Annotated in this window: 40 protein-coding genes and 1 tRNA gene (1 of these 41 running past the window's edge); 37 read left to right on the top strand and 4 right to left on the bottom strand. The window is 37.9% G+C overall.

The annotated features are described in order from the left end of the window. From CJF42_RS03655 to pdxJ, 9 genes are all read left to right on the top strand, one after another. On the top strand, window positions 1–468 hold the 3' portion of the coding sequence (locus tag CJF42_RS03655) for a sigma-E factor negative regulatory protein (protein ID WP_095365378.1). 162 nt of this gene lie to the left of the window's left edge; only the last 468 of its 630 coding nucleotides appear in the window; its start codon lies off the left edge, out of view; the stop codon is at window positions 466–468. A 4-nt stretch (window positions 469–472) separates the two neighbouring features. Next, on the top strand, window positions 473–1,492 hold the full coding sequence (locus tag CJF42_RS03650; RefSeq protein ID WP_095365393.1) for a MucB/RseB C-terminal domain-containing protein: 1,020 nt from the start codon (window positions 473–475) through the stop codon (window positions 1,490–1,492). A gap of 29 nt (window positions 1,493–1,521) precedes the next feature. Continuing rightward, window positions 1,522–1,971, top strand: coding sequence for a SoxR reducing system RseC family protein (locus tag CJF42_RS03645; RefSeq protein WP_095365377.1), 450 nt, complete (start codon window positions 1,522–1,524; stop codon window positions 1,969–1,971). Between the two features lie 86 nt (window positions 1,972–2,057). After that, the gene (gene lepA / locus CJF42_RS03640; RefSeq protein WP_095365376.1) at window positions 2,058–3,845 is read left to right on the top strand and encodes a translation elongation factor 4; all 1,788 of its coding nucleotides are present in this window, start codon (window positions 2,058–2,060) and stop codon (window positions 3,843–3,845) included. A 14-nt stretch (window positions 3,846–3,859) separates the two neighbouring features. Beyond that, complete coding sequence (gene lepB / locus CJF42_RS03635; protein ID WP_095365375.1) at window positions 3,860–4,795, top strand: signal peptidase I; 936 nt, start codon at window positions 3,860–3,862, stop codon at window positions 4,793–4,795. A gap of 43 nt (window positions 4,796–4,838) precedes the next feature. Further along, window positions 4,839–5,522, top strand: a complete 684-nt coding sequence (rnc, locus tag CJF42_RS03630; RefSeq protein WP_095365374.1) for a ribonuclease III — start codon at window positions 4,839–4,841, stop codon at window positions 5,520–5,522. 95 nt (window positions 5,523–5,617) lie between these two features. Further along, window positions 5,618–6,493, top strand: a complete 876-nt coding sequence (era, locus tag CJF42_RS03625; RefSeq protein ID WP_252097518.1) for a GTPase Era — start codon at window positions 5,618–5,620, stop codon at window positions 6,491–6,493. Window positions 6,494–6,512: 19 nt separating this feature from the next. After that, window positions 6,513–7,223 (top strand): DNA repair protein RecO, encoded by a 711-nt coding sequence (recO, locus tag CJF42_RS03620; RefSeq protein ID WP_095365372.1) that lies wholly within the window; start codon window positions 6,513–6,515, stop codon window positions 7,221–7,223. Window positions 7,224–7,249: 26 nt separating this feature from the next. Further along, a complete protein-coding gene (gene pdxJ, locus CJF42_RS03615; RefSeq protein WP_095365371.1) occupies window positions 7,250–7,981 on the top strand; it encodes a pyridoxine 5'-phosphate synthase in 732 nt (243 codons plus the stop codon). A 67-nt stretch (window positions 7,982–8,048) separates the two neighbouring features. Here pdxJ and CJF42_RS03610 read toward each other — a convergent pair whose 3' ends face one another. Continuing rightward, window positions 8,049–8,549 (bottom strand): RDD family protein, encoded by a 501-nt coding sequence (locus tag CJF42_RS03610; RefSeq protein ID WP_095365392.1) that lies wholly within the window; start codon window positions 8,547–8,549, stop codon window positions 8,049–8,051. Between the two features lie 535 nt (window positions 8,550–9,084). On the opposite strand from CJF42_RS03610, the gene CJF42_RS03605 reads away from it, so the two are divergent. Continuing rightward, window positions 9,085–9,169 (top strand) — tRNA-Leu (locus tag CJF42_RS03605). 100 nt (window positions 9,170–9,269) lie between these two features. Here CJF42_RS03605 and CJF42_RS03600 read toward each other — a convergent pair. Together CJF42_RS03600 and CJF42_RS03595 are read right to left on the bottom strand one after the other, a co-directional pair. Further along, complete coding sequence (locus CJF42_RS03600; RefSeq protein WP_212668777.1) at window positions 9,270–11,780, bottom strand: BsuBI/PstI family type II restriction endonuclease; 2,511 nt, start codon at window positions 11,778–11,780, stop codon at window positions 9,270–9,272. Then, window positions 11,767–11,985, bottom strand: coding sequence for a hypothetical protein (locus CJF42_RS03595; protein ID WP_095365370.1), 219 nt, complete (start codon window positions 11,983–11,985; stop codon window positions 11,767–11,769). Before CJF42_RS03595 ends, CJF42_RS03600 begins: the two co-directional genes overlap by 14 nt. Window positions 11,986–12,125: 140 nt before the next feature. Between CJF42_RS03595 and CJF42_RS03590 the strand changes: the two genes are divergently transcribed. The 19 genes from CJF42_RS03590 to CJF42_RS03510 all read left to right on the top strand — a co-directional run bounded on the left by CJF42_RS03590 (window position 12,126) and on the right by CJF42_RS03510 (window position 24,659). Next, window positions 12,126–12,500: a hypothetical protein gene (locus CJF42_RS03590; RefSeq protein ID WP_095365369.1), complete on the top strand. Its 375-nt coding sequence runs from the start codon at window positions 12,126–12,128 to the stop codon at window positions 12,498–12,500. Between the two features lie 51 nt (window positions 12,501–12,551). Further along, window positions 12,552–12,914, top strand: a complete 363-nt coding sequence (locus CJF42_RS03585) for a hypothetical protein (RefSeq protein ID WP_095365368.1) — start codon at window positions 12,552–12,554, stop codon at window positions 12,912–12,914. Beyond that, window positions 12,907–13,335 carry a hypothetical protein gene (locus tag CJF42_RS03580; protein ID WP_095365367.1) on the top strand — a complete coding sequence of 143 codons (429 nt, stop codon included), beginning with the start codon at window positions 12,907–12,909 and terminating at the stop codon, window positions 13,333–13,335. Before CJF42_RS03585 ends, CJF42_RS03580 begins: the two co-directional genes overlap by 8 nt. Then, window positions 13,328–14,539, top strand: a complete 1,212-nt coding sequence (locus tag CJF42_RS03575) for a hypothetical protein (RefSeq protein ID WP_095365366.1) — start codon at window positions 13,328–13,330, stop codon at window positions 14,537–14,539. Before CJF42_RS03580 ends, CJF42_RS03575 begins: the two co-directional genes overlap by 8 nt. A 236-nt stretch (window positions 14,540–14,775) precedes the next feature. After that, the gene (locus CJF42_RS03570) at window positions 14,776–15,066 is read left to right on the top strand and encodes a hypothetical protein (RefSeq protein ID WP_095365365.1); all 291 of its coding nucleotides are present in this window, start codon (window positions 14,776–14,778) and stop codon (window positions 15,064–15,066) included. Next, window positions 15,063–15,866 carry an ADP-ribosylglycohydrolase family protein gene (locus CJF42_RS03565; RefSeq protein WP_095365364.1) on the top strand — a complete coding sequence of 268 codons (804 nt, stop codon included), beginning with the start codon at window positions 15,063–15,065 and terminating at the stop codon, window positions 15,864–15,866. The genes CJF42_RS03570 and CJF42_RS03565 overlap by 4 nt, the downstream gene beginning before the upstream one ends. A gap of 626 nt (window positions 15,867–16,492) precedes the next feature. Further along, window positions 16,493–17,080, top strand: coding sequence for a PDDEXK family nuclease (locus CJF42_RS03555; RefSeq protein WP_095365362.1), 588 nt, complete (start codon window positions 16,493–16,495; stop codon window positions 17,078–17,080). Window positions 17,081–17,254: 174 nt separating this feature from the next. After that, complete coding sequence (locus tag CJF42_RS03550; protein ID WP_095365361.1) at window positions 17,255–17,686, top strand: endonuclease domain-containing protein; 432 nt, start codon at window positions 17,255–17,257, stop codon at window positions 17,684–17,686. A 216-nt stretch (window positions 17,687–17,902) separates the two neighbouring features. Beyond that, window positions 17,903–18,145 (top strand): hypothetical protein, encoded by a 243-nt coding sequence (locus CJF42_RS03545; protein WP_095365360.1) that lies wholly within the window; start codon window positions 17,903–17,905, stop codon window positions 18,143–18,145. 60 nt (window positions 18,146–18,205) lie between these two features. Further along, a complete protein-coding gene (locus CJF42_RS03540) occupies window positions 18,206–18,571 on the top strand; it encodes a hypothetical protein (protein WP_095365359.1) in 366 nt (121 codons plus the stop codon). Next, complete coding sequence (locus tag CJF42_RS26610; protein ID WP_141235473.1) at window positions 18,568–18,765, top strand: IS66 family insertion sequence element accessory protein TnpB; 198 nt, start codon at window positions 18,568–18,570, stop codon at window positions 18,763–18,765. Before CJF42_RS03540 ends, CJF42_RS26610 begins: the two co-directional genes overlap by 4 nt. Continuing rightward, complete coding sequence (gene tnpB, locus CJF42_RS29225; protein WP_095365358.1) at window positions 18,723–18,974, top strand: IS66 family insertion sequence element accessory protein TnpB; 252 nt, start codon at window positions 18,723–18,725, stop codon at window positions 18,972–18,974. Before CJF42_RS26610 ends, tnpB begins: the two co-directional genes overlap by 43 nt. Before the next feature lie 209 nt (window positions 18,975–19,183). Next, entirely contained in the window at window positions 19,184–20,782 is a 1,599-nt protein-coding gene (locus CJF42_RS03530) for an IS66 family transposase (protein WP_095365357.1), read from the top strand. A gap of 195 nt (window positions 20,783–20,977) precedes the next feature. Further along, a complete protein-coding gene (locus CJF42_RS03525; RefSeq protein WP_141235472.1) occupies window positions 20,978–21,241 on the top strand; it encodes a hypothetical protein in 264 nt (87 codons plus the stop codon). Beyond that, window positions 21,234–21,653, top strand: coding sequence for a hypothetical protein (locus CJF42_RS03520; protein WP_095365355.1), 420 nt, complete (start codon window positions 21,234–21,236; stop codon window positions 21,651–21,653). The genes CJF42_RS03525 and CJF42_RS03520 overlap by 8 nt, the downstream gene beginning before the upstream one ends. A 2-nt stretch (window positions 21,654–21,655) precedes the next feature. Beyond that, entirely contained in the window at window positions 21,656–22,411 is a 756-nt protein-coding gene (locus tag CJF42_RS28060; RefSeq protein ID WP_212668776.1) for a terminase large subunit domain-containing protein, read from the top strand. 63 nt (window positions 22,412–22,474) lie between these two features. Then, window positions 22,475–23,173: a hypothetical protein gene (locus CJF42_RS28055; RefSeq protein ID WP_212668775.1), complete on the top strand. Its 699-nt coding sequence runs from the start codon at window positions 22,475–22,477 to the stop codon at window positions 23,171–23,173. A 41-nt stretch (window positions 23,174–23,214) separates the two neighbouring features. Further along, window positions 23,215–24,114, top strand: a complete 900-nt coding sequence (locus CJF42_RS27190) for a hypothetical protein (protein WP_170940467.1) — start codon at window positions 23,215–23,217, stop codon at window positions 24,112–24,114. Then, window positions 23,997–24,659, top strand: a complete 663-nt coding sequence (locus tag CJF42_RS03510) for a DUF4055 domain-containing protein (protein WP_170940466.1) — start codon at window positions 23,997–23,999, stop codon at window positions 24,657–24,659. Before CJF42_RS27190 ends, CJF42_RS03510 begins: the two co-directional genes overlap by 118 nt. Window positions 24,660–24,689: 30 nt before the next feature. On the opposite strand, the gene CJF42_RS03505 is transcribed toward CJF42_RS03510, so the two are convergent. Continuing rightward, window positions 24,690–25,118: a hypothetical protein gene (locus CJF42_RS03505; RefSeq protein WP_095365353.1), complete on the bottom strand. Its 429-nt coding sequence runs from the start codon at window positions 25,116–25,118 to the stop codon at window positions 24,690–24,692. Window positions 25,119–25,287: 169 nt separating this feature from the next. Between CJF42_RS03505 and CJF42_RS03500 the strand changes: the two genes are divergently transcribed. The 8 genes from CJF42_RS03500 to CJF42_RS03465 all read left to right on the top strand — a co-directional run. Next, complete coding sequence (locus CJF42_RS03500; protein ID WP_095365352.1) at window positions 25,288–26,313, top strand: hypothetical protein; 1,026 nt, start codon at window positions 25,288–25,290, stop codon at window positions 26,311–26,313. A gap of 1,063 nt (window positions 26,314–27,376) precedes the next feature. Then, a complete protein-coding gene (locus CJF42_RS03495; RefSeq protein ID WP_095365351.1) occupies window positions 27,377–29,449 on the top strand; it encodes a carbohydrate binding family 9 domain-containing protein in 2,073 nt (690 codons plus the stop codon). 125 nt (window positions 29,450–29,574) lie between these two features. Continuing rightward, window positions 29,575–31,875: a M28 family peptidase gene (locus tag CJF42_RS03490; protein WP_095365350.1), complete on the top strand. Its 2,301-nt coding sequence runs from the start codon at window positions 29,575–29,577 to the stop codon at window positions 31,873–31,875. Window positions 31,876–31,926: 51 nt separating this feature from the next. Then, on the top strand, window positions 31,927–38,355 hold the full coding sequence (locus CJF42_RS03485; protein WP_170940465.1) for a non-ribosomal peptide synthetase: 6,429 nt from the start codon (window positions 31,927–31,929) through the stop codon (window positions 38,353–38,355). Then, on the top strand, window positions 38,352–47,951 hold the full coding sequence (locus CJF42_RS03480) for a hybrid non-ribosomal peptide synthetase/type I polyketide synthase (protein ID WP_095365348.1): 9,600 nt from the start codon (window positions 38,352–38,354) through the stop codon (window positions 47,949–47,951). The genes CJF42_RS03485 and CJF42_RS03480 overlap by 4 nt, the downstream gene beginning before the upstream one ends. Window positions 47,952–48,051: 100 nt before the next feature. Next, complete coding sequence (locus tag CJF42_RS03475; RefSeq protein ID WP_095365347.1) at window positions 48,052–51,528, top strand: non-ribosomal peptide synthetase; 3,477 nt, start codon at window positions 48,052–48,054, stop codon at window positions 51,526–51,528. After that, the gene (locus tag CJF42_RS03470; RefSeq protein WP_095365346.1) at window positions 51,528–54,554 is read left to right on the top strand and encodes a type I polyketide synthase; all 3,027 of its coding nucleotides are present in this window, start codon (window positions 51,528–51,530) and stop codon (window positions 54,552–54,554) included. The genes CJF42_RS03475 and CJF42_RS03470 overlap by 1 nt, the downstream gene beginning before the upstream one ends. Next, on the top strand, window positions 54,554–57,671 hold a 3,118-nt coding region (locus tag CJF42_RS03465; protein ID WP_141235471.1), incomplete at its 3' end, for a non-ribosomal peptide synthetase. The genes CJF42_RS03470 and CJF42_RS03465, both read left to right, overlap by 1 nt.

Raw genomic sequence — 57,671 nt, 5'->3', positions numbered from 1 at the left:
ATTCATTTAGATATTGCAAGTAAAGTGGCAAGTCAATTAGAGCATGAACCTATTTTTGCCGACTTTAATAAATCAGAGTCAAGTACAGAAGTGGTTAAAGAAGATAAAGTGTCTGAAAATGTTGTAGCATTTAACTGGAAAAAACCATTTAGCCAAATTGCAATTGCAGCAAGTGTTGCGATGTTTGCGATTGTTGGTGTGCAAACAGTACCTACAAATGAAACTCAATTAATGCCTGAGTCATTACCTATTTTACAAACAATTCCTTTTGGGGGTATGGCAACACCTGTTAGTTATTCTTCTGAGCAGTCAGCTCTGCAAAGTGCAGCTTCGGGTTTAAGAAAATTACAACAACAGCGTATTGGGGCTTTAGTTTTAGAACATCAAAGACAAACTCGTATTGCTAGTTCTGAAAAAAAACAGCAAAATGAAGTTTTAAATAATTTTGAAAATGAGGATGCCAAATAAAATAATGAGAAAACTAGCCTCTGTATGTAGTCTTTTTCTTTTTATAGGCAGTATTGCGCCAGTTTACAGTAACACTGTAGAGGCGCAAGAGAGTGAAATAATAGCCGAATTAAACAAAGAAACACGTCTTGAAACAGCAAAGTCATTGCTGATTAAAATGTCTGAAGCCGTTCATAAAAACAATTTCAATGCCTCGTTTGCTGTTGTCAAAGGTAATAACATGGAACCTTATAAGTGGTTGCATGGCATTAATGGCAATGATGAATTAGAACACTTAAGCCTATTGAATGGCGCAGGGTTTGAAGTTTTTAGAGTCAATGATAGAGTGACTTATTTTGAAACGCAATCAGCACCTTATACCGTATTAGCTAAGCATATTTCTGGTCCTATTCCCGATGTGTTATTTCAGGATATAACTTTATTAGAACAAGCATATGATTTTACTTTAGGCGGTAAAGGTCGAATTGCTGGGCGCGCTGCGCAATTAGTGAAAATTGAAGCAAAAGATGAATCTAAGTTCAATTATTGGTTATGGTTAGATTTAGAATCAACGCTATTACTTAAAGCGGCCTATGTTAATAAAAAAGGGGAAGCACTAGAACAGCTTCAATTAACCCATGTTAGCATGACGAAACATATCGCTCCTGAACTTGTTGAAATGAGTAAGAAACAGTTCCCTCCGGTAACACTAAATGAAAAAAAAATCTCAACAGGGGATATAAAAGATGCACAAGGTAATTGGCTAATAGGTTGGTTGCCAGAAGGGTTTAAATTACTAAAATCTGATCGCCATAATTTAAATTTAAATAATGAGTTGACTGATTATTATCTTTATGGCGATGGTTTAATTGAAGTGTCTATTTTTGTACAGCGACCATTACCTGGTAAAAGAAGAGGGGGGGGGTTATCATCTGGCGCAACATCTATATTTGTCCATAACGCGGATGGGTTTGATGTATCTGTTGTTGGAAATATTCCTGGTATGACTGCAAAAACAATTGCACAATCAGTTCAACGAAAATAATTAATTATTTTTAATCTTGAGTAAATTACGTGATTGAACAAACTTTAACTGTAACATCTGTTGATGGCTTAAAAGCGTTTTTAAAACCGCAAGAAAAACCAAATTGTGAAGGCTGTAACGGGCAATGTGGAAGCAAAATATTTAGCAAGCTTTTTGGTGATAAATCACCTGAGCTTGCTTTTGTTTTTGAAGAACAACTTAACATTGGGCAAAAAGTTAAAATGGCACTGGATGATAGCCATGTTTTAAAAAGCGCATTATTGGTTTATTTATTACCCCTTTTATTTGCTTTTATTTTCTTGATAGTAAGTGCCGTGTTTATGTCAATATCCGAAGTTTGGCAAATATTATTGGCATTTATCGGAGGCTCAATTGGCTTTCTTCTTGCAAGAAATCAGCTTGAAAAAGTCAATTATGATATAAAAATCATAAAAATTTACCCAAATAGCCTACCATTAACGCAAATAGATGGTGATTAGGCGCATTTAATTGTAAAATTCTCCTTTCTCGCTATTGTCATTATCAATAGCTGTCCTTTTTCTTATTGTAGTATTGAATCCAGTTTATGAAGCATATCCGTAATTTTTCGATCATCGCCCATATTGACCATGGTAAATCAACTCTCTCAGATCGTCTGATCCATTTTTGTGGTGGTTTATCAGACCGTGAAATGCAAGCGCAAGTTTTGGATTCAATGGATATTGAACGTGAACGTGGTATTACCATTAAAGCGCAAAGTGTTACTTTGGACTATAAAGCTAACGATGGTGAAACGTACCAATTAAATTTCATCGATACCCCAGGCCATGTAGATTTCTCTTATGAAGTATCTCGTTCATTAGCAGCTTGTGAAGGTGCGTTATTAGTAGTTGATGCTGGACAAGGCGTTGAAGCGCAGACTGTTGCAAACTGTTATACTGCTTTAGAAATGGGGGTCGAAGTACTGCCTATTTTAAATAAAATTGATTTACCTCAAGCCGAGCCAGAACGTGTATCTGAAGAAATTGAAGATATCGTTGGTATCGAAGCGACGGATGCGGTGCAGTGTTCAGCTAAAACTGGCATAGGTATCCAAGACGTATTAGAAACAATCGTTGAAAATATCCCATCACCAAAAGGGGATTCTGAAGCACCTTTACAAGCCTTAATTATTGATTCTTGGTTTGACCCGTATCAAGGTGTTGTATCTTTAGTGCGCATTAAAAATGGCATATTAAACTCAGGCGACAAAATCAGAGTTATGTCGACTGACCAAATACATAGCGCTGATAATATAGGTGTTTTTACACCTAAACAAACAGCAACAAAAACTTTAAAAACAGGTGAAGTAGGATTTATCGTTGCGGGTATAAAAAACATCAATGGCGCGCCAGTTGGTGATACTATTACTTTAGCACGTAAAGGAGCTGAAGAGTCTCTAGAAGGTTTTGAAAAAGCTAAGCCACAAGTTTATGCTGGCATGTTCCCTATTTCTTCAGATGATTACGAAAACTTTCGTGATGCACTTGCTAAACTAAGCCTAAACGATGCATCATTATTTTATGAACCTGAAAGCTCAACGGCATTAGGTTTTGGTTTTCGTTGTGGTTTCCTTGGTATGCTTCACATGGAAATTATTCAAGAACGCTTAGAGCGTGAATATGACATGGATTTAATTACCACAGCACCTACGGTAATTTATGAAATTGAAACAAAACGTGAAACAATTCAAATTGATAATCCGTCAGAGTTACCTCCGCTTAACGATATTATTGAAATTCGAGAGCCAATTGTCGAAGCACATATATTAGTGCCAAAAGATTACTTAGGTAATGTAATTACTTTATGTATCGAAAAACGTGGTATGCAAACAAATATGTCTTATCATGGAAACCAAGTTGCTTTAACTTATGAATTGCCTATGGCTGAAGTTGTAATGGACTTCTTTGATAAATTAAAATCTACTAGCCGTGGCTTTGCATCCTTGGATTACAATTTCAAACATTTTCAAGCATCTAAAATGGTACGTGTTGATATTTTAATTAATGGTGAACGCGTAGACGCTTTAGCAATTATTGCGCATCATGAAGGTGCTCAAACACGTGGACGTCAACTAGCTGAAGCATTAAAAGAGCTAATTCCACGTCAACAATTTGATATTGCGATTCAGGCTGCAATAGGTGCACATGTTATTGCACGTACCACTATTAAACAATTACGTAAAAATGTAATTGCTAAATGTTATGGTGGTGATGTGAGTCGCAAGAAAAAATTACTTAAAAAACAAAAAGAAGGTAAAAAACGAATGAAACAAGTTGGTAATGTAGAAGTACCACAAGAAGCGTTTTTAGCAATCCTGAAAGTCGGTAAATAAGGAAAAAAAGTATTATGGCAGGATATTTTTCAACATTTTTAGTGATTTTGACATTAGGAAGCGGCTTAATTTGGTTAGTTGACCACTTAATATTTGCACCTAAAAGAAAAGAGCGAATAGCAGTAGCACAAAGTGCATCCGGTGTGGAACTTGATGAAGAAGCGCGTGATAAAATTGCGCCATTACCTGCGATAACGGAATCTGCAATCTCGATATTTCCGATGATTGCAGCAATCACTATTTTTAGATCTTTTATATTTGAACCCTTTCAAATACCGTCAGGTTCAATGATGCCGACATTATTAATTGGAGATTTTATATTAGTTCAAAAGTACACTTATGGTATAAAAGATCCTGTGTGGCGTACACAATTAGTAGAAATGGATAGCCCTAAACGCGGTGATATTACCGTATTTAAATATCCTTTGGATACTAATGTAGACTTTATAAAACGTGTTGTAGGCCTACCAGGAGATATAGTTGTTTATAGCGATAAACAACTATATGTAAAACCACTATGTAAGTCCGGTGAAACACAAAATGCAGGACTTAAATGTGGTAAGTTTAATAAAATTGGTTTAACCCTTATAAATGAAGATGAGTTTTCAATGCAAGGCATGGCTTTACCACGCTTAACTGAAGAGTTAGCGGGTGTTGAACATGATATTTTAATTAATCCGATGGCACTTGAATCAAAAAGTCGTTACTTCCAACAGCCAGGTACTAAAGTCGATGAGTGGCGTGTTCCTGCTGATAGTTATTTTCTTATGGGTGATAACCGTGATAATAGTGCAGATGGTCGTTTTTGGGGATTTGTTCCAAAAGAAAATTTAGTAGGTAAGGCGGTATTTATCTGGATGAGTTTTGAATTTGATAATACAAATGATGATTTTTTACCTGGTTGGGTACCAACTGGCGTTCGTTTTAATCGATTAGGTTCTATCCAATAAGCCTTAGTTATACAGCGTAATTTAAAGAAATGAAAATTAGATAATGAAAAAAGACGCAAAAGATTTATATTCTAAAATTGGGTATACGTTTATAAACTCTCAGTTATTAGATCAAGCATTAACACATAGAAGTCATAAAGGTCAACATAATGAAAGACTTGAGTTTCTAGGTGATTCAATATTGAGCTTTGTTATTGCTGATAAACTTTATCATCAATTTCCAAAAGCAAGAGAAGGCGATTTAAGTAGAATGCGCTCAACTTTAGTCCGAGGGCAAACCTTAGCCGAGTTTGGTGTTGAATTTAAATTAGGTGACTTTTTAAGGCTAGGCCCTGGAGAGTTGAAAAGTGGTGGTTATCGCAGAGAATCAACATTAGCAGATGCTGTTGAAGCCATAATTGGTGCTGTATTTTTAGATTCTGGTATCGATAATTGTCAGGAGCTAATATTAAATTGGTATGCATCTCGCTTAGAGGCTATTTCTCCTGAGATCAATCAAAAAGATCCAAAAACCTTATTACAAGAGTATCTACAAGCGCGTAAATTACCTTTACCTAGCTATACTGTAATAGATACGAAAGGACAGGCGCATAATCAAATGTTCACTGTTGAATGTATTGTTGAAGGCATGGATAGCTTTACATGTGCGGGAACTTCTCGCCGCAAAGCCGAGCAAAAATCAGCAGAGCTTGCGCTACATAAATTAAAGAATGAAGCTAAAAAATGAAACCTGAAAACGATATAAAACACGACAATGCACCTGATAGTATTTTATCTGAAAGTTTAGAGATTAAGCATGATATTCCAGATACTCACTGTGGTATGGTTGCCATTGTAGGTCGTCCGAATGTAGGTAAATCTACCTTACTAAATGAAATTATTGAACAAAAGGTAAGTATTACTTCTCGCAAACCACAAACGACCCGACATCGTATAATGGGTATACATACAGAAGATAATTATCAAGCTGTTTATATCGATACTCCTGGTTTGCATATAGATGAAAAGCGTGCAATTAACCGTTTAATGAATCGCGCAGCAAGTAGTTCCATTGGTGATGTCCAATTAATACTATTTTTAGTTGAAGGGACTCATTGGACTGAAGATGATGAAATGGTACTTAATAAGGTTATACTGAGTGGTACACCTGTATTACTACTAATTAATAAAGTTGATTTAGTTAAAGATAAGGAATCGTTACTGCCTCATTTAGAGTTTTTATCTAAAAAAGGCAAGTTTTTAGATATTTTACCAGTGTCCGCTACTAAAGGTAAAAATATTGATATCATTAAAAAGCATGTTAAAAATCACTTAGAACCATGTGAATTTTATTTCCCTGAAGACTATGTTACAGATAGATCAATGCGCTTTTTAGCGGCTGAAATCATTCGTGAAAAATTAATGCGTTTTATGGGTGATGAAGTACCTTACTCTATTACTGTTGAAATCGAGCAGTTCAAATGGAAAGATAATGGTGTTTGGCAGGTAAACGGCTTGATACTCGTTGAGCGTGAAACTCAAAAACGTATGGTAATTGGTAATAGAGGTGAAAAACTTAAAACCATAGGGCGTGAAGCACGTAAAGATATGGAAGCCATGCTCGATAACAAAGTATTTTTAGAACTTTGGGTTAAAGTGAAGTCGGGCTGGGCGGATGATGAACGTGCATTGCGTAGCTTAGGTTATGGTAGTGAATAACAACTCATTATAAAATAGAATGAATACACTCCTTTACAATGCATATTTATTGCACCATAGACCTTATAGTGATTCGCAAATAATGATTGATATGCTTGTAGAAGGCGTAGGGCAAATTAGAATGCTTGCCAGGCTTAAAGGCAGGCATTCAATTAAACACAAAGCACAATTACAACCATTCCAACAACTTCTTATCAGCTACTCAGGCAGAGGTGATTTAAAATACCTCACTCAATTTGAATTACCTGGCAAAATTACTTTTCTTAAAGGTAAATCGCTTTATTGCGGGTTTTATTTAAATGAATTGTGCCAACGTATTATTCCGCATAATGAGCCTATAGAAGATGCTTACGTGCTTTATCATCAACATATTAATTATTTGCAGCAAGATAATGAAGTTGAACCTTATTTGAGAACCTTTGAATTTCAATTATTAGAATTGTTAGGCTATGGAATTGACTTTGAATTTGATATCGCAGGCGATAAAATTAAAAGCAAAGCGCAATATCAATTTTTTGATCAAATGGGTTGGGGTAAAATACTGCCAAATGAAGCTGATTATAATAGCTATCAGCAGGCAGTATATGGTGAACAATTATTAGCAATCTTAAACTATGACTTTAGTAAGTTAGCTGTAAGGCAATTGGCGAAACAATTAAGTCGTTATTTATTAAAACCCTTATTGGGGAATAAACCTTTAAAAAGCAGAGAGCTATTTATAAAGCGCTGATTTTATAAAATTATAAGGCAATAACAATGAAAGATGTTTTATTAGGTATTAATGTTGATCATATAGCTACATTACGCCAGGCAAGGGGCACAACTTATCCAGATCCTGTTCATGCAGCTAGTGTGGCTGAACATGGCGGTGCTGATGGCATCACGATTCATTTACGTGAAGATCGTCGGCATATACAAGATAGAGATGTTGCTGTAATGAAGCAGACGATACAAACCAGAATGAACCTTGAGATTGCTGTTACAGAAGAAATGATTGCGATCGCAATAGAAACTAAACCTGAGTATGTTTGCTTAGTACCAGAAAAACGTGAAGAGCTAACGACTGAAGGTGGTTTAGATGTTTTTGGTAATCAAGAAAAAATTGCAGATGCAGTGAAACGTTTAACAGAAGCAGGCATTAAAGTCTCTTTATTTGTTGATGCAGATGAAAAGCAACTTAAAGCGTGTTCTTATGTTGGCGCACCATACATTGAAATACATACTGGCGCATATGCTGATGCACAAAATGATAAAGAACAATTAGCTGAGCTAAATCGTATTAGAGATGGTGTTGCCTTTGCTGTCGAGTTAGATTTGATAGTAAACGCTGGCCACGGCTTGAATTACCATAATGTAAAACCAATCGCTGCCATAACAGAGATTTACGAGCTAAATATAGGTCATGCAATTATCGCTCGAGCTGCTATCGATGGGCTTGAAAAAGCAGTAAGAGATATGAAACGTTTAATGCTTGAAGCAAGACTTTAAACCTCGTTTTAACAACATTATTAGCGAGTCAAAAGTACTCGCTAATTTGATTGTTATTTTATAGTGACTAATCTAGGGATTGATAAATACGTTTATTTTCTTCTTTAGTTAATGTAATTATCTCAGTTTTAGCTGCGTAATCTTGTAAAGCACGTTTATTTTTAAAATCAATAATAACCAATAAATTACCGAGACCTAATAATGAGGTTAAAACCCTAATAATTGCCTGCTTTATAGAGATATTACTGCCATCTAAATTTTGTACTTTTAAACGCCATGAGCGCATACCAATTGTTTGCCCACCTTTAGTCCAAAAATAAACAAAAAAAGCACAGTTTACACCTACCAATAAAGTACCACGAATAACTTCTAAAATTAGGTTGCTTTCAATTAAATCGGATACATCAATTGCATTGCCTAATGTCAGTAAATCTAAAGCGATTAACCCTTGAACAGAAAATAGAAAAAAAACAGTGGTTACCATCGAAAAAGCCACAACAACTAAAGCGTCATATACCCAAGAAGCCAGCCTACGACCTAACCCGGTTCTGGGAAAATTTATTTCTATATTTGTCATTTTAGTCCTAATTTATACAACGCGTTCTCGAGATACTTTATTTTATCAAAACCCATACCGTGAGGGAATTTATTCGATGAAAATGTTTAGAGCCGTTAATCTATATTGTTACTATTCATAACAATAATCATTAAATTGAATGATTACTAAGCAGTTAACGCTGTGAATGTAAAAAATACTTGCTGCATGATGTCATCTTTGTATAATGCATTGCATAGAGATGAGAGCATCTAATAAAAATAACTTTTATAAAGCTTAAGCTCTGAAGTGGTTTTTCTTTATTTTTTCATCTGATTAAATCGAGAGAGTCAAAGAAAAATTATGCCAGTATGATGGAATTGGTAGACATAGGGGATTCAAAAGGCAATAGGTCTTGCGCCTAACCAATTGAATTTAAAGGGAAAGCTAGTTAAATATTAGCAATTGTTAAATGTATATTGATGTATAATAATCAGCTGCTAATATTCCAATATATAGTAATTGATATAGCGGAAATACAAAGGATTGTATAAAGTTTAATTGAAATGGCCGAATGGTGGAATTGGTAGACACGCCGCATTCAAAATGCGGTTCTTTCGAGAGTGACGGTTCAAGTCCGTCTTCGGCTACCATTGCAATTAAAAATCAGCTGCTTACGAGCGGCTTTTTTTATGCCTGAAATTTAGATATAAAAAAGGCACCTCTCGATACCTTTATCAATCCTATTTATATTTAATCATGTGGCCCAAGAAACCTATCACCATTAAAGTGAATCATATGGGTCGGCGCTTCCGACATCCATACTTCAGTTTCCCAACTAATCTCGCCTAAATATTTACCCATGATTTTTCTGTCAGGAAATGCAGTAACGTAAACAAGACCAGGCTTTGAATCCTTGAACAATTTCGCAAGCTCTCCGTGGCGCTTACCATCAACAGGACCATGACTTGTCACAGACTCAATAAGTAGTAGCCAGTCACGTTCAGGCCAATACAATACAACATCAGGCAGTTTGCCTTTACGATCAACAGTAACTCCTAGCTCTGCCAATCTGTCTTTCCTAAAGAAGTCCTCTTTTGCTCCTGTATCACCCAAATAAATCACTTCTGAGCCAGGCGCAAATCTGGGACCGAACTCAATCACAATGTCGTGAATTAATTGGCTGTGAATACCAGGGCTCAATTTGATTTCAGTGCCATCATCCAAAGTAAGAGGTATCATCTGCATTTCTCGCTCCATCGCATACTGTTGAGCTAATGTCTTGCGTAATTTTAACCAACCTTTTAGAGCTTTTTCCCAGCTAGCTGTCCCGTATTCCAATAATACTTCAAACAATTCAGGAGCTATCTGATAGCAAGCTTTAGGGCTGTTAACCGGCCTGTCTGGTTTGTCAGGGTTATAAAGAGCAAGTCCACCATCAACGAACTGGTGAAGCGTCTGCCTGCGGAATGTCTCGCGAGTATTGGGTGCGTACTCTTTACCGTAAACATCTCTGCACCAGTCCATAATTGGCGTTACGCCGAACAATGGCTTCTCAAGCTCTTGCCAACTGCCCTCAGGATGTAAGTTAAGTAATGTAAGAAAAGTAAGGGCTGATCGTTCATTTTGTTGAGCCCTAGGCATTCCTAGCAGTGTGATAACCTCTAATGCTTGATCTATTTTTTCTTGCCCACTTAACGGGTTATTATTTTCTACGCCGGTCATTTGACTGATTTCCCTTTCTATTAGTTGATCAATTTCTTTTTGTGTTAAATCTGGTGTTTGAACCTGGGCTCCAATTCTACGCAACGTATCAGGCTCAGGGTAGTGAATAGTACGTAAATCTGTAGCGTTAACCTGAGTATGACCACCAAATAAACGGTAATACTTATCCAATAACGTACAGTTCAAATAAACATATAGTCCTAAAGCTAACTCTCTATCTAATCCTACCTTTTTGCTGTGAAATACATTCAACTTGTTTTCAAAGCCAATTAGCTCGCCAGCTAATGAGCTATCGTAAGGTGTTGCAACAATTCGGCGCTTTTCTTCTTTAGAGCTAAACCTGCGAACAATTACAAAGTAGCCCTCATGCTTCCAGAGCCAACTTTTTGACTTGTCTGAGACAGATATAGCGTTTGGCTTTTTAGACTCCTTTGGCCAGTTCACACCGCCATTTAAATGGACAGGGTAAATCAGAGGTACTGCACCTGGCTCAATGTCTTTGCGAAGATCATCTTTAAGCCTGAAGTCCACAACGGGGCCAGTGGAAACCTGAGCACTTATATCTTCCAGCGTAGAATTAAACACGCTTAGTTTATCGATAATTGACTGATCACGATTATTGGCGGCGATATGAATAAATTGCTGTTTATCGCCAGGGTTAACGATTGAACTAAAAGGTACTGTTCGTGTAGTCATGTCAGAAGCTGTCACCGTTCCTGATTCATCGTCCTGATGAAAGTCCGCGACAGGGCTTGAAGTAATCGTAACTTCTCTTTGTTCTTCGCCTTTTACAAGATGTAGAATAATATTCTCTTGCAATACATCATCGCCTGAAAATGCATTTGATCGGCTGTCAAAGATATGAATGTGCCTGATGGCTGCTTCATTTATTAATTGCTCTCTGAATGGCTGATAGTAGGGTCCATTGCAGAATGAGCGTGGAATAATAGCTACCAATTCGCCACCTTGCTTGAGTCGCTTAAGGGCTATGGCTACAAATGCTGAATATAGATTAACCGTTTCAATTCCCACTGCTCGTAGCCACTTTCGATGATCGCTTGAGCTAGCTATCTTTTTGTATGGTGGGTTCATGATAATGTGTGAATAGTGCTCAATTGGGCCAAACACAGCCTCACAGTCACTATAGTTTGTAATGTCGTTACTGAAGTTCTGAATAAAATCACCGAAGTGAAAAGTTGGATTAAGTTTAATCCCAGCTTTTTTTGCCACCTCTTCACATACATTAACACTCTCTACAATGTGAGACTTTATACGCTCTTCGATTTCATGTGCATCAATATTAATAGTTGATACATTTCCTCGCTTAATTGCCTCATCAGTGAAAGCGGCAGCTAAAGAACAAGGCCCGCATCCAGGATCGAGCAAGTTAATCTCGTCTGCCATGGATTCAAACAAAGAAGCCATAAACATTGATATAGGGGCAGCTGTATAAAACTGACCTAGTTCACCTTTTTTCTTAGGATCTAGCTTTTCGTTCGCAGCTATGCGAATCAAATCTACTTCATTAAGAATTGTCATCTAAGCCCTCTAAAATTATAGTTTCTTTATTTTGTTCATATTGCTCAATGCCTTTCTTCATTAAGTAGTTGTATATGAGCTGCTTGTTTCCTTTAGTGTTTTTTTCAATCCAGTCTATCACCTCTTTGTCTAAGTGGATGCTGGTGAGCTTCGTCCTATCAGCTCGGTCATTTAACCTTCCTGTTGCCAATATTTGTTTTTTCATACTATGAACCTACATACGATTTCATCATAATGGTACCACGTATAAATACTTGGAGTATATGTAGCTACAAGTATTATATGTATTGACAAGGAGCTTTGTTTATGATAGTATGTTCATCCCGTCGCTAAGAGAGATTGTGAATGTCCAATGTTGAAAGAAACGATAACTTGCGCTCTCAGCTTTCAAAATCACTTGATGAGCTACAGCAACTTGAAGACAAACAAGATCTAATACTTTCTTTTTCAAACGGCATTTGCTTATTAATGAAAGAAAACGGCGGAGCACATCCTCTTTTATCAGCAGTTTCAACATACAAAATTAACAGAGAGACAGATCCGTTTTGTAACCACTCAGCTGGCATGTTCACTTACTGCCAAGCAACTATGTTTTTTAAAATTTCACATCACCAAAACACAGCTCACATTGATATTGGTCTATACAGCGAGACAGGCCAAATGCGGCAACAGCGTAATAACTATCAGTGGTACGCGCTTAAAGCTGTTATAGATTTCTAAAACCTAAAAAAACAAAACACATTTGATTTCAAACTTTTGGAAGGACTAATTATGTCTGAAGAAAAGCTGAGTAAATTACTGAGCATGATTGCTGATCCTGTTAAGCGCAAACACCTTATCGAATTTAAGGTCATTAGCATTTGCACATCCAAACAAGTTGAAAGAATTATTGAAGGTAAAGGAGAGATGTTTTACCAGATTCTATCAAAAATTGTAGTTGATGATAATTGCTATGCTAATGCAGCTATCGATCAGTTTAAATTATACATAACAATTTTTGAAGTTCGTGATGAGGAGCGTCAGGCGGAAGGCACTGTCTTTTTTTATGTTGTTTCTCTCGATGAAGAACTTGAGAGAGAGCTTGAGCAGCAAGATATAAAACAGTTTTTGGAAGGAGCAATAGAGATTGAGTAGATTATTAGACCGTATAGCTACCCTAAATTTTAACGTAGTTAGGGTTTTGCATGAGCATCCACTTCAAGCTCGCAAATACTTGAATGGCGGAACGGTGAGGGTTGTGATTACGCCAACATTGCAAAAGATTATTTGCACTGAAGAAGCTGAAAAATCAGTAATCAAAGCACTTAAAGCTCAATTTAAAGGACGAATTAGTGAGTTGGATTTATGTCAACTTGGCTTCTTTCACTATAAAAATCTGAAACTAGGATGGTTCATACAGCCAATGCTTAAAAGCGATGAGTCAATCCTTTCGGATGATATGTTTGATACTAAAGGCAATATATTTTGGGTGGTTATTAGCACTCAGAGAGGGCTTAAAAGGTATCACAAAAATCGAATTCAACTAGTTAACACAAAAAGGAAAAACTATGAGTAAATATCTAATTGTCAGTATCCTTTCTTTATTTCTTGTTGCGTGTGGTGGCGGTGGTAGTGATTCAGACTCAGGAAGCAATGGCAGTGCTAATAACGGCGGCAATTCAGGTGGTATGACTTATGTTACCGGTGAATTTAAGTCAGCTGATATTACTGGCTTATACGCTCCGAGTGACCCGAGTGCTTTTGGTGATTTTGGAGAATGTCATTCAACATTTAACCGCCATTATTTCGAATCAGCTAATGCCATGGTTTATGGAGATCCAAGCTTGCCTGATGACGATTACAAGCATGCAGCTTCACTAGTTGAAGGGCAGTTGCAGACTGCTTATAGCAAAACAGGGTTTAGTGAAGCAGAGTTTAAAGAGCTACGGCCTGCGTATTCTGTTGAAGTTCAGCGATTAACCATTATTGATTATTTGGTTATGCATTACGTGCAAACTGATGGTGAATTGGATGAACTCGACATAACTGATGTTGATTCTGAATTTTCCGCACCGGAAAACTGGAATGAACTTGAGGATAATGAACGTGTCCCTCTAGTGACTTCATATTGGAATAGTATTAGCAAAGACAAACAAACCGAATTCATTCAGCAGTATGAAGCGCTATATAACTTTGATCTGGTTGGACACAACACTATTCCAGAGAAAGTTGTCGTGTGCCTTGATGCCAGGATGAATAGTAGTATGTGGGGCCAAGGGACTTTATTGGGGATGAACATTGCGCCGAATTCTGTTGCAGGCCGTTCTGATTCTGACCAAGTGGTTTTGCATGAGCTTATTCACTGGATTCAGTTGAATGTTAGTACGCCTGTAGAACCAACAATTCAGATTCATGGTAGGTGGTTCATCGAGGGCATGGCTACTTATTTGGCAGGGCAACAAGTAGCAAAAGAAGTGTCAGGATTTTATCCAGTTAATGTGGTTACTCATGAAGATGAGAATGCGAACTTCAATGATCCTGGTGTGGCTTATGGTCATTATTCAAAAGCGTTTAGCTACTTATATGAAAATAGTGGACCTGAGCGAATTAAAGAGTTATTGCTGAAAATGCGTTACTCAACAGAAGTAGATCGATATGCGTTTTCTGGTGAATCAAGTAATCGTTTTAGCTATGCGTTTGATGAGTTCATGTTGAAGAAAAACGGTGAGAGATTGATGCTTGAAGAGTTCAGAAATAACTATCATTCACTTGTAGAATAAGGAGTTCACAGGTCTCAAGAACGAGTTTTTGGAATAGCAATAATCAGTTATACGCTGTATTTAGTTGCTTCAAAAAATCTTTATGAAACGCGACATTTCTTTAGGTTCATATTTGGTTGGTTACCTTTTAATTGGTCGTTTGAATTATCTTACCTTTTTACTGATGATACGATCTTGTTAATTCTCTGTTTTGCTGTGCCATTTGTTCTGTTCTCCGGTTTTTTCAGGATTAGATTATGAAAACAATAGTCAGAAATTGGGCTTTGATTACCATAGTAGATGAGCTATCACCATTTAAAGTGCTGTGGGCCGTAGTCGTGAGTGACAATGTGAGAAATCGCTTTAAAGAAAATGACTACTTATGCTCATCTCGAATTTTATACATTGAAGACAATCTTGTAAGAACTCATACAGGAAGCTGCTATGAATTAATCGGAGAGGGCAGCGAATACGTTGCTAGTTATGCTCAGCTTATTTCATTAATCGATGGGCTTAGTCCTGATGTCTTAAAGTTGGAAAAAAAATGATCGGTGGAATCGTTGGGAACTTTATTGGGCTTGAGTTCGAAAGCACAACAATTAAGACATACAATCTTCTTGAGCTAACAAGTGCTAAAAGCGCAATTTCATCGCATTCATTAATGCTCGCTAGTACAGCAGATGCATTAATGAATGATCTTGATTTTAGTGAGTGTTTCATGAAGTGGGGCCAGCAAAATACTGTTACTAATTTTGATGATGCTACTGAATTTTGGCTGCTGCAAGGCGATATAAACTACATGCAAGAAAGCACTGGAAGCGGCGCAGCGATTCGCGCAGGGGTCATTGGAATGCTGGATATCCCCCTTTTCCAGATACTGGAATTGGCGGCTGAGAGCTGTCGGTCTACCCACAATAGTGATGAAGCTGTTTTTAGTGTTCAGGCAGTTTGCTATGTTGTTTATGGGGTTAGACAAAAGAAGTCAGTAGATGAAATTTATGCTTACTTGCTAGCTAATTTTAATTATGAACGACCTAAAGATCACATTGAGCTCCAGCAAAATCTAAAGATTAATGGTGATGCTAAAAATGTAGTCTTGGCTGCAATCTATATCGCATTGTCAACGAAGAATTGGGAAGACTCTATACGCTCAACCATATATTATTTTGGCGGTTACAATACGAATTCAATTATGTGCATCGCATCACTAATCAAGTCTCAAGCATGCTCCGTCAGTGAGCGATATAAGCAACAAACGAAGCGCTGGTTGTTCAAAAATCATCAGCCTGTACTGCAAATGATTGAGGAATTTGAGCACAAAAGATGGATGTGTAAACTGCCTTTTTAATAAGGTGGTAAATAATGCTTTTTTCTGTACGCGTGAGTATATTTTTAGCGCCTCTGACTTATATTTATCTTAATATAAAAGTTATAAGACAAGAGTATAATTATTATTTCTATATTGATATAAATTCTATACTGTCACTTGCATGGCGTTGATATACTTATCGGTATAAGTAATATATACATGTTTATATATCCTTATTGTAAATACTGATATAAATAAAATATTAGCACTTATATGCCGTCACATTCATATGTTTGATGGCAATTAATTGTGTTATTAAAAAGATAATAAAATTGTAAATAATACTTGATATAAGAGTGTGAGTTGGTAAAGTAAGGGTATAAGAATAAGAGGTGGGAGAAACAAAATGAAGCCCTTTGAAGAGTTTACGCTAGATGACCTTCTAGCATTTTTCAAGAAGCATGGTCTGGTTATATATGATGGTCGTGGATCGGTAAAACAAATATACGATTACGAAAAAATATCTGGCATTCTAGGCTGCAAGCCACGTAATGCAGCACTACTTTGTAATAAGCCATTTAGACTGCAAAGACATCATTATGACTTACTTGCGTTACATTCAGGGAATCTTAAACCCTGCTTGATAGCATAATGAGAGGTGTTTCATGCTTGGTGAAATTACAACTAAAGAACAAATCAACGAGCTAACTCATATGCAGCATCTTGAGTATTCAGAATTAGCAATTGCCCATCTTCATGATGTAGATTGGAATGGCTATAACAAAGCCAAGCAACAGCCTAGAGTATCTGATAGTGATAACTTCCTTAAAATAGCTCCTGCACCTGCTCCGTACCGCTCATGGCCTGAATTTCACATGTTTAATAATACTTTGCTAAAAAATGCGAAGTACGAACCGATTGAGCACAAAGTTGAATATTCAATAAAACACACTCATCAGCCTGACGCTGTTTCTAATTTAAATAAGCGAATATTTTTTGAAATTAAAGGCTGCTTTAGAGATATAGCTGAGGCAATGAAATACATACATATTGCTGAACAGCTTGGCATTACATTTGTGTTCATTCTTCAAGAAGAAGGAATACATTTGCCGTGGTGTAAGGTCCGTAAAGATGGCTCAACGCGTACTATAGAAGAATGGTGTGAAGTTAATGGTTTTTATTACTGTTACACGCATGCGTTTGATGAATTCGTTCAAGGCGATGCGTATAAGCGCCTGGTGGCAACTGCATAATCTATTGAGGCCTTTGTTTACTTTCATGTATTAGGCCTCTCCCTTCATTCAGCTCAACCCCCTCAACACCAGTTGAATATCGGGGTGAAGAAGATAGCAAATACGATAGTTAGAGATACTGTACTTCGCTTGTTGAGCTCCCACATTAAAACTTCAGATAAGGCTATAAAAATAATGATAACAGCTAAGCTAACTCAACCTCAAATCAAGCCATTTGTACTAAAGAAACTTGAAGAACAAAATGGTATCTGTCCTGTGTGCCAATTGCCTATATTAAAAGATCCAGTTGGCGATCATGATTACGGCACTGGTCACATGAGAGATCCTTTGCACCGACATTGCAATTCGCTTGAGGGAAAGATTATTAATTGGGCGAATACCTTTGGCAAAAGTACTGATATTAAAGTTGTTTTTGAAAATCTTCTTAAGTATTGGGCTAAGGACTTTAGTCATAATCCGTATCACTATAAGCATAAGACCGATATTGATATAAAGATTAAAAAGCTTAAGGCTCTTGCTAAAAGTGCAAAGAGGCCTGAAACCATCGCTAAACACGAACAAGCAATCAAAGAATTAAAGAAACAAGTAGCACGCTACAAGCTCTAATTTTGCTTTATGCCGCCGCAATGCGGCGAATCTTAGCCAGTATTATTTCAGCCTCCTCTCCTGTGATTTTCAACTTTACCCACATTAAACGCTGTTTTTCTTTTAAAGAATATTAAAAAACCTCAACTAATGTGGGTGACCATCATAAAAGAGAACTGGCTCTCCTTAGCGCGAAGCGCTGCCCAAATCAAAAAATAATAATAACAAGGTCCCATTATGACTGGCAGAAAACCAAAGCTTACAAAGGCGCTCATAGAGCAATTTGAGAAGTACCGTGAGCGACTTCCTGCTAAGTATGCAGCAATCAAAGCTGGCATAAGTGAACGCACTTATCATTACTATCGCTCACATGCTGAAGAGCTAATAGAGCAACTTTCCGAAGGCAATATAGAGAAGTCAGACTTAACGGCATTAGATAAGCTTCATTTGCAGTTTTTGCGTGAGCTTACGGCAGCATAGATCAACTTCCATTTTGTGATCTGATTTAATGAGTGCAACCTCCACTACTAGGATGCAATCATGTTAAACCAAGATCAATTATCAATAGTCGTTACTGCTTTTGAGCACTGGCGTAGCAACCGAAATGGCCGTCAAGTGCCAACACCTACCGAATTGCGTGAGCAAGCCGTCGCATTACTTCATCATTATTCCTCTAGCCAAATAACATCTGCACTAAGGCTCAGCGGCAGTCAGCTCAAGCAATGGCGACACTGTACTGTGCCCACCAAGGTAAAGCCGCAATTTGTTCATTTACCTATTTCAGACTCACCAACACAGCCGTCTGTAAAGGTTGAGCTGTGCTTTGCCAGTGGCGATCAGATGCATTTATCTGGCGTTGTTAATAGTGACATGCTTATTTCACTCGTTGGCGCAATGAAGTCATGATCCACCTCACCGCTGATACCCATATATTAGTCGCTATTGCACACGCAGATTTTCGTCAAGGTATTGATGGTTTAGCCGCTATTTGCCGTCATAAACTCATCCAAAATCCACGTTCAGGCACTGTGTTTGTTTTATCAATCGCAATAAAACCATGGTGCGTGCATTATCATATGACGGCACTGGTTTTTGGCTGATGACCAAGCGCTTATCTAAAGGCAAGTTTACCTCGTGGCCGAGTTCAAACAATAACATTGAACCACTCATCGCAAAACAATTACGGCAACTGTTGAGCAATAACGATCAGGGCAAGAGCATTATAAATGGTATTGACATCGCCTTTTTGAAAAAAACAAATCAAATAAACTGTTTTTATATGCTGGTTCAAAAAAATCTACAGATTTAAGCTCCACACAAGTCTGTTTAGATTAAATTTCAAACTAAACTTGTATAAAATTCGTAATGCTCTTGCCGTGCAATAACGATCTATCATGGCAAAAAACCGATCACTTTTTAGGGTGAAATAATAAAGAGATTATTACTTGATTTTTCATTTTATCGGATCATAATGTCCGTCAAATCAACCTGTAACCCATACTGAATACTGGATGTATCGTGAGTAAGCCTTTTACCGATATTGATGGACAAGCACTTGAAGCGTTAATAGAGCGCGTCAGTGAAGCCAAAGAAAATAATCTGGCGTTGAGTCCCGAAGACTATCAATTATTGCTTGACGCTTTAATGACCTTAGCGACCACGCAAACTCGCTTAGCAAACCACGACGTTACCGTGCATAAATTGCGTAAATTATTGGGTATTGAAAAATCATCTGAAAAGCTAGGCTCAGTGCTTAAAAAAGCGAAAACGTTATCAAACAAGAAAAACAAAAAGCATAAAAATGATGGTGAAGAGGGCTTCACGCCTGTTAAACCCACGATTATCGTTCACCCACTAAAAGACCTTAATAAAGGTGACAGCTGTATTGAGTGCTTAACGGGTAAAGTATATAAAACTGAGCCAGGTAGCTTGCTGCGTATCACAGGGCAAAGCCCGTTTAAACCCGAGCAGCATGTGATAGAGCGTCTGCGTTGTAATACCTGCGGTGCTTATTTTACTGCGCCATTGCCTGATGAGGTATTAACCGATGGCTTAAGTAATCAAAAGTATGGTTATTCAGCCCGCTCACTCATGGCAATTTACAAATACTTTGCGGGGTTGCCTTTTTATCGCCAAAGCAGTATTCAAAAGTTACTCGGGGTAAAAATCACCGCCTCAACGGTCTTTGACCAAGTAGAGCTTGTTTGTAATGATATTTATCCCATATACCAATTGCTCTTTAATTTAGCGAGCGACGCCAAACATTACTATTTAGACGACACCACCAACCGCATTCTTGACGCAAAGCCAATCGAGAAACAAGCACGTAACAGTGATAAAACCCGTACACGCACAGGCGTTTATACCTCAGGCGTTATCGCCACCATTGCGGATAACCACCACATTGTTTTATTTGAAACCAACATTGGCCATGCGGGTGAATTCATCGACAGTATTTTGCACAAACGCAGCCAATCCTACGCTAAGCCACTTATCATGAGCGATGCCCTTGCGAGTAATCGCCCGACGGTGAGGGAGGCAATCACGTCACTATGTAATAGCCATGCTAGGCGACAATTTGTTGATGTTATTAATCACTTTCCTGAAGAAGTTGAGTATGTCCTTGAGCGCTATGGTGAAATATGGGTCAATGATGATTACACCAAAGAAGAAAACTTAAGCCCCAGCGCAAGGCTTATATATCATCAGCAACACTCAATGCCCATTATGGAAGAAATAAAATTGTGGGGAGAAACACACTTTGCCAACGAAACCGTTGAAGAAAATAGCGGCTTAGGCAAAGCTATTCGCTATTTTATCAAACACTATGTCGGTCTGAGCTACTTCTGCAAAACAGAAGGCGTGAAAATAGATAATAACCGTATTGAAGCGATGCTCAAAATTATCGTCAGAGACAGAAAAAACGCGATGTTCCACAAAACCTTACTGGGCGCAACGATTGGTGATGTAATTACCTCGGTTATCGCGACGGCAAGTGAGGCTGGTATCAATGTCTTTGACTACTTCACCGCATTACAACGAGAGCATGAGCAAGTAAAAGCTAATCCTAAAAATTATTTGCCATGGAATTACCTCGCTAAAAGCTCAATAACTTAGATAAAACCACCAAAACAGAATGACTTAGGCTTAACTGTCTAGGTCAAGCTACGTCTGAAAATTCACGATGTCACGCTACGCTGCCGTAAGCTCACGTTTTTGCAGTCAGCTAATGATGGAAGTGGCAAGTACAGACTTAATCTTATTGAATCAATGGCGGTGCATGCTTTCCCCGAGTACAACGAGGAAGGCGAAATGACCAAAAAACCAAATTTTCATGTAACAAAGTACTTGGCTGGTATAGAAAAACCAGGGGAGTTCTCCGATCCAAATGCACTTCTACAAAAACAAATTCAAGAGCAAATTCAACAGCAACTTGCCAAAGCGTTTGAATCAGGCGTTATTCAAGTTCCCGCAACAGCAACCACTGCTGATTTCATGAATGCTGCACTTCAACAACAAAACGCTATTGCTCAGACCGTAGCTGAATCGCAGTCACAGGACTCTAATAATGATTAATCAACGAACCATATATGATTGTGGTATTTGCGCCTTAGCTATGGCCCTAGATACATCATATAAAGACATTACTACCCAATGGCCAAACGAGGTAGACGGTATTGGCGTAACAGCCCAGGAAACCGTTAAATTCCTTGTGCTCAATGAATACAAACGATACAAACCGGTATTACTGCAAACACGCGAAGCTTTAGCTGAATTGGACCCACAGGCAGCTCAACGCAATTTATTTACTACTTCAGATGTTAAGCAAATGTGCACAGGCCTAAGAGCGATACTTACTATTAAAACGTCATATGGCGAACTTCATGCTGTGTATTGGAATGGTAAACAAATTCATGATCCTGCACGTAAATCTCCACATAATTGGGATCAGTATGAAGTGCTAGAAGCTGTGCTATTGATGGAGTAATCATGGCTAGTGCACTAGATAAAATTAAGAAGGTTGCAAAGGCAGTCAAAGAGGCTGTCTGGGGACCATTGGAGAAAAGTGGCCAAGAAATATTTTTAATGGCAGGTCAGCCGGAAACCCTTGTTAGTGAACTATTGATACATGGTGGTCGTGGCACAGGTAAGTCAGAGGTATTGATTCCAAACTACTTACAGCACGTAGGCAAAGGCTGGGGTATCTGGTGGTCAGAAATCATTTTAAGGCGAGAAATTAAGTCACTCAAGGATTTAATCAAGAAATCCAAAAAGATGATTCCTAGAGCCTTTCCTGGCGCTGAGTATAATAAAAGTGAGCGTAGCTGGACCTTCGTGACAGGTGAGAAGTTAACATTTGATTTCTGTAAAACTGTTGAAGATTATGACGAAAAATATCACGGTCAAGAATTCCAATATGTTGCATTTGATGAGCTGACGGTATGGCCTGATGACAAGGTTTATCAGTCAATGCGCTCATGCTTGAGACATAGTTATCAACCGACTCTAGAACAACCTTTGTTGCCACCAATGCAAACAAGGGCAACAACTAATCCTTATGGTCGTGGGAAAGGATGGGTAAAAGAATATTTCATTACTAGCTGTCAACAGGGGGTGCCTAAATTTGTTGATGGTGTAATGGATAAAATGCACATATTTTGCTCATACATTGAGAATTACAAATTACCTGATGTATATAAGAGATTTCTTAATAGTATTAAAGATCCTGTACTACGTGCCGCCTGACTATATGGGGATTGGAACTCAGTTGATTACAGTGCAATATTTGGCGGTTTATGCTCAAAACATATGGAGATTGATCCGTTTACTATTCCCAAAAACTGGACTGTAAATAGAGCATTTGATGAAGGCACAGCACCTCCATTTGCCACCGTTTGGGTAGCAGAAGCGAATGGTGAAGAGGTCAAGCTTCCAAATGGAAAAATATTCTGCCCTCCATCTGGCTCACTAATTGTAGTTGCAGAAGATTATGGTACTGAAGAGGATGCTCACGGTAATCAAGTTGAGCGCAATAGAGGTCTTCAGTTATCAGCTAGGCCGGTAGCTCGTAGAATCAAAAAAAAGGAAGAACAATTACTAAAAGGAATTCTGTCCAATCACACAAAAGTTGAGCCAGGTCCGGCTGATTTAAGTATCAGAAAAGGTGGAAAGCTAGATAAAGGCACTGGTGCTTCAGTTGAAAAAGAGATGGCGGCTGAGGGAATTAAGTGGACCGATTCGTACAAAGCAACAGGCTCAAGAAAACTTAGTGCTCAGATAATGATTGAAAGACTAAGTGCTACTAAAGAGCAAGATTTTGAAAGGCCACACATCTACTTTTTCAAGACTTGCCGGTACTGCATAAAATTCCTTCCTGAACATCACCGAAATGAGAATAATCCAGAGGAAGTTGCTAAGGGTCCTGATGATCACTTATGGGATGCAATTGCGTACAGATTAACTCAAAAAGCAAAACCCAAAACAATAACCCGCAAAGGTTTCTTCTAACACCTATTTGCTGACAATAAAAATAACAAAGGCGAAATACAATGAGACAATTCCAACAGCGTTCAGAGCATCTTGCTCAAGCATATAAAGACCGTTTGCTAATGCGAACTATCAGAAAAGGAACAAAGGGCATGAGAGAGGCCGGTGAGCAATTTTTGCCTCGTTCTATGGCTGAGCAACCATATGAAACTGAACATGGCAAGTATGACCCATATCAAGCAAGGTTGAAGCGCTCGGTCTTCGCTAACTTTACTAAAGATGCAATTAAAAAACTCTGCGCGAAACCATTCTCCACTACCATGACAGCTGAAACAAAATCGAAACGCAAGGCTGCTACCGACTTGATGGAGCAAATAAAAACTAATATCGATGGCTCTGGAACATCTCTGCACAATTTATTCCGTAAGATTAAAATTGAAGGAGCTTGGAATGGCATTTGTCACGGTTTTGTCGATGCAGATAGTAATGCTAAGCCTTATGCTCGTGTGGTTCATCCTGATACCATTCTTGATGCTCAGGAGCTCAATGGTGAACTTGTCATACTAACCTTTTCTGAAGATAGAAAGGAAATGGCTGAAGATGGATTAAGTATCAAGACCGTTAAGCGTGAGCGAACATATCGTAAATTTAATGGTGTCGTTGAGTGGGCTTTATTTGAAGAAGGTGAGGATCATCACCCAAAACAAATTAGTGAATGGACAATATTTGGTGGTGGTAATATCAATGAAATCCCTTTATTTACTTATTATGCTGATGTAGATGAAAAAGTGCCGAATTCATGTCTTGTGAATCACCGTTTCAAGATATGGCCGACCTTAATCATTTGCACTATCAAAAAGAGAGCGACTTATCACAAACTGAACATATCGCAAATATTCCTATTTTGTTTGCAAAAGGTCTCGATCCAGATAAACCGCTCAAAATTGGCAGTGACAATATGATTATGGGAACCAGTGAATTCGCAGATATGTATTATGTTGGTCATGATGCAAAAGGCACTGGATCTACTCGCACATCTATAAACTCTCTTGAGTTTCAAATGCAGACACTTTGCATGGAATTCGTAACAAATAAACAGGGAGCTGAGACAGCTACGGGTAGAGCTATTAGTGCCGATGGTAACAACAGCTTATTATCTGCAATGGCTTTAAATCTTGCGGATACAGCCGCTTTAGTAATAAAGACCATGGCTAAATTTGTATTAGTTGATGATTTGGACGTTACAATAGATATTCATACTGATTATGGCGTTACAATGAGCTCTGAAGAGCTGAATGCATTGAGCAAAGCTTATGAAGAAGAAACCTTAACTAATGAGGAATATCTTACTGAACTTAAGCGCAGAGGCGTACTAAGGGCTGGTTTTGACATTGAAGACAATCTAACCAAGATTGCTACCTTCAAGGCTCAGACTGCCGCTAATACAGTGGATACTGACTCAAGTAGCTCACCAAGCCCTGTGGTCGATGTGTCTGACGCAGCATAAGAAGAAAGCCCCAGGTCGGGGCTTTTTTGTTTATGCGTTACAGGTTTCCATTCTTTTATCGTGAGCGTTCAAAAGCTCTTGCAGTCTAGCTTCCATGAGAGGTGCTTGTTCTCTTTCATATCGACGTATACTTTCTTGATTATTTACGTTTCTCTCGCCAACCTCACCACCGTGCGTATGAGGGTACTTTGCTAAGCGCTCTCTTGATTCAATCGACCTGTATTTTTCAACTGTCTTATTGTAGTTCTTGTACTCGCAAACAACCGCCACTTTATCAAAGCGCTCTTCTTCTGTTATTGCAAACTCAAGTAAGTCTTTTTGCTCTGGATCTGTAATCCAATCTTTTGCGATTTCAGTTGAGTACTCGCCGCATTCAATACTATTGAAATCAATATTTGGTTGCTCGTCTAGTACACAAGCGCGTGTTTTTGCTGCTGTAGTGATAAATAATATTTTCATGATGAACTCCGGGGCTTAGCCCTCTTTTTGTTTTGTATTTAACTTACCTTAACAATATAATAAAATTGTAAATAATACAGTGTTTAAGCGAAATTATAATTAATAAGTTGTAAAATATTAATAGATAAGTATAATTTAAACATCAAATGATCTTTCGGGGGGAGGAACTATGGCTAAACAAATGGGAAGACCGCATCTAGATACCATTGATAAAATGCGTAGAGCGGCACTGAGACAACGTGGGCATGTAGCCGAGCTACAGACTGTATTTGATGTTGAAGGCGATAACCAAGCAGAGATTGATGCTATCACAGGCCCAGGCATTCGTCCAAAATCACGCGCCACATTCTTGCAAATAGAAAAAGACAAGTTTGAGAAAATGATGACTAATATCAGAGTATATGAGTCGGAAGAAGGCTTGCAGCACATTTCTATTGATGCCGTTGTTGATCCGCTATTAGAGAACAATACTGTTAAATCAGTCGGCCGTAAGTCAAAAGATGAGTTCACTATACTAGATCGTAAGTTACTATTAGCACAACGCAAACTTGCTGATACTCTGACTGAATGGGATGAGGCAGGAGCTGATGAGCCAGCGATTAAGAAGGCTACCGAAAAATCAGGGCAAAGGCATGGACGTACTCCTAAAACGTATCCTGAGCGTATTTTGGAGCTCAAAAAAGAGATTATTGAAACTACTACCAGGATTGCTGAGTTGGAGTCAAAACTGAATAATATTCAGGTAATGGATCGACAAATACGTGTACTTCAAAATGCCAAGCGCGAAGCCCGTAAGATGGCTAAGGAAGCACGAAACCTTCATGGCCATGATTCTGAACAGGCTACTAAATGGGAGTACAAAGAAGCGTCCTATGCCACTGAAATCAAGCAAATCACAGCAAGAGTAACACGCTACAAAAGACTTGAAGATAATGGATGGAAACCCCACGATATAGAAAGAATGAAACTGGCAAACCCTGCTGAAGCTGCGCTTCAGGCCCAACTCGAACTGGTTGAAAACAAAATTGGTGAAATAGCGTTGGATACATCAAGTAAGTCTTTTATTGATGAAAGTAAGGCTGTTGAGGCACAAGAGGACCTTCAGCGCACAGAGAAATACCTAAGTGCGCTTAAGAAGAAACAAGCATTGATGCGCGAGATAGAGAAGATAGAAGCCGAAATGAAGACAATCTAACTTCAATTTTGAGCGCAAATATAGCAAGCAACCTTGCAGAGTTATTTTTATTGAAACACTTAATAAGGCTTTAAATAAATACACTAATGTTTTGGCTTGATATAATATAGCTGTAAATAATTATGGAAAGAATAATAAAAAAGAAAGTAATAGTTAATGTATGCACAGAACCGTTTCGCACCTGTAAACACCACCCTAAAACCGCCACTATTTGCCGAATTTACCAATAAGCAGATCTTTTCCTCTCAGAAATTTATCTCCTCAAATGGTCTTATTAATAGATATTCTTGAATAATAAATGTTAAATATTTCAAGGCTCATTTCCGCAATGCGCAATATGTGATCTAAATATTGCTTGTTGATTCTCAGACATTATGACTGAAAAGTCATATTTTCAATCATAATGAATTTAATGGCTGCCCATTTAAATAAACTACCATAAATAAGACCAATCTCAAACATTGTGCGTAGTCACACATCTGCATTTAATTTTGCTAAACGTTACCACACTGGCGGCATTGCAGGTCTTGCACCAAATGAAGTACCAGCGGTTCTTTAAAAAGGTGAAGAGGTAAAACCGTGCATGCGCGCACCTCAATTAAGTGTTACATGTTTTGGGATAAAATCTAGGCCTCATTGACCTTTTATGTCAATGCCAACGTCAATAAACGCCGCTACTACAATAGTTTTTCAAAATTCTTCAGTCATCATCACTCAACTCATACCATCAACTAAATGTCTGCACCTCAGTAGATCAATTAAACTGACTTAGTCCAGTCTGATAATTTGTTCATATTAAGAATTAAGAATTAAGAATTAAGAATTAAGACTTGAGTAATGCAGCAAAGTTGAATAGAATCCACTTTTTAAAAAATTGGACATAGATACTCTATTGATTACAGATAATAAATAGCGTCAGTATTTATTTAGTATTCAATGAGAAAGTGTTATAAAAAATAATATAGGGATTGTTAAAATGATGTGTAGTAAGAGAAATATATTTTTCTTTATATCTTTCATATTCTTTATATCTTTCAATGTGATATCGTCTGAAATTTCTGCGATGAAAACTAATGAAAATATAAAAATAGACGGTGTGTTGAGTGAGAAGGAATGGGCTAATGCGCCTTCAGTCTCAGACTTTAAAATTGTAAAACCTTACCTTGGAAGATTCCCTTCAGAAAATACGGAAATTAATATTCTCTACTCGGAAGAGTTCATTTTTTTCTCTGGATTGATAAAAGAAAAAAAGAGCGATATTGTTGCCAATATCATGTCGCAAGGCAAAGAAATAACTGAAGACGATTACATTTTCATTTTGCTAGATACATTTAACGATAAGAGAAATGGCTATTGGTTTGCAATAAACCCAAATGGAGTGCGAAATGAAGGGTTGGTAGAAAACAACAGTCGTATTATTCCTGAATGGGATGGCAGGTGGGAAGCTGCAACACAAATAAATGAAGATTCTTGGTCATTTGAAATGAAAATTCCATTGAATATCATGTCTAGCAAGAAAGGTGAATTAGTTGATTGGGGCTTTAACGTAACCAGGTATAGAGCTAAAAAGAGAGAAGAAAGTCGCTGGCAAAGTATTTCTCAAAATGAAGAACGCTATTCTCCAGCTTCAATTGGAACCCTTTTCGGCCTAAACTTTTATAAAAGTGCCAAAAAATGGGAAGCTAGAAGTGCTATCAGTGTATCAAGCATAGATACATCTACTTCAGATGCTAAATATGAGTTTAAACCTTCCTTAGATTTTATTTATAACATTGATTCTTCGAATAAAGCTATTGTGACTCTTAATACCGATTTTTCTGCTGTAGAAGTAGATAATCGAGTTGTGAATGACGAACAGTATTCCACATTTTTTCCTGAAAAAAGAGATTTTTTCCTCGAAGATGCAGGCGTTTTTGAATTTGGTGGGCTGAATGGAAATATAGGTATTCTTACAGCAAACGGTATGCCATTTCATTCAAGAAAAATAGGACTTGATAGTACAGGTCGCCCTGAAGATATTGATGTAGGGGTTAAAATATCCGGTCGAAATGACAATTTCAGTTATGGGTTGTTGGGAGTGAGAGTTGACCATGAAGATAGGCCCGGAGCTAAAAACCTTATGGTTGGGCGTTTATCTTATCAAATTGATGATACGCATCAGATAGGAACAATTGCAACCTATGGTGATCCTACAACTGATGACAGTAATAATGTGATTGGTATTGATTACATCTATCGAAGTAACAACCTTTTTGGCAATAATATTATTAATGTCAATACTTGGTTTCAACATTCAAACTCAGCAGCATCACCATCTTCGGATAAAGATATCGCATATGGTTTTATGGTTGAATTGCCAAATGATAAGTTTTATACGAGGCTAGGTCTTTCGGAAGTTCAAGATAATTTTAATCCAGGTTTAGGTTTCATTGCTCGAACCGGCATTCGTCAATACACAACGGATTTTGCGTATAAATGGCGATTTAAAGATCAATTTATTGAGTCTTTTTCTTCTAGCCTTTATTCCACTCATTTTACAAGCGTCGATAATAAGTTTGTATCATCTGAAACTTACCTAAATTTAGTTGAGGTTGATAATCATGCTGGAGATAGTATTCAGTTAAGTTTTTCAAACCATAGAGATAGATTAGCACAGGGTTTTCCATTGTTTAATAAACTCTTTGTTGAAGAAGGTTATTATTCTGATACTCGCTACTGGTTAACGGTTGCAACAGCTAAGCATCGTAAATTTTCATCTGTTATCAGCTATGTAACAGGAGAGCGTTATGGTGGCGATTATGAGAGGTTTAGCTTGTCAGTGGATGTTTTAAAACTATTAAAAACAAATGTATCTGTTTACTACAGTAACTTATCAATGACAGTTAATGATAAAAATGAAGAGGTTAATTTAGCAAGAATAAAATCCACAACAAGCTTCGCATATAACCTTAGCCTTTCAAACACTATTCAGTACGATGATTTATCTAAAAGCTTAGGAATAAATAGTCGGTTTCACTGGGAGTTGAATCCTGGTAACTCTTTTTATGTAGTCTTAAATTATGGGGCTAATTATGAAGAGGATCAATTTGATTATAGCAATAAGTCAATTACAGCAAAATATAGTACTTATTTTTAATAACCCACCTAATTAAATTTTAATTTTATGAATGAGGACAGCGTGTTATACGTTGTCTTCATGCGTTTTTTTTCTCTCAAAAAAGTATATTTTTTACAACCCCTGAATTACTTGGAGTAAGGATAATGAAAAACATAGTTCAAAGTGTTGTTTTTTTAGTTGTTGTATTTGCACTAATGAAAATGCAAAGCCTTAGTACAGATCACAAGATAGATCCAAATTGGCAACTAAATGAAGCTGACTTTTCTTATGAAAATGTCATTAAAAAAATAACCAAATTAGCTCAATTTGGTCATCGTGGAGTGGGTTCTGAAGGGCATACCTTGAGTCGTGAATATATTGTTAAATATATGCGGAAACTTGGTTATGAAGTGGAAGTACAAGCATCATTTGAATGTGCTGTTGCAACTTGTGCTCCTGTGGCAAATATTATTGCATCTCGCGCAGGAAGTAAGTCTAAAGATGCAGTAATGATTTCAGCTCACTATGATTCTGTAGAAGCTTCTCCAGGTATTAGTGATAACGGTGTAGCTATAGGTATTTTGATGGAAGCTGGTCGAATACTTATGAATAGTAAGCCAGATAATACAGTCATTTTCCTATTTTCTGATGCTGAAGAAGTCGGTGCTCTTGGGGCAAAGGTATTTGCTAAAGAACACCCTCTTTTTGAATCCGTTAAAGTTGTTATTAATGCCGACTCAATGGGTACGACAGGTCTTGCTTATCTGTTTGAAACAGGTGCCAATAACTCTGCACTCATCAGAACTTATAGTGGGTTAGACATAAAATATAATGCGTTGTCTGCATTAAATGATATCTATGACCAATTACCTAATTATACTGATTTTACCGTATTCAAAAAGCATGGTTTAACGGGACTAAACTTTGGCTTGATAGAAAATAGTGGTTTTTACCATACAGCAGATGACAATATAGAACAGTTGGACCCTGCAAGCATAAACCATCTTGGTAAAACGTTGGTAGGCTTAACTCAATCTTATATGATGGAAGACTTCAATCATAGTGAGATTGGTGAGTCGGCATATAGCGATATTTTTGGAGCGGTAATGTTGATCCTACCGTTTACTTTACTGCAATTTATTGCTGTTGTTAGCTTTGGTTTGTTTATTTGGTGTACTTTAAGATATCGGACCAAAACCAGCTTGGTAAGGGAAAAAGTTAAGGCTGTTTTTGTCTTCCCATTATTTATTATTATTACTGTGTTGTTTAACATTGTTGCCTCTAGTTTGCTTTCTTTTATTGTAACTGATGGGCAACTTATGGCAGAACAGCGCCAGACCTATTTTATGTTATGGGTCCTGGTGTCAGTCTTATTAACCATGCTGTTGGTTAAACGTTTTATCAAGCAAAAAGCGTATCAACAAGCGCAGCTATTTTGGTGGTTAATGTTGAGTTTGATAACCGTCTTTTTGTTGCCAAAAACCAGTATTATATTTGTGCTTCCTACACTACTACTTGTTTGTGCTTTGTTGTGCTCTAAACTCTTGGATAAAAAGCAATTACCATCGTCTATCTTAGTCGGCTCAGCTGCGATTCTGTCACTATACTTCTTTATCAAAGTGGCTCTGACTCTGGATTTAGCTTATGGCCAAAGTATGAGTGTTGCATTTTCGGTATTTAGTGCGTTCGGTATCGCGCTATTTATGCCATTGTTGACTCGTTTTGAAAATCAAAAGTACAAATACCTGTACCCCCTCGCTCTAGCTTTAAGCATTTTGTTCGTCGCGTATACGCCTGTTCTTACAGACGATCTTGCAAGTACTCCTCCAAATGTGGTGAATTTCTTAAAAGTAGATGACCGTAACAAAAATCGTCAGGTTTTAATTGTTGAAGACTATGGTGTTACACCTGAACAGGTTATAACTGAGAACCCTAATGATTATGAACAAGATCATATTTACCCTTGGCTTACATACCTTCAAAGACATGTAAAGTCTCAACCTTTGCCTTATTCGACGCCTAGTTATGAGTTAAAGGCTTGTGATATTACTTCAGGAAAATATGTGTACGAAGCTGTCTTTACTCCTACACATAAGCATGGACTATTAAGAATGTTTTTCCCAACCAACTACCTTCCTGAGCAAGTTGAAGTTAACGGAAAAGCATTAACTTTTGATCCATCGAAAGATTTAAACACTGAGTTAGGTTATCGCCCTGTTGTGTTTGGATTAGCAGGACAAAGTGCAAGTTTTAAAGTGACTTCAAGTTCGGAGCTTTCTATGGTTGAGGTTTACCTTGTTGAAGAAAGGTTGTTGGCTGGTAATTCCCTGAATGGACCATTTTTAAAGGAGAGTAGTAGTCAATTGCAGGCATTCTATGGTGATAGAGAAGCTGTTATATCTAAGCTGTTGATCAATATTAAGGAATGTCAGTCGGAACTAGTAATAGATGACGTAGCCCCATAATAAGGCTTTTTCTCCCCTAATTTTCGCTATTTAATGAATGGAATTGTATCAGTGAATCACGATAAACATACTCTTATAAACGAGATATACCAACCGTCAGCAGCTCAGCTTGATATTTACTTCTTTGATCAGAAGTATGCAGGAACACCAGTATCGAATATTGGTGGGTACTTGAAGCTGGAAGGTGAATTTGATCATCAACGTTTACAGCAGGCATACAGCCTAATTGTTAGGAAGTCTGACATTTGTCAAATGCAGCTTTCTGAGCATGAACACTCACCCGTGTTTACATTAAACAATAACGTTAATGATGAGCTTGAATTATTAGACTTTTCGATAGTTGCATGCCCAACTGTGTCCGCTAAAGAATGGGTTGATACCGAGTTTGCAAAAGACATTAGTATGGGCGGCTGTCTACACCAGGCTTCGGTAATAAAAATAAACTCTACTGAACATTGGTACTTTATGAAAGTTCACCACATTATTATTGATGGGTGGGGCTTCACGCTCTGGTGTAAACATCTACTTCATGCGTATCACATGCTTAGTAAAGTAAAAATATCAGAACTAGAAGCTATACAACTACCTTCATTTGTGGATACGTTAAAGGTGTTTCCATATACGTGTTCTGATCCGAAAAGGCAATCTTGTATTGAATATTGGAAAGAAGAGTTTAAGACTCTTCCTGAGTCTGTGTTCCAGATAGAGTACCAGCAGAAAGATACTACTAATGGCATTATTCATAGTCGGAGAATGGACTTAGAGATAGAGGCTAAGCCATATCAAGAGCTAATGGGCAAGTTAGAAGCACAGAATATAGGTATGTTGAGTTATTTCTTATCCTGTTTATGTTTATATTTTGCGAAAGTGTCATCTAATGATGACATTGTAATTGGACTACCTGCACATAATCGTAAAACAAAAGAACTTAAAGGGATTATCGGTCTTTTTATGAGCGTTGCACCTAACCGTTTTGAAATAAATAAAGATCTTACATTTGCGGAATTGGTTAAGTATGTAACGTTAAAGTCAAAGCAAAACTACCGTAACAAAAACTTAAGTTTAGGGGAGATTAATAGAGAAGTAGGGATGTTAGAAAATGGTTTAGAACAACTTTTTCAAATAATTTTTAACTACCAAAAACTTGATTTTAAGTTGGACTTTGAAGGTCAGTCGGTCGCGACAGAATACAGTAACCATGGATATGAACAGACGCCACTAACATTGTCTTTATGCGAGTATGATAAAAAGCTGCCAGTTACGTTATATATTGATTATAACGTTGCCTATTTTGATGATGAAGATATTAGGTTATTAATGGCTCGTATTGAGCCCTTAATTCTGACTGCTATTGATAATAAAGATGTACTGTTAAAAGATTTTAACATATTTGCAAAGCATGAAGCGGAACAGCTTGAATCCTTTAATCATCATAATGATGGTTATGAAGGAAGTGTACCGCAATGGGTTATGTCAGCAGCCCAGCAATATGGAAATAAAGACGCACTGTTTATGGAAAAACAGAAATTAACCTATAGCCAACTTGACGCCAAAGTTAATCAAATGACGCGAGAGTTGTTAGAAATGGGGGTTAAAAAACGTGAATTTGTCATTCTTATGATGGATAGAACGCTTGATATGATTGTCAGTCTACTTGCAATTCAAAGAGTAGGGGCCGCTTTTATTCCTGTTGATCCAGAATTTCCTAAAGAGCGTGTGGCTTTCATTATTGAAGATAGCCAGGCAAATTTTTGTATAAGCCAAAAATCATTTAAATCTTTTTTTAGTTCAGTGTGTACTGTTTTATATATTGATGATGAAACAGTCTCTAACAAAATAAGAAGCCATAGTTGTGAACCTATCCCTGCTGAATTTATCAGTTATTCTGAGGATGATCCTGCATACCTTATTTATACATCGGGTTCGACAGGCCTTCCTAAGGGGGTGGTCATTGAACAGGGTTCTTTTGCTAATTTCCTTTTTGCAACTAAGAGCAAAATGAAGCTGGTTCACAATGATCGCTGGCTTAGTTTAACGACAATTTCGTTTGACATAAGTTTATTTGAAATCTTTGCTCCACTTTCTTCTGGAGGCCAATTAGTCATTGCAGCCAAAGAGCAAGTTCAAGATGGAAAACTTTTAGCTAATTTACTTGAGGAACAGAATATTAATGTAATGCAGGCAACGCCTTCTAGTTGGAATATTTTGTTATCAACCGGGTGGCGAGGTCGTACAAACATGGTGGCGCTTAGTGGTGGAGAGCCATTAAAAGCAAGTTTGGTCGAACAACTATTACCTAAGTGCAAAACTTTATGGAATTGTTATGGGCCTACTGAGGCGACTATTTGGTCGATGGTGAGGAAAATAACGAAAGATACTCCCGTGCCAGAACAATTACTTCTTGGAGGGGCGTTAGCTAATGTTGAGCATTATGTATTGGACAAAAATATGTCTCAGCAACCTTTAGGCGCAACTGGAGAGTTATACATTGGTGGCCATGCTCTTGCTAAAGAGTACTGGCGACGTCCAGAACTTACTTGTATTAAATTTCATTCAGATATTTTGATAAATGGTGTGGAAAAAAGACTTTATGCTACAGGTGATCTTGTGCGCATGAAATCAAATAATTTAGTTGAGTTTTTAGGACGTATTGATAATCAGGTAAAGGTTAGAGGATATAGAATTGAGCTTGGCGAGATTGAAAATCAAATAGAGCAGTTTCAAGAAATTAACGAAACGGCAGTAACGACAAAAGAGTCTTCCTCCGGAGAAAGTATACTTGTGGCTTATTTAGTCTTTCAAGGGGATTCGGAATTACCTACCGCGGAGTTAAAAGCTAAGCTTAGTACTACCCTTCCACAGTATATGATACCGCAGCTGTTTGTAATTTTGGATGAATTACCGCGTACAGCAAACGGAAAGTTAGACAAAGCATCTCTTCCTGAGCCAATCCCTACAAGTGATACTGAACGTGTTGAATTAATTGGTGATGTTGAATTGTGGTTACAAAGCACATGGGCTGAAGAATTAGGTGTTACTGATATTGGTGGAACTGACAGCTTCTTTGCTGTCGGTGGTAACTCATTGTCAGCAAATCGAATAATAAATGCGATTGAACACCAGTACTGTGTACGATTACCACTTAAAACAATTTTTGAATATCCATCAATTTATGCGATAGCAGGGAAAATCAGAGAGCTACAAATTACATCAACAAGTGTATCTGAAGAGCAAATATTACCACTAAATAACTTGAAAACAGACTTGCGTAGTACTTCTTACGCGCAACAACGCATGTGGTTATTAGATAGGTTAGATAGCCAAGTGGGTAATTACAATATGCCTTTAGGACTCAGGCTTTCAGGGAAAGTTGATTTGGTAGCGTTAGAGCATGCATTTCATAATGTCATTGATCGACATGAAATATTACGAACAGCCTATTTGGAAGAAAATAATAATGTATACCAAGTAAGAGGGTCGCATAAATTTGTTTTCAATGTTGAAGATTTAACTTCAATAAATGCAACACAAGAAGACATTTGTAATGTGCGGGTACAAGAGGAATTACATTACTGTTTTGATCTGAGTGCAGGAGAGGTATTAAGAGCAAGTTTACTGTTACTAGCTGAAGATGAATCAGTATTACTTGTTACTTTACATCACATTGCCAGCGATGGCTTGTCTAATGTTATTTTACTCAAAGAGATTTCTTCAAGCTACAACGCTAAAGTAAATAATGAAGTATTAGCACTGCCTAAATTGACGATAGATTATAGTGATTATGCACACTGGCAATCAAAAAACTCAGATATTCAAAAGACACAGGAACAATTAGAATTTTGGCGTAAAACTTTAAAAGACGTACCTATGCTTCATAATTTACCTACAAATAGAGTGCGTTCATTAGATGCTTCGTTTGAAGGTGCAGTACTTCGTCATGAATTGACAACCAAGCAAGTGGATAAAGTTTATAATTTGGCCCAACAGCAAGAAGTTACACCATATATTTTATTGCATTGTATATTTACTGTTTTGCTTTACCGACTTAGTGGTGAGCAAGATATTGTGGTTGGAACACCTGTAGCTAATCGTGGTAACGCGGCATTGGGTAATCTTGTGGGTTTATTTGCTAACACACTTGTATTGCGCTCTGATTTGGCAGGAACTCCCGATTTTCTAACGCTTTTACAAAAAAGTAAAACATCCACACTAGAAGCATTTGAATATGAAGATACGCCATTCGAATTGTTGGTAAAAGAGTTACAGCCGCAGCGAAATGTGAATCATACGCCGTTGTTCCAAGTTATGTTTTCTTATCAGGAAGAGTTTGAAAATTCGTTTGAACTTGATGGTATTAACGCTGAACCAATACATAGTAAAGAACAAACATCTAAGTTTGATTTAACGCTAGTTCTTGAGGAAAATACAACCGGGATTAAAGCTGAATGGGAATATGCTACTGCGATTTTTGATGAAAGCATGATCTCTATGTTTTCGCAGAGTTTCATTAATTTACTTGATGCAATTTGTCTGGACCCAGCTCAGGAAATAGATTTTTATCCTATGCTATCTAAGGCACAAGAGCTGCATATTGCCGGAGTTTCACGTTCTGAACGTACCACTGCCACGTCACACACTGAGTTATTACATTCATATGTTGAGCAACAGGCTCAAAAAACGCCAGATGCAATTGCTTTATATCTAAACGATGAACGATGCACTTATAGGGAGTTGAATGAGCGTGCTAATCAATTAGCACATTACTTGATTAGTAGTGGTGTTAAGCAACATTCTGTTGTGGGTGTGCTATTACCTAGCTCAGTTGAACTTGTTATAACCATGATGGCTGTTTTAAAGGCTGGCTGTGGCTTTTTACCGCTAGATGAGCAAAACCCTAAAGAGCGAATTCTACATATAATTGAAGATGCGCAAGCTAGCACAATTTTAGTTAATAGTCATACTATCGACATATTAGCTGTAACAAATACCATGTCTATAGATACTCCTTCAACTAGGGCGTTGGTCGCTGAGCAATCAACCGACAATATTGCCCCTGCGACAATTGGGTTAACGCAAAAGGACACTGCATATATTATTTATACGTCGGGTTCAACAGGAAAACCCAAAGGGGTCGTAATACCCCATGAAAGCATAGCTATCCATATTAAAGAAATGGCAAAATATCTTGTGGTTTCTGAACAAGATGTAGCACTACAATTCGCTTCTTGGACTGTTGATACAGCGCTTGAACAATTATTTTGTGCTCTGTTTTCTGGGGCCTCAGTCTTATTGAGGAGTAGTGAAATATGGGATGCGGAAAAACTTCTTTATTTAATTACCAAGTATAAAGTTAGCTTAATTGATCTTCCACCAGCGTATTTTAAGTCAGTCATTCAGCAAATGCATGAGTTGGATTTAGGTTGGCAAAATAATTCCCTAAGAGCAATTGTTTTTGGTGGGGAGGCATTAAGTAAAGATGTGATTGCGTATTGGCAGCAATATCTGCCATCACAAGTATCACTTTTTAATGCTTATGGTCCAACGGAAGCGACCATTACGGCTAGTGTTCATTGCTTTGAACGAAATGGAGATTTAACCCAACCCGTTAAAATCGGAAAACCTGTAGCTGGGAAGCGCATCTTTATATTGAATCCCGCTCTAAATATTTTACCTTTTGGTGTTTATGGAGAGCTTTATATTGGTGGGCATGGTTTGGCTACTGGGTACCTTAATAAAGAAATGTTAACTCACTCTGTATTTATTGAGCATCCTCAATATGGGCGACTCTATAAAACAGGTGATTTAGGGCGGTACACTGCACAAGGTGAAATAGAGCTGCAAGGACGTAGTGATTCTCAAGTAAAAATTAGAGGACACAGAATCGAGCTTGAAGAAATAGGGTCAGAACTTAATTTACTAAGTCATATTGATTCTTCAGTGGTTGTGCCTCGTAAAGGTGTAAATGATGAAACCTTCTTGGTTGGTTTTGTTATGAGTCAACGAACGTTAGATAAAATTGAAATTGATGCATTGAAGCAACAGTTGAAACTTAAGCTTCCGGCACACTTTATTCCTAAATTGATCATTCAGATTGATGAATTTCCATTCACGTCAAACAATAAAATTGATCGCAATGTATTGATGATGCGGGATGTAGAAATAACACAAGAAAAATTTCAAGAACCTGAAACGGATACTCAGCGTAAATTAGCTGATATTTGGTGTGATTTGTTAGAGCTAGACCAAATCAGTATCAATGCTGACTTTTTTGAGCAAGGTGGTCATTCCCTACTGGCTAGCCGAATGCTTAGTCATATACGACAAAACTTTGATGGTATCGAAGTGGCTTTGAAGCAAGTTTTCATTACATCCCAGTTATCAAACCTTGCATCTCACTTAGATCTACTTTTATTACAAAAAGATGTTTTACAAATAACTTCAAAAGGATCAAATAACAAGATGGAAAGCTTTGAATTATGATAATCAATGAACTTTTATTAGCATGTAAAGAAAACGGTATTTTACTGCATTTAAATGGAGATAAACTTAAAGTAGATGCTCCGGAAGGTGCTATGTCAGTTGAAATTATGGAGCAGCTTAAACACCATAAAAGTGAACTAATCGAGCTTTTAATTGACTTGCAAGTACCGAAAAATACACCGTTAGTCAAAGTACCAGATGATCAAAATGTTCAGGTTACGTTTGAGCAAAGGGGGTTGTGGTATATAGATAAATTGACTGAAAATAATTCAGCCTACAATATGACTGCGGGATTAAAACTTACGGGTAAATTAAACCTTACAGCTCTACAGCAGGCATTGACAGAGATTATTCATCGACATGAATCACTACGTACCGTTGTTGTGGAACAGGAAGGAGATCTTGTCTTAAAGGTTAATCCATCTACTGAATATAAATTAGATAAAATAGATCACACCAGCTATCAAGAAGACTCTGAAAAGCAACAAGCGGCTATAAATGCGAATATAGAAGTCTTTTCAAACAAAACCTTTGATTTAGCTCATGATTTAATGTTTCGTGCAGAGATCATAGTAACGTCACCTGATGAACATATATTGCTTGTTGCCATTCATCATATTGCTGGTGATGGTTGGTCTGTCAGTATTTTGATTGAAGAGTTATCCAAACTTTATGCTTGGTTTAGTCAAGAGCAAGTACCTGCACTTCCCCCTCTTTTATTTCAATATCGCGATTATGCATATTGGCGTAATACTATGTTTAATACTGAGTCTAAACAAGAGCATTTAAATTACTGGTCAAATAGGTTATCAGGGTTACCTGATAACCATTCATTACCATTTGATTTTCAGCGTCCTGATGTTCCTAACTATGATGCAGGTAATGTTAATCAAATTATTGATGAGTCGGATACCGCTAAGATCGCTGAGTATTGTCGTATAAACAAAGTTACCCTCTTTATGTTTTTACAAAGTGTATATGCATTATTAGTGAGTAAGTTCAGTTATGAAGATGAAGTCATCTTGGGTAGCCCAATGGCTAACCGTACACAAACTGAATTAGAATCTTTGATTGGTTTATTTACCAATTCAATGGTATCACGGACTCATATAAAACAAGAAGAAAGTTTTAATGAGCTTGTTACTAGAGTTAAGCATGAGTCATTGGCAGATCTTAAATTTGCAAGCCTGCCTTTTGAGTTATTGGTTGAGCATCTAAAGCCTCATCGTAGTTATAATAAAAATCCATTATTTCAGCTAGGCCTAGTACTTGAAAATAATACCAAGGCTGAATTGGTATTAGATGATCTTCGCATCCAACAACTTGAAGTAGCAGCCAATAAAGCTAAATTTGACCTGATGTTGTCAGCTGAAGAAGGTGAACAACTCAAATTGAACTGGAGTTATCAAACTGAATTGTTTGAGCATGACACTATTCAGACAATGAGTAGGTGTTTTTCTAACTTAGTATCTCAAGTTTTATCTATGCCTGAACAAAAAATTTCAGCAATGTCGCTACTTGGTGGATCTGTCTTTTCATTACATGCTGTGAGTCAAAAGCCATTAACGGCTAGTAACCATGGACATTTATTACATAAGCTCTCTGAGCAGTTAGTTGAAAATCCTGATGATATTGCAATGTCCTTAGGTGATAAAGAACTGACGTTTGCTGAATTATGTTTTGAAAGTGACTTATTAGCAAAAAAATTAATTGAATTTGGAGTCAAGGAGCATGACTTAGTGGGAGTCTGTTCTGAACAAAATATTCAATTGCTAATAAATATATGGGCAATTTGGAAAGCTGGTGCAGCGTACGTGCCGATGGAGCCTTCTTTACCTTCGTCGCGTTTAGCATTTATCGCACAAGAAGCAAAGTTGAAATTAATTTTGGTCGATGACACTGCGCCTGATGTGTTTGATGATATTTCATCTGCAATTGATCCTGTAAATTTAAATCTTACTAATAATAATGTTGACCTTCCCATCGTTATCGAAGAGCAAAGAGCATACGTTATATTTACCTCTGGCTCGACAGGACAACCTAAAGGGGTCGAGGTCTGTCATTCAAATATACTTGCTTTTACAGAAGGCTTCTTAAAGCAAGTTAACTCCCTTGATAGAGATAACAGTAAGTCATGGTTGTGGAATGCGTCATTTACATTTGATGTATCACTAAAAGGGGTGATTTTACAGGCTAATGGCTTTCACTTACATGTGGTAACACCCGAACAAAAGAAAAATGCAGTGGCTCTGGTTGATTATGCAAGTCAGCATCAACTACCAATTATTAACTGTACCCCAGGTATGATGTCGTTGGTGTTGGATGAACTAGAGACGACATCCTATTTGCCAAACCTTATTGTTGATGGCGATCGTGTATCTCACACATTATGGGATCGTTTTGTTGCCTATCAGAATAGAACTGAGCGTGTAGTTATTAATGCCTATGGACCAACTGAAGCGACGGTTAATGGTTCATATAGTATCGTTAAAGATAAAGAATATAACAATATTGGTCCGATGATGGATAACTACTCGGGTTATGTTGCGGATAAAGGAGGGAATATTTTACCTATTGGGGCTAAAGGTGAATTGTATATTGGCGGTTCAGGTGTCGCTAAGGGGTATTTGAATCAGCCAGAGCTAACTGCTCAGAAATTTGGTATCAGTAGCACAGAATTATTACCCAATATCCCGATGTATCGTTCAGGGGATTTAGTAAGAATGCTTAAAGGGGAAAGTATCGAATTTTATACCCGTATTGATTCACAAGTAAAAGTCCGGGGATTTAGAATTGAGCTCGGAGAAATCGAAGCTTGTTTAAATGAAGGGAAGTACTATCAAACTCTGGCTGTTGTCGCAAAAGCATCTTCGTCAGGAGATAACATATTAGCAGCATACTTTACCTTGAAAGATAGTGGAGGGGATGCAGAGTCAGCTATTGATGAATTCAAATTACTTGTTGAAGAATTACCTGATTATATGAGGCCGCAACATTACTGTGTTCTTGATAAACTTCCCCTTAATCCGGCAGGTAAACTAGATAAAGCTCGTCTACCAGCGCCAGTAGAGCATTATTTGCAGGATACTCCATATTGTGAACCCAAAAATGATATGGAATCATGGTTAGTTGAAGTATTTGAAGAACTTTTAAATTTATCAAAAGTCAGTGTAACAGCAAACTTTTTTGAACTAGGGGGACATTCGTTAATAGCGATTAAAGTTATCTCTAGAATCAAGGCCAAGTTAGGTGTGAATCTTCCAATATTTGACTTTCTTAGTAATCCTACCGCTCGTCAAGTTGCAAAAGTACTATCTGAAAAAGTCGAATCAGAAAACTCAATGTCTTCAAGTAAGTTACCTGAAATTACTAAGGTTGCAAAGGGGAGTACTTTTCCTGTTTCATCTTCTCAGCGTCGTCTTTGGATCACGGAACACCTTAGTGATGAGCCTGCCAATTATAATATTACGGCTACGTTACGTTTAACTGGAAAATTAAATAAAGGTTTTGTTGACAGTGCTTTTAGTCAGATTATTGAGCGTCATGAAATATTGCGAACGACATATCATGATAAGAGCAATATTGTTTATCAAACAGTGCAAGCCTTTTCTCCATTTCAGTGTCAGCAAGAAAACTGGACACATCTCAATGCAGAACAGATTTTAGAAAATAGCCGTGCGATATTACAAGCCTCATTTGACCTTACCGGAGAATGGCCGTTTAAAGTCACTTTAGCAACAGTAAATACAGATGAATATTTGCTTATGGTTAATATGCATCACATCGCTTCTGATGGCTGGTCAGTAGGAGTAATTATAGAAGAATTTGTAGCCTATTACTGCGCTGCTATCGATAAAAAGCAAAGAACAGTTGCTGAGTTGCCAATTCAATATAAAGATTATGCTCACTGGCAGAATGAAAACTTACAAAGTGATGCTATTAAAGATAGAGAAGCTTATTGGCAGAAACAACTGGACGGAATCCCTACAGCCCATAATTTGCCATTGTCATTTCAACGTCCAATGCAACAAACCTTTGTTGGAGCAAACTATCGCTCTAGCTTATCTTTAACATTATTGAATGATTTGAACTCGTTAGTGAATGAGCATGCGAGTACTTTGTTCATACTTATGGAAACAGCATTTTCTCTTTTAGTTGGACGTTGGAGTAATGCGACTGATGTAGTAATAGGTACGCCTATTGCCAATCGTCAGCAATTGGAGCTGGAAAAGTTGATTGGCTTTTTTGTCAATGTATTGCCTCTGCGTTCTACTTTAGATGATGCGATGACTTTTGCTGAATTATTAAAAAACAATCAGCGTTCAATCACCGATGCGTTTGATAATCAACAGGTCCCGTTTGAGCGTATTGTTGAAATAGCAGAACCTGCTCGTCATTCAGATCATGCTCCTGTTGTACAACTTATGTTTACTTTACAAAATAATGAGAACACTACAATTGAGCTACCAGAGATTTCTGTGGAAATTCTTGAAGAAGATAACCGTACTGCTAAGTTTGAATTGGGGCTCACAGTAAATGTATTACCGAGCGGTATGGAATTAGATTGGGAATATAATTCCAGCTTATTTAACGAAGAGTTTATTGCTCGATTTGCAGATAGTTTTGAATGTTTACTAAAAGATGTAGTGGGGCAACCTGAATTACCACTCTTTGATTACTCAATATTACCAGTTGCTGATAAAGCGCAATTAGAAGAGTGGAATAATACTGATAAGACCTATGATAAGGAACTGACGCTAGTTGCAGCATTTGAGCGTCAAGTTGCTTTGAATCCAGAAAAGCGTGCATTAGTTTTTGAAAGCGAAGCACTGACCTTTGGGCAACTAAATAATCGTGCAAATCAGTTAGCACGTTTGTTAATTGATCAACGACCACAAGGTTCAGACATCTATGTTGGTATTTGTCACGTTCGTAGCATTGAAATGATTGTTTCAATTCTAGCTGTTATCAAAGCTGGACTTGCCTATGTGCCAATTGATCCTGAGGTACCACAATCTAGAATTGACTATATTTTGGATGATGGAAAGATAACGTTATTACTTACTAGTAAGTTAGTAAATGATAGTTTCTCATTCGAAAATGTTACCTGCATTTTAGTAGATGAAACGAATACTAAAAAATTACTCGATAATCAAATAGTCGAAAATCTTCCTCATATTATAACGAGTAAGGATCCCGCTTACGTAATTTATACTTCTGGCTCAACCGGGAAACCGAAGGGCGTTGTTGTAGAACATCAAAGTATCATTAATTTTCTTACGGAAATTGGTGGTAGATTAGGATGGCAAGCACCTGTTAATTTCTCCTCATGGACTAACTACGTATTTGATCTTTCTCTTTGTGAAATATTTATACCGTTATTAAGTGGTGGCGAGCTACACATGCTATCAGAGTCAATTCGGTTAGAGCCCGAAAAAGTATTCGCTGTACTGAAAGAAAATCAGATCACAGCAACGTCCTTTCCACCATTTTTCATTACTCCACTACTGATATTTTTGAAAGAGTATGGTCATTCTCTTGACCTAAAACAGCTTATTTTTGGTTTAGAACCTATTGCAGAGGAGCAGCTACAACAGATGATGGAGCTGGTTCCAGGTCTACAAGTTATTAACGGGTATGGACCAACAGAAGCTACTGTCGGGTGTACTTTTTATGGTGTACCTAAGACTAAAAAAGTCAGTCGTAATGCAAACACGCCTGTAGGAAAAGCTATTCAGAACAGCCGTTTATTTGTATTGAATGAAGCGGCGCAACCTGCACCTATTGGTGTTCCGGGAGAGTTGTATATTGGTGGAGACTGCCTTGCTAGAGGTTATCTCAATAAACCTGAATTGACGAAACAAGGATTTGTTGATGCTTGTTATATCAATGGGGAATCAAGATTATATCGCACAGGTGATTGGGTTAAGTATTTGCCTGATGGAAATATTGAGTTTGTCGGTCGCAAAGACAATCAAATAAAGATCAGTGGGCTGCGGATAGAGCTAGGTGAAGTTGAGAGTAAGATTTCTTCATGTGTTGGTGTTGATCAAGTTGTGGTGGTAGCCAGATCGTTAAACAGCAACCTTAAAGATAAAAAACTGTTAGCTGTAGTTGTTCCTTCTGACATTTCAGTATTAACACAACGAGATGAGTTTATTTCAAGTTTACGTAAGCAACTTCATCAACTGATGCCTTCTTATATGGTGCCTTCAAAAATCATTGTAGAATCTACTCTCCCATATACTGCGACTGATAAAGTTGACAGAAAAAAAATTATGGAAATGGAGATTGTTACTGAATTGCAACAGAGTAGATCCATATTGCCAAGTAACAAATTGGAACAGCAAGTCAAAGTACATTGGGAAAATGTATTGGGTCTTCAGGGTATTGGAATAGATGATAGCTTCTTTGAGTTAGGCGGAACTTCATTAAACGTTGTCGCGTTAGTTAAACTAATTAATCAAGCCTTTGACTCAAAGATAAGAGCGGTGGATGTATTTTCACAACCTACCATTCGCGCTATGGCGGCTCTTCTAAATAATGTAGAAATTAGCCCTGAAAAGAAAAAACGAGAGCGCTCTGTTTTCGCTACTAACGATATCGCTATTGTTGGTATGTCTGGACGTTTTTCTGATGCACCAACTCTAGATCAGTTTTGGTCGAACCTAGTTGAAGGTAAAGAAGGAATACATAACTTTTCAGAGCAAGAACTATTAGAAACAGGTGTATCGTCTGAAGCGCTTTTGAACCCCAATTACGTGAGACGTAAAGGCATTTTGTCAGACTCATATAAGTTTGATAATAACATGTTTGGTTATGCCGCTCATGAAGCTGATTTGATGGACCCACAATTAAGGGTTTTGCATGAATGCGTTTGGGATGTATTTGAAAATGCTGGCTATGTTGCAGGTAACTACGAAGGTAAGGTAGGTATATATGGTGGCGCATCCAACAACTTACATTGGATGAAGCACCTCCTTAGTTTAGAAGACCTTGATGATTCTCAATTATATGACTCAGCAACGTTATCCGATCGTGAGTTTTTCTTAACAAGAATCGCTAATAATTTGAACTTAAACGGACCTGCAATCAACGTACAAAGTGCATGTTCAACTTCGTTGGTAGCGGTGCATATGGCTGTGCAAGGCTTACTAAGCGGTGATTGTGATATGGCCGTTGCTGGCGGTGTGTCAATTCAAGCTAAAAAAGACGGGTACTTCTATCAGGAAGGTATGATTAACTCACCGGATGGACATTGTCGCCCGTTTGATGCTGAAGCGAAAGGAACTGTTGGTGGCGAAGGTGTTGGAGCAGTGTTGCTTAAACGTTTAGAAGATGCTGAACAAGATGGGGATCAAATTTTAGCGGTTATAAAGGGAACGGCCATAAATAACGATGGTAATCAAAAAGTAGGCTTCACTGCGCCGAGTGTACAAGGGCAGCAAGAAGTGATTCGAAATGCGTTGGAAAAAGCCAATATCTCACCTGAAAAAGTTAGTTATATAGAATGCCATGGTACCGGAACCCCTTTGGGTGATCCAATAGAAATTGAAGCGCTAAATTTGGCCTTCGGTGATCTAGGAGAGCAAAATTGTAAACTTGGGGCGCTAAAATCAAATCTAGGTCATTTAGACGCTGCTGCTGGAATTGCAGGTTTGATAAAAACGGTGTTGTGTCTAAAGCACGAACAAATACCTCCAACATTGCACTATAAAAACAGCAATCCAAATATTAACTTTGAAGACAGTCCATTTCAGGTGAACAGTGATCTTCATGAGTGGAAAGCAAGTAGCGCACCATTACATGCTGGTGTTAGCAGCTTTGGCATTGGTGGCACTAATGCGCATGTTGTGCTTGAACAGTATAAAGATAAGCGTAAAACAAGTGAAAGTCGTCACTGGCAATTGTTCCCTTTATCTGCCAAAACAAGCTCAGCATTAGCAAATAGACAACAGGATTTAGTTAAATACTTAACCCAATTTACAGGACAGCTGCCTGATGTCAGTTATACATTGCAGGTCGGACGTGAGGGCTTATCGCACCGTCAAATGATGTTAGTTGGGCCAGATCAAAATGTTCAGGATGTGTTGGCTGGAAAATACCCAACGCAGTTGTTTTTAGGAGAACGTCAACAAGGTGATGTTGAGGCGACTATATTCATGTTTCCTGGTCAGGGAAGTCAGTACGGTGGCATGATTCAAGAGCTATATAACAGTGAAGCTGTATTTAAAACACATGTTGATGAATGTATTGAAATTCTTGATGGGCTATTACCTGAGTCTTTGATGCCTCTTTTGATGGCTGAGAAAGGTGATTTGAATGCAGATGAGAGGCTACAGAATACAGCTTTAACTCAACCTGCATTATTTGTTACTGAGTATGCGTTGGCTAAGCAATTGATCATTTGGGGTGTTAAACCTACTGGAATGATTGGACATAGTATTGGTGAGTATGTTGCAGCATGTTTGGCTAATGTATTTTCGTTAGAAGATGGGTTGAAACTTGTCGTACAACGTGGAAAATTAATGGCGAGTGCCAACCCTGGAAGTATGCTAAGCGTTAACTTACATTCGGATGAGTTAGCAAGTTATTTACCTGCTGATGTATCAATTGCAGCTGTTAATAGCAGTGATTTAAGTGTTGTATCTGGACCTGATTCTGAGATTGACCGCGTAATGGAAACGCTTGCGGAACAAGGAATAAAGCACAGTCGCTTACATACCTCTCATGCTTATCACAGTGAAATGATGCGATCCATTATACCCATGTTTAGGAAGGTATTAGAGTCGATACAATTCAACGTTCCAAGTTTACCTTATATATCAAACGTTACCGGAGACTGGATCACAGCAGAAGATGTGACCTCAATTGATTATTGGTGCGATCACCTGCTTGGAACAGTTGCCTTTAGTCGTGGTTTGGATAATTTACTTGCAGAGCCAAACACAACATTTGTTGAAATTGGCCCTGGTCATAACTTGTCAAACTTTGTTCGAAGACATAAAGCGAAATTAAGTTCTCATCGGGTGATCAACTGCATGCGTCATGCACGGGAAGAGCATAGTGCAGATCAGCAGTTACACCAGGCGGTCGCTAACCTATTTGTGGCAGGTTTAGATTTAGATTGGCACAGCTATCGTGCAAACGAATCCCGTATACGTTTGGGTTTACCTGGATATCCATTTGAGTCTGTCACCTTTGCTCCAGGAAATTCTGTAATTAATGAATCGGTATTTGTTTCAAGTTCAAAGGCCAAAGAAGCATCACTGCATAGTCGGCCAAACTTGTCAGTACCCTATGTGGCACCGGAAGGTGAAATGCAGGAAGCGCTAGCTGAAATTTGGATGAAGTTATTTAAAATTTCGGAGGTTGGAATACACGATAATTTCTTTGAACTGGGAGGTCATTCCTTAATGGCAACAACTTTATTAAGTCGAATCAATGAGCGATTTGAGATCCAATTAAAGATTGAAACCGTGTTAATTAAAAATACCATTGCGGAGTTATCTGAGCAAATAGAATTGTTATTGTGGAATTACTCTACGAGTCAGGACGGGACCTTAGCTGAAGAAGAAGAGTGCGGCTCAATATGATGTTTATGGGCATACAAATCATGGTTTTTGTATGCCTAAGCGTTTTGATAATTATTTTGATTAACAATATTTACGGTAAGTGTCATAAAGGAATTTAGATATGGAAGAATTGAACCTTTTGGGTCAATTGAAAAAGGCTAAAATTAAACTGTGGGCAGAGGAAGGGCAACTTAAATTTTTTGCCCCTAAAGGTGCGATGACACCTGATTTAAAAGCTAAAGTTCGAAGTAATAAAGCCAAGTTGATTGCTCTTTTGGGTAAAAGCGTCAGTGAAGTTAGAACGGGTATTAGTGACATTCAACCTTGTGATCGACAAAAGCCGTTAGCCGTCTCATACCCACAACAAAGAATGTGGTTGATGGAACACATGGGACAAGGTGGCGTACATAATAATATCCCAGCAGTTCTTAAACTGAATGGAAGTTTAAACTCTGAAAATTTAAACCGAGCGTTAAAGTGTTTAGTTAAAAGACATGAGAGCTTACGGACTGTTTTTTATTCATCTGACGGAGTGCCAGTACAGAAAATTTTGTCTCATACAGCATTTGAACTCCAGCTACATGATTTAACCAAACTCCCTCAGGAGCAAAAGAAGACTTCAGCGGATGAGTTGGTGAAAGAGCAAATCTCTTATGTATTCAATATTGATGAAGAAATTTTATTTAGAGCAAGTTTGATTAAGTTAGATGAAGATGAGTATCTGCTGGCTTTTGTAAAACACCATATTATTTCTGATGGCTGGTCAATTGGGGTATTAATCAATGAGTTCTCTACATTATACAATGCGTTCTGTGGAAATTTACCAGATCCTCTACCATCTATGGCTATACAGTACGCTGATTTTGCACAATGGCAACGCGACGACCTATCTGAGAAAAAAATTAGTGACTTAATGGGGTTTTGGGGGCCTTATCTAGGAGACGTGCCTCCAGTACATAATTTACCTCTAGTCTTTCCACGTCCTGAATTACAGACTTATAGTGCTAGCTTACATCATCTCTCTATACCGGATGAGTTATACAGCAAAATTAATTTGCTTTCATACAAACTAAATACAACGATGTTTGCAGTTATGCAATCATCGTTTGCCCTGTTGTTGTCTTTGTGGAGTAATGAGAAGCGGATAGTAATGGGCTCTCCAATTGCAAACAGAACCCGAAAAGAGGTTGAACCAATAATAGGTTTCTTTGTAAATACATTTGTTTTACATACAGAAATAAATCTCGGAGATACTTTCGAGTGTTTGTTAAAACACAATTACAGTAATTTACTGAAGTGTTATTCAAATCAAGATATGCCGTTTGATTTATTGATAGATCAATTGAAAACAGAGCGGGTTCCATCTTATAACCCTTTATTTCAAATAATGTTTGCTCTGCAAGATATACGCGGTAATTCGTTAAAGTTAAAAGATCTAAATGTTGAAATATGTAGATTGGAAACAGGAGGGTCTAAGTTTGATTTAAATATTCAGGTTTTTGAAAGTGACGAGGGAATGTCTATTGATTGGGAATATAACCAAAACTTGTTTGATGAGCATTTTATTGGGCGTATCACAAATAGTTTTATTCTTTTGCTTAATGAAATCGTTAAAAATTACCAGCAGCCTTTATCGACTTTATCGTATTTAGATCAGAGTGAACATTCTGCATTAGAAGTACTTTGCAAAAGTGATACATCTACTGCTTCTAATAGTTTAATTCATCATAGATTTGAGGAAGTAGTAAAAATTCACTCAGATACGATTGCAGTTACATGCAAAGGTGTAAGTCTTACTTATGGTCAATTAAATGAAAGGAGTAATAAGCTAGCCCATTATTTAATTTCTCAAGGTGTTCAACCAGAACAATTGGTAGGTATATGTGTTAGTCGCACAATATACATGCCTATTTGTATTCTTGCTGTATTAAAAGCTGGTGGCGCATATCTTCCTCTTGATCCCAATACACCCGTTGAGCGTTTTAACTTTATTCTGGGGGATGCTGGTATTAAACAGTTGTTGATAGAGGATGATTTACAATATTTGGTTGCTCTTGATGGATTAAATATTGTGTTTCCAAATCAGGATGAAACTTATGCCCATTTTTCGAAAGAAAATCCTCGACTTCCAGATGAAAAGGTCTCATCTAGCAATTTAGCATATGTAATTTACACTTCAGGTACCACAGGGAAACCCAAAGGAGCGATGGTTGAGCATGGTAATGTCGTTCGACTATTTTCTTCCTGTGACTTACATTTTAAGTTTAGTTCTACTGATGTTTGGACGTTATTTCATTCTTATGCATTTGATTTCTCTGTATGGGAAATTTGGGGGGCGCTGTTTTATGGTGGACGTCTTGTCATTGTCCCCGAAGAAGTTGCTCGCTCAACAGATCTATTCTACGACTTGATCATTGATGAAAAAGTTACTGTTCTTAACCAAACCCCTTCGGCATTTTATGTATTAGCAGCAGTAGATTCACATCTAAATAAAGCTACACAGTTAAGGTATGTCGTTTTTGGGGGAGAGCGTTTGGAAACGCAAAAGCTAATTCCTTGGGTAACTCGACACGGAGACCAATCTCCACAATTAATTAACATGTACGGGATAACCGAAACTACTGTTCACGCTACGTTTAAACAGATAACTACTGCTGATACAGACATTAGGTCAAACAGCATAGGCGTACCTCTTAATGATTTACGTTTTTATGTTTGTAATGAGTACTTAGATCAAGTTCCTGCCGGTACGCAAGGCGAGCTACTTGTTGGTGGCGGAGGTGTTACACGTGGTTATCATAATCGTCCAGAATTGAATGCTGAAAAGTTTGTTGTTAACCCTTTTATTAATGATGAGAATTTAGTTGGGCAGGAGAGAAAACTTTATCGCACAGGCGATCTTGTTCGTTTTAACAAACAGGGCGAAATTGACTATATTGGTCGAATTGATCATCAAGTCAAGATCCGTGGATTCAGAATTGAGCTAGGTGAAATTGAGTATCAATTACGCAAAAACTCAAAAATTAAAGATGCTTCTGTAATTGTTCGAAATGACAACAATGAAGATAATATTGTTGCTTATTTACAAGTGGCTGATCAATTAGATAATGAAACCCAATTCATTAGTGACGTTCGCTATTCATTACTTCAGAGTATTCCAGAATATATGGTGCCAGCATTTTTGGTAGTTCTTGATGTGTTTCCAATTAATATCAATGGTAAATTGGATACCAAAGAATTTCCAGCGCCTTCTTTAGCCCAAAGTAACGAACAATCATATATTGCACCTGATAGTGATACTGAAAGAAGAATTGCTCAAATCTGGGCTGATGAATTAGGGCTTGAACGTGTTGGCGTGAATGATAACTTCTTTGAATTGGGAGGGAACTCACTCAAGCTTGTATCGCTAGCCGTCAAAATGAGTCAAGTGTTAGATAAGCCCATCACTGCACTAATGGTGTTGCAAAATCCTTCTATTTCACAATTAGCAAAAGCAATTGTGGGGCAAGCTGATGTCGCTAAAGAAAATGTAACCAAGCGACTGAGTCAAGAGAAAAGAAAGAATCTACTGAAGAAAAGATTAAGGAAAAGAAGCTAATGAATAACGGTAACTTTGAAAGTACTGGCCTGGAAGTCGCTGTAATAGGTATTTCTGGTTGTTTTCCCGGTGCGAAGTCTACAAATGAACTATGGGAAAATCTCATTCAGGGAAAGGAAACAGTCAGTTTCTTTAGTGATAAAGAGCTACGTGAGGCGGGGGTTGAAGCGTCCACACTTGCGGATCCTAATTACGTTAAAGCTAATGGATTACTGGACGAACCTTATCAATTTGATAATCAGTTTTTTGAGTATCAAGATCGCGAAGCAGAGCTAATGGATCCACAGCTTAGACTATTACATGAATGTACTTGGAATGCATTCGAAAATGCAGGTTATGCTACCACTGAAACGCAAAACCGGGTGGGAGTCTTTGTCGGTGCTACAGATAATTTATTATGGCTTAGCACTGTGCTTAACATGGTAAATAATGATCCTGTTGCGCTATTTGAAGCAGATACGATAATTAAAAAAGATTACTTTGCCACTCGCCTCGCCTACAAACTAAACCTGAAAGGACCTGCTGTTAATATACAGACAGCATGCTCTACTTCACTGGTCGCCGTTCATATGGCAGTACAGAATCTACTTAACGGTGATTGTGATATGGCAGTAGCTGGTGGTGCTTCAGTGCAGGCTAAAAAGGAAGGTTATCGTTATCAAGAGGGGATGATAATGTCTCCTGACGGACATTGTCGTCCATTTGATGCTAATGCCAAAGGAATAGTTGGGGGGGAAGGTGTAGGTGCGGTTATTCTTAAACGCCTAGAAGATGCTGAGCAAGATGGAGATCAAATCCTAGCAGTAATAAAGGGCTCTGCAATTAATAATGATGGAAACGAAAAGGTTGGTTTTACGGCTCCAAGTGTACAAGGGCAGAAAGACGTTATTACTTCTGCTTTAGAGATGGCAGAGGTTGATCCTTCAACAATCACTTATGTGGAATGCCATGGTACAGGAACCCAACTTGGAGATCCCATTGAGATTGAAGCACTGACTCAAGCGTTCTCTGAGACTGAAAAGCAATTTTGCCGAATAGGGTCATTGAAATCTAATATTGGTCACTTAGATGCAGCGGCAGGGATTGCAGGGTTTATTAAGACGGTCATGTGTTTACAACTCGAGAAGTTACCAGCAAGCCTGCACTATAAAAGCGCTAACCCAAATATAAATTTTGTAGACAGTCCTTTTATAGTTAATAGTGAATTACATGAATGGAAATCAGAGCAAGGCCCATTGCGTGCTGGCGTGAGTAGTTTTGGAATTGGTGGAACTAATGCTCACGTTGTGCTTGAACAATATAGAGATCAACGAGTCTCTGGAGAAAGCCGCGAATGGCAAGTGTTCCTCCTCTCGGCAAAAACAAAAAATGCGTTGACGACTAGAAAGCAAGATTTGAATGAGTATGTAAATCAGCATGAAAGTCAATTGCCAGATATTAGTTATACGCTTCAAGTTGGACGTACAGATTTATCACATCGTCAAGCAGTGATAGTAGGGCCAAATCAAAAAATTCAGGAAATTTTAAAAGGTGAATATCCAGGTCAAGTTCTAGAAGGTCATGTCAACGAAGGTGAAACTCAATCAACAGTATTTATGTTTCCGGGCCAAGGTAGTCAATATGGAGGTATGTTAAGAGAGTTATATGATAGTGAACCTGAATTTAAATCTCATGTTGATGCGTGTTTCGATATATTAGATGGGTTATTAACTCAGCCGATAAAATCAGCTTTACTTGCAGAAAATGATGATCAACAAGCAAGTGAATTACTAAAAAATACTGCTTGTACACAGCCTGCTTTGTTTGTAAGTGAGTATGCTCTAGCTAAATTATTGATGGGCTGGGGCATTGAGCCAACTAGCATGATTGGTCATAGCATTGGAGAGTACGTGGCTGCATGTTTAGCAGGTGTATTTTCGTTGGAAGATGCATTGAGATTGGTTGTACAGCGTGGACAATTAATGGCAAACACGCAATCAGGTCGTATGTTAAGTATAAGCTTGCCAGCGGATAAGCTAGAGCACTATTTGTCAGACAATGTTTCAGTTGCAGCCTCTAATAGTAGCGATTTGAGTGTGGTCTCAGGACCTGAACTTGAGATTGATACCATGTTGACTGAGCTCACAAAAAATGGTGTAAAGTGCAGTCTTCTGCATACATCACATGCGTATCATAGTGACATGATGAAGCCAATTTTACCTGAGTTTATGATGGTATTAAAAAGCATTAAATTTTTTGCACCTGAAAAGCCATATATATCAAATGTTACTGGTAGTTGGATCACAGCAGAGCAAGCTACATCTCACGATTATTGGTGCCAGCACCTTGTTTCTACCGTAGCGTTTAGTGAAGGCTTGGATAAGCTGCTCTCTGAGCCTAATAATATATTTGTTGAGATTGGACCAGGGCACACTTTATCTAGTTTCATTCGTCGACATAAAAACAAACAAGGTTCACATCGTGTACTCAATACTATGCGCCATGCACGAGAGGAACATAGTGCTGATCAGCAGTTGTTGCACGCTTTAGGTGGTGCTTTTACCGCAGGTGTAGCGATTGATTGGGAACGGTATCGTGATGGTGAGCAAAGAATGCGAGTTGGCTTACCCGGGTATTCATTTGAAGCAAAGAGCTTTATTCCGGGGAAAATGAGGGCAAATAACCTTACAGTAAACGATGAACATGGAGATACAGCATTACATAGTCGTCCGAATGTATCGACAGCATATGTAGCTCCAGAAGGTGAAACACAAGAAAATCTCGCTCAAATATGGAAAAACTTGTTCAAAATAGAAAGTGTGGGTATTCATGATAACTTTTTTGAATTAGGTGGGCATTCATTATTGTCGGTCAGGCTCATTAGCTACATTGAAAAAGAGATGATGTGTAAATTCAGCCCAGAGCAAATTTTCAATATGAACACCATTTTTTCTCAAAGTGAATTCATTAATCAGCTACAAGAAATAGAGAAACTTCGTACCTCCATGGATCAAGAAAGCGATGAAGTAGAGGAGTTACAAATATAATGTTTACTACACCAGAACAAATAGTAAAGGATTTGACAGCTAAAAAAATCATGCTGCAAGTATCTGATGGTGACTTGAAATTGAAGGCAGAGAAAGGTGCTTTAACACCAGCTCTTATTGCTATTATTAAAGAAAACAAAGCTACTCTTGTGGATTACCTTAAAGAGTTAAATGGGAGTTTTAGGGAAGAAAAAAGCTTTTCTCTACCGCAATACAAGCGAACGAATGGAGAAGAGATTCCTTTATCTTTTTCTCAGCAACGCTTGTGGTTTTTAGATAAGTTACAAGGAGGTACACCCGAATACAACTTGCCGATTGCATTTACAGTTAAAGGAAAACTCGACGTACAGATAGTCGAGTCTGTGTTAACAGAGATAACCCGCAGACATGAAATTCTCCGCACGGTATACAGTGAAACGGAAAATGGTGCACAGCAGGTTATTCATTCAGACTTTACATTTAGTGTAACACAACACGACTTGAGCCATTTAGGTGGAGAAAAGCAAGATTCAGCGTTAAAGCAATTGCTTTTGAATGATGCAGAAACACCATTTGATTTAAGCTCAGACTTGATGATGCGTGCGAGTTATGTTGTGCTAAATCAAGAGGACGAGTATAGAGATACGGATGTGCAGAGTGTGTTGCTATTTAACATGCATCATATAGCATCTGACGGTTGGTCAATGGAGGTGTTAACCAAAGAGTTTTTCAGCTTATATCCGTTTTTTGTTGAAGGAAAAAGCACTCCATTACCAGAATTAGACATACAGTATGCAGATTATGCGCACTGGCAACGAGAAAAGCTGCAAGGGGAAGTTTTAGCGTCACAATTAAATTATTGGGATAAGCAATTAGGCAATGCCCCATCGGTTCATAGCGTACCGTTAGATAAGCCAAGACCGACAATAAAAGGACATACTGGCGGCACTGTGTTGGCACAATTACCAGCAGCAACAGCAATAGCTTTGCAAGCGCTTGCGAAACATTACCAGCTAACACCGTTTATGTTACTACATAGTGCATTAGCCTTGGTATTGTCACGTCACAGCAATAGTGATGATATTGTGATTGCGACACCTGTCGCCAATAGAATGCAGGCAGAGCTTGAGCCTCTTATAGGTTTTTTTGTTAATACACTGGTGTTAAGGGTAAATACCCAGTATCAACATTTGGATGAGTATTTGACGCATGTGCGACAAGTACATTTAGATGCACAAGCAAATCAGGATGTACCTTTTGAGCAGTTAGTAGATCGCTTAAATATACCAAGAAGTACAGCGCATACAGCATTGTTTCAGATAATGTTAACAACCAATACAAACTTTGGTTTAACGGATGATGAAGCAATAGATTCACTGACTTTACCTGGAGCAACTCTCTCACCTATTCAGTCAAGTAGCATATCGACGAAATTTGATTTGGATATAGATATTAGTCTGAATATGTCAGGTGTGTTTATTCGTTGGACGTATGATTCAGCGCTTTTTACTCAAGAGCATATTGAGCAGATGACAGGGCATTTAGGTCGTTTGTTAACGGGGCTTGCGTCGCAATTATCGACCATTCAATGTGCGCCAGATGCACAGGTGCAGTTAACAAACCTACCGATGCTTTCAGAAACAGAAACTGAGCATTTACTGTATACGCTAAACAGCTCCAAAGTAGATTATCCAAAAGATAAATGTATTCATGAGCTTTTTGAGCAGCAGGTAAAACTTAGCCCAGAGAGTATTGCGTTAGTATTTGAAGATCAGCAATTGACTTATCAAGCGTTGAATGAAAAAGCGAATCAGCTGGCGCACTATTTAATCGAACATCACCACATTACTCCTGACAGCCTTATTGGTTTATGTTTAGAGCGTTCGATAGAAATGGTAATAGGCGTATTAGGCATATTAAAAGCGGGTGGAGCATATGTTCCACTGGACCCAAGCTATCCCCAAGAACGTTTGAATTATGTACTAAAAGATACTTCTTTAAATGTGGTACTGATGGGGGATCATACAGAGCATTTATTCTCGGAATTTACTTGTAAAAAAGTTCACCTTGATACTTTATGTACTCTAGATGATGAAGTGGCTTCGGTTTTTTCTCATTATCCTAAATATGATATTGAGAAACAGCAGCTTGGTTTAACTTCAAAACACCTTTCTTATGTCATTTATACATCTGGCTCAACAGGTAATCCAAAAGGGGTGCTTATTGAACATGCTAATACTGTTTCAATGCTTAGTTGGGCAGAAAAACATTATAGTAAAGATGAGCTTGCTTCAGTACTAGCATCCACATCACTAAATTTTGATTTATCAGTTTATGAGTTGTTTTTGCCGCTGAGTGTAGGGACAAAGATCGTATTAGTGAAAAATATAATGGCGCTTTATGAACATAGAGAATGGGATGTTACGCTAATTAATACGGTTCCTTCAGCAGCTAAAACTTTAATAGATGTTCATGCCATTCCTCGCTCTACTTTGGTGATAAATCTTGCTGGTGAAGCGTTATCTGCAAATTTAGTTAATAGTATTTTTGAACAACACAATGGTGTGAATATATGTAATTTATATGGGCCATCAGAAGATACAACATATTCAACATACGCAAGGTTTGATAAGCAGTTAAAGACATCTCCCCATATAGGAACTGTAATAAGTAATAGTCAAGCTTATGTCTTAGATAACACTAAAAGTTTGGTTGTTTCAGGAGGTGTGGGTGAGCTATATCTTGGTGGTGATGGTTTAGCTAGGGGTTATCTGAATTTACCTCAACTAACAGCAGAACGATTTATTCGTAACCCTTTTTATGATGGAGAACGTCAAAATAGCAGTATGCGTTTATATAAGACAGGAGATTTGGTTCGTTATTTACCGTGCGGAGAGTTTGAGTTTCTTGGTCGTATGGATGATCAAGTAAAAATTAGAGGTTTTCGAATAGAGCTAGGTGAAATTGAATATCAACTTAGCCAACTTGAAAATGTAGATTCCGCCATAGTGGTTGCGAAAGGCTCAATAGATGAGCAACTAGTAGCTTATATCAAACCTACATGCTCCTTGCATATGAACACTTTGGCAAACCAAAGTACATTGATAGCGAGTATAAAGTTGTCGTTGGCGTCATCAT

This window comes from Pseudoalteromonas sp. NBT06-2 (assembly GCF_002276045.1).
Taxonomy (GTDB): domain Bacteria; phylum Pseudomonadota; class Gammaproteobacteria; order Enterobacterales; family Alteromonadaceae; genus Pseudoalteromonas.
The sequence above is the reverse complement of the archived record's forward strand: the minus strand, read 5'-3'. Positions and strand labels throughout refer to the sequence as shown.

Bases quoted from the DNA above. Each gene is read 5' to 3' on its own strand.
- CJF42_RS03650 (WP_095365393.1), top strand. From the start codon at position 473: ATGAGAAAACTAGCCTCTGTATGTAGTCTTTTTCTTTTTATAGGCAGT.
- lepA (WP_095365376.1), top strand. From the start codon at position 2,058: ATGAAGCATATCCGTAATTTTTCGATCATCGCCCATATTGACCATGGT.
- lepB (WP_095365375.1), top strand. From the start codon at position 3,860: ATGGCAGGATATTTTTCAACATTTTTAGTGATTTTGACATTAGGAAGC.
- rnc (WP_095365374.1), top strand. From the start codon at position 4,839: ATGAAAAAAGACGCAAAAGATTTATATTCTAAAATTGGGTATACGTTT.
- era (WP_252097518.1), top strand. From the start codon at position 5,618: ATGGTTGCCATTGTAGGTCGTCCGAATGTAGGTAAATCTACCTTACTA.
- recO (WP_095365372.1), top strand. From the start codon at position 6,513: ATGAATACACTCCTTTACAATGCATATTTATTGCACCATAGACCTTAT.
- pdxJ (WP_095365371.1), top strand. From the start codon at position 7,250: ATGAAAGATGTTTTATTAGGTATTAATGTTGATCATATAGCTACATTA.
- CJF42_RS03600 (WP_212668777.1), bottom strand. From the start codon at position 11,780: ATGACAATTCTTAATGAAGTAGATTTGATTCGCATAGCTGCGAACGAA.
- CJF42_RS03595 (WP_095365370.1), bottom strand. From the start codon at position 11,985: ATGAAAAAACAAATATTGGCAACAGGAAGGTTAAATGACCGAGCTGAT.
- CJF42_RS03590 (WP_095365369.1), top strand. From the start codon at position 12,126: ATGTCCAATGTTGAAAGAAACGATAACTTGCGCTCTCAGCTTTCAAAA.
- CJF42_RS03585 (WP_095365368.1), top strand. From the start codon at position 12,552: ATGTCTGAAGAAAAGCTGAGTAAATTACTGAGCATGATTGCTGATCCT.
- CJF42_RS03575 (WP_095365366.1), top strand. From the start codon at position 13,328: ATGAGTAAATATCTAATTGTCAGTATCCTTTCTTTATTTCTTGTTGCG.
- CJF42_RS03570 (WP_095365365.1), top strand. From the start codon at position 14,776: ATGAAAACAATAGTCAGAAATTGGGCTTTGATTACCATAGTAGATGAG.
- CJF42_RS03565 (WP_095365364.1), top strand. From the start codon at position 15,063: ATGATCGGTGGAATCGTTGGGAACTTTATTGGGCTTGAGTTCGAAAGC.
- CJF42_RS03555 (WP_095365362.1), top strand. From the start codon at position 16,493: ATGCTTGGTGAAATTACAACTAAAGAACAAATCAACGAGCTAACTCAT.
- CJF42_RS03550 (WP_095365361.1), top strand. From the start codon at position 17,255: ATGATAACAGCTAAGCTAACTCAACCTCAAATCAAGCCATTTGTACTA.
- CJF42_RS03545 (WP_095365360.1), top strand. From the start codon at position 17,903: ATGACTGGCAGAAAACCAAAGCTTACAAAGGCGCTCATAGAGCAATTT.
- CJF42_RS03540 (WP_095365359.1), top strand. From the start codon at position 18,206: ATGTTAAACCAAGATCAATTATCAATAGTCGTTACTGCTTTTGAGCAC.
- CJF42_RS26610 (WP_141235473.1), top strand. From the start codon at position 18,568: ATGATCCACCTCACCGCTGATACCCATATATTAGTCGCTATTGCACAC.
- tnpB (WP_095365358.1), top strand. From the start codon at position 18,723: ATGGTGCGTGCATTATCATATGACGGCACTGGTTTTTGGCTGATGACC.
- CJF42_RS03525 (WP_141235472.1), top strand. From the start codon at position 20,978: ATGACCAAAAAACCAAATTTTCATGTAACAAAGTACTTGGCTGGTATA.
- CJF42_RS03520 (WP_095365355.1), top strand. From the start codon at position 21,234: ATGATTAATCAACGAACCATATATGATTGTGGTATTTGCGCCTTAGCT.
- CJF42_RS28060 (WP_212668776.1), top strand. From the start codon at position 21,656: ATGGCTAGTGCACTAGATAAAATTAAGAAGGTTGCAAAGGCAGTCAAA.
- CJF42_RS28055 (WP_212668775.1), top strand. From the start codon at position 22,475: ATGGAGATTGATCCGTTTACTATTCCCAAAAACTGGACTGTAAATAGA.
- CJF42_RS27190 (WP_170940467.1), top strand. From the start codon at position 23,215: ATGAGACAATTCCAACAGCGTTCAGAGCATCTTGCTCAAGCATATAAA.
- CJF42_RS03505 (WP_095365353.1), bottom strand. From the start codon at position 25,118: ATGAAAATATTATTTATCACTACAGCAGCAAAAACACGCGCTTGTGTA.
- CJF42_RS03500 (WP_095365352.1), top strand. From the start codon at position 25,288: ATGGCTAAACAAATGGGAAGACCGCATCTAGATACCATTGATAAAATG.
- CJF42_RS03495 (WP_095365351.1), top strand. From the start codon at position 27,377: ATGAAAACTAATGAAAATATAAAAATAGACGGTGTGTTGAGTGAGAAG.
- CJF42_RS03490 (WP_095365350.1), top strand. From the start codon at position 29,575: ATGAAAAACATAGTTCAAAGTGTTGTTTTTTTAGTTGTTGTATTTGCA.
- CJF42_RS03480 (WP_095365348.1), top strand. From the start codon at position 38,352: ATGATAATCAATGAACTTTTATTAGCATGTAAAGAAAACGGTATTTTA.
- CJF42_RS03475 (WP_095365347.1), top strand. From the start codon at position 48,052: ATGGAAGAATTGAACCTTTTGGGTCAATTGAAAAAGGCTAAAATTAAA.
- CJF42_RS03470 (WP_095365346.1), top strand. From the start codon at position 51,528: ATGAATAACGGTAACTTTGAAAGTACTGGCCTGGAAGTCGCTGTAATA.